The following is a 57,029-nucleotide window of genomic DNA, read 5'->3' on the forward strand; positions in this document are numbered from 1 at the left end:
GACCGTGGTGACCGTAAGCCGTTCGGTGATCGTCCTGAGCGCGGCCCGCGGAACTTCGATGGTCCCCGCCGCGACGGTGGCGACCGCCGTCCGTTCAACAACGACCGTGGTGACCGTAAGCCGTTCGGTGATCGTCCTGAGCGCGGCCCGCGGAACTTCGACGGCCCCCGCCGCGACGGTGGCGACCGCCGCCCCTTCAACAACGACCGCGGCGACCGCCCGGCCCGTGATGGTGACCGCCGCTCGTTCGGCAGTGAACGAAGCGACCGCGGCAACTCCTGGGAAGAGCGTCCTGCCCGGGTTCCGAACGCCAAGGACATCCGCAGCGCAAACCGCCCTGACCGCGAACGCTCTCCGGAGATCGACGACGACGTTACGGGCAAAGAACTTGACCGCGCCACCGGCCACCAGATCAAGACCCTCGAGGAGCAGAGCGCGGGCTGGGTTGCAAAGCACCTGGTCATGGCTGGCCGCCTGATCGACATTGAGCCTGAGCTTGCTTTCCAGCACGCGTTGGCTGCAAGCCGTCGCGGTGGACGTCTCTCTGTGGTCCGTGAAGCTGTCGGGCTGACGGCCTACGCTGCCGGCCACTATGGTGAGGCTCTGCGTGAATTCCGCACCTACCGCCGCATCAGTGGTTCGAACGTCCACCTTCCGGTGATGGCTGACTGTGAGCGTGGCCTGGGCCGTCCGGACCGTGCCCTGGATATGGTTCGCTCTCCTGAGGCGCAGGACCTTGACGCTCCGGGCAAGGTGGAGCTTGCCATTGTGGCATCGGGCGCCCGTGCGGACCTGGACCAGCTGGACGCTGCTGTCAGCGAACTGGAGATCCCGCAGCTGGACATTAACAGGGCGTTCTCGTACAGCCCGCGCCTTTTCCGCGCCTACGCAGAGGCTTTGGCCGCAGTGGGCCGCACTAAGGAGTCCGAGAAGTGGGCCCGCCAGGCCTTGGTTGCTGAGAATGCGCTTGGCGTTGGGGACTTCGCTGAACCTGAAATCGTTGACCTGGGCTGGGACGAGCGGGAAGAAGAAGCCGCGCGTAAGCCGCGCTTCGAGAAGCCGGCCCGGGACGCCGACGTCGTGAAGCCTGAGACTGAGACGGTCACCGTCGAGGCGGCGGCAGCGGACGTTGAGCACGACGAGGTCGAACTCGATGACGCGGAGTCGGACTACTTTGAGTCCAACGATGCCGAGTCGGATATCGATTCCGCGGAGGCGGACGAGGCGGACGAGGCGGACCAGACTGACGAGACTGGCAACGAAGAGTCTGACGACGAGAACGCCGACTCCCGGAATGGCTGATTCGCTGATCTCATCCTTTGATGCTGTCCTCTCTGATTTGGATGGCGTGGTCTATGCAGGACCGCACGCCATCCCGGGAGCCGTGGAGTCGTTGAAGCGTCTCGAGACCGTGGGTGTTGGACTGGGCTACGTCACGAACAACGCTTCACGGACCCCCGCCCAGGTCGCCGCGCATTTGCGTGAGCTGGGCGCTCCGGCTGAGGACCATCAAGTGGTCAGTTCCTCCCAGGCAGCAGGGGAGCTTCTTGCTTCCATGCTGCCTGCGGGGGCGCATGTCCTGATAACAGGCAGCGCAGCACTGGCCCATGAGATCGAGCTGGTTGGCCTCAAGCCCGTGCACAGCGCAGACGAGGACCCTGTAGCTGTGGTGCAGGGCTTCAATCCGGAGATCGGTTGGAAGGATCTGGCCGAGGCCTCGTATGTGGTGGCCGGCGGAGCCATGTGGTTCGCGACCAACACTGACATGTCGATTCCGCAGGCCCGGGGCATGGCGCCGGGCAACGGAACCCTCGTCGCCGCGGTAGCTGCCGCTACGGGCAAGACGCCTTTGGTGGCCGGCAAACCCGAGGCGCCGCTCTTCCATGCTGCCGCGAAGCGGCTTAACGCGGATCGTCCCCTGGTGGTGGGCGACCGCTTGGATACGGACATTTTGGGCGGCAACCGCGCAGGATTTGCGACGGCGGCTGTCCTCACCGGCGTGGATACCACGCACACCATCCTGGCTGCGCGCACGGATGAGCGCCCCGACTACCTGTTGGCGGACCTGGAAGGGCTCTATGTCCCTTACCCGGAGGTCCTGAGCGAGGACGGTGCGTTCCGTTGCGGTGCAGCGTCCGCAGTTGCAGTGGACGGCACGGTCACTGTTACCGGGGACGAAGCGGACATCGATGCTTGGCGGGCGGCGTGTGCCGCTTGGTGGGCTGCCGTTCCGGAGTCCGACGTGGCGAAGGCTCCAAAGCTGGAATGGCAAAGTCACTAGACTGGTGCGATGACCGAACCCAGCAATGCCCCCGTGCCTGAGGCGGATGCGGTAGTCCCGTGGCCCGCCGACACGACGCCGACAGGTGACGCATTGGTGGACAGAGCCCTCGGCCTGTTGGCGGACGTTGCGGAGTCGCCGGTTTCTGAGCATGGCGAGCTGTACGCCGGCATCCACGACTCCCTCTTGGAAGCCCTGGATGCTGAACCAGGTCTGCCTTCAGCACCTTCGAACAACCGCCCGGAAGGCGACAGCTAGCACATGGCACGACTTGATCAGGAACTCGTCTCCCGTGGGCTGGCGAGGTCCCGGACCCACGCTGCCAAGCTCATCAGCGACGGGAAGGTCAGTTCCGGCGGCACTGTCCTGGCTAAAGCTGCCCTCCACGTCGACGCGGCAACGGAACTCATTGTCGAAGCCCACCTCGAGGACATCTACGCCAGCCGCGCCGGCCATAAGCTGGACGGCGCGCTTAAGGCGTTTCCCGCCGTCGTGGTTGCCGGCAAGCGGTGTCTCGACGCCGGTGCCTCCACCGGCGGGTTCACTGACGTGCTGCTGAGGCAAGGGGCCGCGCGGGTGGTGGCTGTGGACGTCGGGCACGGCCAGTTGGTCCCGTACCTGCGCGAGGACCCCCGCGTTGACGTCCATGAGGGCCTTAACGTCCGGTACATGACGCCCGAACAGATCGGCGGACCGTCACAACTGACGGTCGCGGACCTGTCCTTCATTTCGTTGACGTTGGTGGTCTACCCCCTTGCCCAATGCACTGAACCCGGTGGCGACATGGTCCTGATGGTGAAGCCGCAGTTCGAGGTTGGCAAGGAGCGGCTGAGCCGGTCGGGAGTGGTCACCTCGGAGAATGAACGACGCCGGGCGGTTGCCCAGGTGGCCCGTGCTGCGGTGGACGCCGGGCTGGATTTGCAGGACCTGGCGGCCAGTCCATTGCCTGGCCAGGACGGAAATGTTGAATACTTCCTGTGGATGAAACGCAGGATGTCTGCGGTGTTGCCTAAGATCGAAGAGCGGGACGCAGCCGTTGCCGCGTTGATCGAGAAACTCTGGCCGAACCACTAGAAAGCAGAACCCGATGAGCAGGCGTGTACTGGTCCTTGCCCACACAGGGCGGGAGGAATCGCTCCGCGCAGCGTGGGATGCGTGTACGCAGCTGCACTCGTCAGGCTTGGTTCCCGTGCTCCAAAAGTCTGAGCTTGCCGATATCGAGCGGTTCTTCGGCGCCCTGGATACACCGATCGAGATCCTTAATGACCACGTCAGCCTGGAGGACGTGGAGTTGGTCATGGTCTTGGGCGGTGACGGCACCATCCTTCGCGCGGCCGAGCTGGTCCGGGAGGTCGATGTGCCGTTGCTTGGGGTCAACCTGGGGCACGTGGGCTTCCTGGCCGAAAGTGAACGGGCCGACCTCGCCCAAACGGTCGAGTGGATCGCCAGCCGGCAGTACACGGTGGAAGAACGCATGACCATCGACGTCCAGGTCTGGATCAAGGGCCAGAAGATTTGGCACACGTGGGCTTTGAATGAGGCCGCCATCGAAAAAGCCAACCGCGAACGCATGTTGGAGGTTGTCACGGAGGTGGATGAGCGGCCCTTGACGTCGTTCGGCTGTGATGGCGTGGTCATGGCGACTCCTACGGGTTCCACAGCCTATGCGTTCTCTTCGGGTGGTCCCGTGGTGTGGCCGGAGGTTGAAGCCCTGGTCATCGTTCCGATCAGCGCGCACGCCCTCTTCGCCAAGCCCTTGGTGGTTTCGCCGCGTTCCAAGCTGGCCGTCGAAATCATGAACCGGACGGATGCGTTGGGGGTGCTCTGGTGCGATGGGCGACGCTCTGTGGATCTGCCTCCGGGTGCGCGCGTGGAAGTGACGCGCTCAGCTACTCCGGTGCGGCTCGCCCGCACACACAAGACTCCGTTCTCGGCCCGGCTCGTGCGCAAGTTCGAGCTTCCCATCCATGGCTGGCGTGGCCCGGCTCCCCGCAGGGGCGAAGTCCACACCGGCCCCATCCCGGTGATCAGGACGCTGTCACCGGCACCTTTGCCCAGCCCGCGGGATCCAGGGCACGGTGAACCCTCCGAACCCACGAATGCGAAGTGAACCATGCTTGAAGAACTCCGAATCCGTGACCTCGGCGTCATCACCGACGCCGCCCTGCCGTTGGGCCCCGGCCTGAGCGTCGTGACGGGCGAAACCGGCGCCGGTAAAACCATGGTGGTGACCGCCGTCGGGCTTCTTCTCGGTGCCCGGTCTGACGCCGGGGCTGTTCGCAGCGGCGCCAAGTCCGCGTCCGCCGAGGCCGTACTGAAGCTTGATCCGGCGCACAGCGCCGTGGAGCGCGCCAAAGAGGCCGGCGGTGAGGCTGAGGAGTTCGACGGCGTGGCGGAACTGTTGCTGGCCCGTACCGTTGGTGCCGACGGCCGCAGCCGGGCCTACGTTGGCGGGCGCGCGGCACCTGTGGGGGTGCTGGCCGAGCTGGGGGAGAGCCTGGTGGTGGTCCACGGGCAGTCGGACCAGATCCGGCTCAAGAGTGCTTCAGCCCAACGCCATGCATTGGACCGCTTTGCCGGTGCGCCCCTGGCAAAGAGCCTGGGGGAGTACCAGGAGCTGTACAACCACTGGAAAGCGATCCAGGCCGAACTTGATACCTTGCGCAGCGAGGCCCGTGAACGGCACCGTGAGGCGGAGTCCCTGGACGCTGCCCTCACGGAAATAGATGACGTTGATCCGCAGCCTGGCGAGGACGAAACCCTTAAGGCCGAGGCTGTGAAGCTGGCGAATGTCGAAGAACTCCGGTTGGCGGCCGCGGCCGCCCATGAATCCCTCATCGCCGAGGAATTCGGTGACGCTGGGGACGCCACGTCCATGGTTGACGCAGCCAAGCGAACGTTGGAGAACGTCGCTGATCATGATGAGGAGCTGAGATCTGCCGCTGCAAGGCTGGCGGAGGTCGGGTTCCTGCTCAATGACATTGCCGCGGACCTGTCCAGCTACCAGGCCGCATTGGATACGGAAGGGCCCGAACGGCTGTCCGAAATCGAGGACCGCAGGGCGGCGCTGGCCAAGCTGATCCGTAAATATGCCCCGAGCATTGACGAGGTGCTGGAGTGGGCTGCCACGGCGCGGACGCGGCTGGATGAGCTTCAGGACGACTCAAGCCGGATCGAGTCCCTGGACGCAGAGGTGGCATCCGCGGAGGCCACCCTCCGGAAGCAGGCAGCAGCAATCAGCAAAGCCCGCCTCAAGGCTGCCAAGGACCTCTCAGGGCGCGTCAGCGCCGAACTGAAGGCCTTGGCCATGGCAGACGCTACCTTGGTCATCGAGGTGGACGGCAGCGGCGTGTTGGGCCCGTGGGGTACCGATGAGATCGCTTTCCTCCTCCAGCCGCATTCGGGCGCCCCTGCCCGGCCGCTGGGTAAGGGAGCGTCCGGTGGTGAACTCTCGCGGGTCATGCTGGCCATCGAAGTAGTGCTGGCGGCAGTGGACCCTGTTCCGACCTTTGTTTTCGATGAGGTGGACGCAGGCGTGGGTGGCCGTGCCGCCGTCGAGATTGGACGCAGGCTGGCCATGCTGGCCCGCCACGTCCAGGTGCTGGTGGTGACCCACCTGCCGCAGGTGGCGGCATTCGCCGATCAGCACATCCGTGTCACCAAAACCTCCGTGCGGGGATCTGACGGGAAGACCACCACCGGGTTCACCTCCAGTGACGTTCAGTTGCTCAGCGAGGAGGAACGGGTTAAGGAACTTGCCCGGATGCTGGCCGGGCAAGAAGACTCCGAGTCCGCGCAGGCACATGCCCAGGAATTGTTGGACGACGCGAAACTCCTGCCGCAGCGGGCTTGAACACCGCGACGGGCAGTGCGAGCACCATCACATCGCCGCTCTCCAAACCCCGGTGGCTCTTGATTGCCCGGCAGTCCTGGGCAACTATTGACCATTTGGGGAATCCGAACAGACGCTTGGAAGGCGTAATTGATGATAAGCTCGAATTCCGTGGTGCAGCGATCAAATTCCCGTGTAAATTCCCGGTTCCCGGGCTCGTCCAAGACGACCAAACACATCTTCGTCACCGGTGGTGTGGCGTCCTCGCTCGGTAAGGGTCTGACGGCTTCCAGCCTCGGCCACCTCCTGCGGGCACGCGGTTTGTCTGTAACAATGCAGAAGCTCGATCCCTACTTGAACGTGGATCCGGGCACGATGAACCCCTTCCAGCACGGCGAAGTATTCGTGACGGATGATGGCGCCGAAACCGACCTCGACATCGGACACTACGAGCGCTTCCTCGATGAAAACCTCGAAGGTTCGGCCAACGTCACAACCGGCCAGATCTACTCCACGGTCATCGCCAAGGAACGTCGCGGCGAATACCTCGGAGACACGGTGCAGGTCATTCCGCACATCACCGATGAAATCAAGCGCCGCATGCGCCTGCCCGCCGAAGGCAAGAACGCTCCGGACGTCATCATCACCGAAATCGGTGGCACCGTGGGCGACATCGAGTCGCAGCCGTTCCTTGAGTCGGCCCGCCAGGTCCGCCAGGACGTGGGCCGCAACAACGTGTTCTTCCTTCACGTTTCGCTGGTGCCGTACATTGGCCCTTCGCAGGAACTGAAGACCAAGCCGACGCAGCACTCCGTGGCAGCCCTCCGCTCCATTGGTATCCAGCCGGAAGCCATCGTGATCCGTTCGGACCGCGAGGTGCCTGAGGCCATGCGCGAGAAGATCGGCCGCATGTGCGACGTCGACATCGACGCCGTGGTCAACGCCGCTGACGCTCCCAGCATCTACGACATTCCCAAGACACTGCACTCGCAGGGCCTGGACTCCTACATCGTCCGTGCACTGGACCTGCCGTTCAAGGACGTCGACTGGAGCAAGTGGGACAAGCTGCTTGAAGCTGTCCACAACCCCAAGCACGAGGTCGAGATTGCCCTGGTGGGCAAGTACATCGACCTTCCGGATGCATACCTTTCGGTGACTGAAGCCCTTCGTGCCGGCGGCTTCGCCAACGAAGCGAAGGTCAAGATCCGTTGGGTGCCTTCGGACGAGTGCGAAACCCTTGAGGGTGCCACCAAGTCCCTGGCCGGCGTGGACGCCATCTGCGTTCCCGGCGGCTTCGGGATCCGTGGCCTCGAAGGCAAGCTTGGTGCTTTGAAGTTCGCCCGCGAATCCAAGCTTCCCGTCCTTGGCCTGTGCCTGGGCCTGCAGTGCATGGTGATCGAGTATGCCCGCAACGTGGTTGGCCTGGAAGGGGCTTCCTCCAGCGAGTTCGAGCCCGATTCCAAGTACCCGGTCATTGCCACCATGGAAGAGCAGCTGGACATTGTGGACGGCAAGGGAGACCTTGGCGGCACCATGCGTCTGGGCCTCTACGAAGCCAAACTGGACGAAGGCTCGGTCATTGCCGAGACGTACGGCACCACCACGGTCAGCGAACGCCACCGGCACCGCTACGAGGTCAACAACAAGTACCGCGAGCAGATTGCGGCCGAGGGCCTGGTGTTCTCCGGAACCTCTCCCGATGGCAAGCTCGTGGAGTACGTGGAGCTTCCCCGCGAAGTGCACCCGTACTATGTTGCGACGCAGGCGCATCCGGAGCTCAGCTCCCGGCCCACGCGCCCGCATCCGCTGTTCGCAGGCCTGGTCAAGGCTGCCCTGGAGCGTCGCGAAGGCGCACCGGTGGCAACGAAGACCGGTGCCCGCGCGGTAGCGGCCAAGTAAATAAACGTACTAGCGAAGGACGGCGCGATGCCCGGTATCTCTGAGACCCCCCGCACATCAAGGCAGGTTTCGGACATGCCTAGCCCGCGCCGTCTTTTGTCTACCAACAAGGTTTACGAAGGCCGCATTTGGGACGTGGTCAGTGACTCGTTCCAGCTCAGCGAAGACACGGACACCCTGGTCCGTGACTACGTTGACCATCCGGGCGCCGTCGCTGTCCTTCCCATGAACGTGGACGGCGAGATCCTGCTGCTCAAGCAGTACCGGCATCCGGTGGGCATGGACCTGTGGGAAATCCCGGCCGGGTTGCTGGATGTCGAAGGCGAAGATTTCGTGGTCGGTGCAGCGCGGGAGTTGGCCGAGGAAGCGGACCTGGTTGCGGCTACCTGGAATGTCCTGGTGGACTTCTTCAATTCACCGGGCTCTTCCAGCGAAGCGGTACGGATTTACCTGGCCCGCGGGATCACGGACGTTCCGGAAGCGGACAGGCACGTCAGGACTGACGAAGAGGCCGAGATCGAGCTTCAGTGGGTCCCGCTGGAAGATGCCGTCCAAGCCGTCCTCGAGGGCCGGCTGCACAACCCTTCGGCGGTGCTGGGCATCCTTGCGGCCGCAGCAGCGAAGGCCGATGGATTCACCAAGCTCCGTCCTGCGAACGCGCCCTGGCCCGCACATCCGAGCCAGCGCTGAGCATGGCGGAGGCGCCTGCCCGCACCCTCACTGCCATTGACCGGGCAGTCACCGATTACCTGCAGCACGTCGGCGTGGAAAAGGGGCTGGCAGCGAACACGTTGGCCGCGTACCGTCGCGACCTCGCAAGGTACTCGAACTTCCTGGCGGCGCAAGGGATCGAGCGTCCCGGCAATATCACGCGCCATCACGTCACGGCATTCGTCCAGGCATTGTCCGATGGCTCGGACGGCGCAGCGGCGCTGGGCGTCCGCTCCGCAGCGCGGACAGTGGTGGCCGTCCGCGGCCTGCATAAGTTTTGGGCGCTGGAAGAAACCACGACGACGGACCCCGCCAGCGATGTCCACCCACCGATGCCGGGAAAGAGGCTCCCGAAAGCGATCAGCGTAGGCGAAGTCACGCGGATACTGGAGGCCGCCGGCACGGACACGCCCACCGGACTCAGGGACCGCGCGCTCCTTGAGTTCCTCTATTCCACGGGTGCCCGCATCAGCGAAGCCGTCGGCCTGGACGTGGACGACGTATCCCTCGAAGACTCCGGGGGTGGACCCGCGATCGTCAGGTTGTTCGGCAAGGGTTCCAAGGAGCGCTTGGTGCCCATGGGTTCCTACGGCGCCCGGGCTGTTGGTGCGTACGTCGTCAGGGGCAGGCCCGTACTGGCAGCCAAAGGCAAAGGGACTCCGGCGCTGTTCCTCAATGCCCGTGGAGGGCGGATCAGCAGGCAGAGCGCCTGGACCATCCTCAAAGCAGCGGCCGAGAAAGCCAACATCACCAAGGATGTTTCACCACACACCCTGCGGCACTCCTTCGCCACCCACCTGCTTGAAGGGGGAGCGGACGTCAGGGTGGTGCAGGAACTCCTGGGGCACGCGTCAGTGACCACCACGCAGGTCTACACGTTGGTCACAGCGGACACTTTGCGTGAAATCTACGCAGCGGCCCACCCAAGGGCACTGGGCTAGTACACCATTCCGCCGCCTACATCATTCCGGCGCCGCGCCTAACCGATGACGTTGAGCGTGAACTCCGCGGCCCCGATAAACAGGGCCAGCACCGAGGTCCCCAGACCCGCGACCAGCAACAGCCCGGGGTGGGCCAGGCCAACCACTACCCGCTTGAGCCTGGGGCGTCCCTTGAGGAACTTCTTGGGCACCCGGGTCTTGACCGGTGTTTGCCGCCAGCCGCGGAGCCGCCGAAGGAACCATGCACACCTGACAATGAACGCCATCCAGAGCACGGAGAGAACCAGCGGAACGGCAGCAAGCATCAGGTTGAACCCGAGCGCCGTGACTTCCTTCTCCGAGTCACCGATCACGGACTGCACGGTGGTGGAGATCGATGCGCTCATGACCACCGAAGCCGCCCAGACCATGAAGGCTGCGACGAGCGCCAGGAAACGGACAAAGAAATGCCCCAGGACCGTCGCGTCCACTGCCCTGAGGTGTCGGCGTGGCGTGGCATGAAGTACCACCAAAGTTGAGATCAGGGTGGGCAGTGCGGCCGCGAGGACCAGCAGGTACCAGGTCCAGCCAGCCAGATCCACCACTTCGTCCAGGACAATGAGGCCGGCCCAGAAGACCGTCCAGGCCCAGCCCGCGTAGAGTGGTCGCGCCACAAGCCATTGCGGAAGCCAGCTGTCGCGTTCTGTCGTAGCGGTGCCTCGTGTCCCGGCAGGGGCCCCGCCTTTGCTGGACGCCTCAGGTACCTCATCGACGTCGCCCACGACAGCGCTCACCTCACCCCCACCTTCGCTCATGGGCTCACTGTAGCAATGGCGGCCATGGCTAGGGGAGTACAGGTTAAGGTAGTCACCATGACTGCAGCCCAGGTGACTTTGTGCTTCCTCCTTCGTGACGCCGCGGACGGTGAGTACGTGCTGCTCGGCACCAAGAAGACAGGCTTCGGCCGCGGCAAGGTGGTGGGCGTCGGAGGACACCTGGAAAAGGGCGAAACTGCAGAGCAGGCTGCCTGTCGTGAGGTCATGGAGGAAATTAGCGTAGTCGTGGCACCGGAGGACCTTGTTCCTGCAGGGACAGTTGATTTTGTTTTTCCTGCCAGGCCCGAGTGGAACATGGCCACTACCGTGTTCCTCACCCGCGCTTGGGACGGGGAGCCCATCGAAAGCGTTGAGATCGCGCCCGCCTGGTTCCCTGTTGACCGCCTCCCTGTGGAACGTATGTGGGCAGACGCTGAGCACTGGTTGCCGGCCATGATTTCCGGGCAGCGCATCGCGGTGCGCGTCGCCTTGGCCGCCGACAACGAAAACGTGGCGGACGTCCGCACCGAGACTTGGGTGGGTCCGGTTTAGTACCTCGGACGACGGCGGTCCGGTCACCTCAAGGTGACCGGACCGCCGTCGTACTTTTCCGCTTTAAGGTCGTAAACCTAGGGCACGTGCCGCTCTTCCGGGCCGTTGTATTCGCTCAACGGGCGGATGAGGGAGTTCGAAGCTACTTGCTCCATGATGTGCGCGGTCCATCCCGTGATGCGGCTGGCCACGAACAGGGGAGTGAACGCCTGCGTGTCGAAGCCCATGAGGTGGTACGTGGGGCCGGCCGGGTAGTCAAGGTTGGGCTTGATCGCCTTCGCCTCATCCATGGCCTGTTCAAGGCCGTTGTAGAGGCCCAGGAGTTCGGGCCGGCCGTAGTGCGCAATCATCTTGTCCAGCGCGGCCTTCATAGTGGGTACCCGGGAGTCGCCGTGCTTGTACACGCGGTGCCCGAAGCCCATCACCTTCTTTTTCTGTGCCAAGGCGTTTTCCATCCAGGTCTTCGCCCGGGATGCTGCTTCCTCCAGCGATTCTTCGCTGCGGATGCCGATCTCATCGAAGGTATGCATGACGGCTTCGTTGGCGCCTCCGTGCAGGGGTCCCTTGAGGGCGCCGATCGCGGCGGTCACGGCCGAGTGCAGGTCCGCGAGGGTGGAGGTGACCACGCGGGCTGTGAAGGTGGAGGCGTTGAAGGAGTGTTCTGCGTAGAGGATCATCGAGACGTTGAACGCCTCAACCACTTCGGGAACCTGTTCTTCGCCGAACGTCATCCACAGGAAGTTCGCCGAGTAGTCGAGGTCTTCGCGTGGTTCCACGACGTCCTGGCCGCGCCGGCGACGCTGGTCGTACGCCACGACAGCAGGCATGGCAGCCCAGAGGTCGATGGCCTTCTTCATGTTGGCTTCGGGTGAGGAATCCTCGGCCAGTTCGTGCCTGGCGCCAAGCACGGACGCTGCCGTACGGCAGACGTCCATGGGATGTGCCGTGGTGGGCAGGGTATCAATGACCGTCCGGACGACGGGATCGAGGGCACGTCCTGCGCGTTCGCGGGCCGTGAATTCGGCGAGCTGCGATTCGTTGGGCAGTTCGCCGTTCCACAGCAGGTAGGCAACTTCTTCGAAGCTGCATTTGGCGGCGAGTTCCTGGACGGGATACCCGCGGTACAGCAGCGAGTTCGTGTCCGGGTTGACCTTCGAGACGGCGGTGTAGTCCACCACGACGCCGGCAAGGCCCTTTTTGATGTCTTCAGCTGCCATGCTGAACTCCTTCGTTCATGATGCAGGGCCCGGTGATGGGACCCTGCGTTCCCCTTGATGAAACTGGAACCTAGCGGATGCCAGGAACCTTGAAGTTGAATACGCCGGTATCGAACTGGTTGTATGCCTCATAGTCCACGAGTTCGTAGAGGCGGGCACGCGTGAGCATGTTCTCCACTTCAGCCTCTTGGGTCCCCGCAGCCTTGATCGATTCCAGAGTACGCTCTGCAGCGCCCATCGCAATGCGGAGGAGCGTCACGGGGTAGATGACCATGTTCACGCCAACGCTTTGGAGTTGGTCGACGGTGAAAAGGTCGCTTTTTCCGAACTCCGTCATGTTGGCCAGGATGGGCACATCCACGGCGTCACGGATGGCCTGGAACTCGCCCAGGTCACGCATGGCTTCGGGGAAGATGGCGTCGGCGCCTGCGTCCACAAGAGCGCGGGCGCGGTCCTGTGCAGCCTCGATTCCTTCGACTGCGCGGATGTCGGTGCGCGCCATGATGAGGAAGTTCGGGTCCCGGCGGGCGTCTGCGGCGGCGCGGATGCGCTTGGCAGCGGTGTCGATGTCAACGACGTTCTTGCCGTCCAGGTGTCCGCAGCGCTTCGGGTTGAACTGATCCTCGATGTGGCAGCCGGCCAGGCCTGCGTTTTCGAGTTCCTGGATGGACCGTGCCACGTTCATGGGTTCACCGAAACCGGTATCGGCATCCACCAGTGAGGGCAGGTCCGTCATACGGGCGATCTGTCCTGCGCGGGTGGCCACCTCGGTGAGGGTGGTCAGGCCGATGTCGGGAAGGCCGAGGTCGTTGGCCAGGACGGCGCCGGAGATATAGACCCCGGCGAAGCCCTTTTCCTCGATCAGCCGTGCCGAGAGTGGGTTGAAAGCGCCCGGAAACTGCTGCACGGTCCCCGAGCTGAGCAGCTCGCGGAGCCTGACCCTCTTCTGCTCCGGAGTCGTTGTGGAGTACAGCATTTAGAACAGTCCCTTCGGGGCTGCGTCGAGGTTGATCACGCCGGGGGCGGCGGTGATGTTGAGTTGGTCCAGTTCACCGGCTCCGAGTTCAGTGACGCGTTCGACGGCGGTGAGGAACCTTTCGATTTCGGCGTCCTCCACGAGCCCGGCAGCGAGTGTGCGGAACTTGTTGATGTATTGCTCACGGGCAAAAGGCCGGGCGCCAAGGGGGTGCGCGTCCGCCACGGCGATCTCATCCGTGATGACTGTTCCATCGGTCAGCGTGATTTCCACGGACCCGCCGAAGGCCTTCTCAGCGATGTCCAGGGAGTGGTAACGCCGGGTCCACTCCGGGTCCTCCACCGTGGTGACTTTGTGCCAGAGTTCCACGGTGTCCGGGCGGGCGGCCCGTTCGGGGGCGTAGGAGTCCACGTGGTGCCATGCGCCGTCCTGGAGTGCGACGGTGAAGATGTACGGGATGGAGTGGTCCAGGGTTTCGCGGGATGCGGTGGGGGAGTACTTCTGGGGATCGTTTGCCCCGGAACCGATCACGTAGTGGGTGTGGTGGCTGGTCTTGATCAGCACGGACTTTACATTGGCCGGGTCCGTGGTTTCGGGGTGCTCGCGGTTCAGCTTGCGGGCGAGGTCGATCCACGCCTGGGCCTGGTACTCAGCGGAGTGTTCCTTGGTGTAGGTGTCCAGGATGGCGCGCTTGGCTTCGCCGGGCAGCGGCAGGGGGACCTCGTAGGAAGCGTCCGGGCCGTCCAGCATCCAGGCGATCACGCCGTCTTCGCCTTCGTAGATCGGCACGGGGGAAGTCTGCCCGCGCATGGAGCGGTCCACGGCCTCTACTGCCATCTTCCCTGCGAACGCGGGAGCGTGGGCCTTCCAGGTGGAGATTTCGCCCTTGCGGGACTGCCGGGTGGCGGTGGTGGTGTGCAGGGCCTGTCCCACGGACTGGAAAATCGTCTCAACATCCAAACCCAACAACGTGCCGATACCGGCGGCGGCGGACGGGCCGAGGTGGGCAACGTGGTCGATCTTATGCTTGTGCAGGCAGATCGCCTTGACCAGGTTCACTTGGATCTCGTAACCGGTGGCGATGGCACGGATCAGGTCGGCGCCGTTGGAGCCCACGTGCTGGGCGACTGCCAGGATCGGCGGGATGTTGTCGCCCGGGTGGGAGTAATCCGCAGCCAGGAAGGTGTCGTGGTAGTCCAGTTCGCGCACAGCCACGCCGTTGGCCCACGCCGCCCACTCGGGGGAGACCTGCTCGCTGATACCGAAAATGTGGGCGCCTTTGCCGTTGGCGGACGGGCCGTGGGTCAGGGCCTGGGCGCGGGCAGCGACGATCGGTGCCCTGTTCAGCGAGGCGATGGCCACTGAGGCGTTGTCGATGATCCGGTTGATCACCATGTCGGTGACCTCGGGCGTAACGTCAACGGGGTCGGCGGCGACCACGGCGATCTTGTGGGCCAGTTGTTCCTCGCGAGGGAGGTTCTCTTCGCTCTTGTAGACACGGACGTGATTGTTCTTAACCATGGTGCTCCTTCTAGGCAGTGGTGTTTCTAGGCAGGCGTGTGGGTGGCTTTGACGTGGGTAAGGCTTCGGTGCAAATGAAGTGTGGTTGCGGCTTCGGCCAGCCGGGGGTTGCCGGCGGCGATGGCTTCTGCGATGGCGGCGTGTTCTGCTGCGGCCGCGTGAAGCCGGGCGGAGTCGTCGGCTGCCAGGCGGCGGACCCTGACCAGGTGGACGCGGAGGCTGCGCATGGCGTGGGCCATATACGTGTTCGAAATGGCGGCGTCTATGGCATCGTCCAGCCGGCCAACCAGCCCGTAGTAGTCATGCCGTGTGGGGTCGTTTTCGTTGAGGAGTCCGGGAGCCAGCAGCAATTGGGCGTGGAGTTCGGCGAAGATCCCGGGTTCGCCGCGTTCGGCGGCCAGGCCCGCGGCCCGCACTTCGAGGGTCTCGCGCAACTCAAACAGTTCGTCGATGTTCTCCAGTGAGATATCGGTAACGACGACGCCGCGGCCTCCTGCCGCCGTCGTCAATCCTTCAGCGGTGAGCCGGCCCAGCGCCTCGCGGACCGGCGTGCGGGACACGCCGAGGCGCTCGGACTGCTCCACCTCCGCCAGGACCGTGCCCGGCCGAAGGCGCCATTCGATGATGTCTTCCCTGAGGGCAGTGTAGGCCCGGTCACTGGCGCGCATAGCATCAGTGTATACATAGCTTGGTGTCAAAGCGACAGTTGGATGGTTTTCAGCTCTTTGTGTATACAGAAACTAGCTTCGGTTCCAGCCGTATTCGTTTTCGGGGCGCCCCGGGGTGCCGTACCGCGCTGCCCTGGTAACCGTCCCGGCGACAGCCAAGTACTCCAGGTACCGGCGGGCGGTGACGCGGGACATTCCTAGCGCCTCCATGACTTCGCTGGCCGAGACCGGCTGTTGCCGCGACCTCACCAGGTCCTTCACGGACTCCAGTGTCGAGCCGGAGAGCCCCTTGGGCAAGGGCAATTCCGTGGGGGCGCGAAGGCTCGCGAACGCCTGGTCCACGTCGCTCTGGGACGCCCCGGCCTTGGAAATCCCGGACAGGGAACCTGCCAGCTGGTCACGGAACGTCCGGTAGCTGCCCAGCTTGTCGGCGAATGTCGCGTAAGTGAAAGGCTTGATGAGGTACTGCACGACGCCGATCGACACGGCGCTGCGCACGATGTTCAATTCCCGGACAGCCGTAATGGCGATGATGTCGGCAAATACGCCCGCCGACCGCATGCGGCGGGCCACGTCCAGGCCGTGCAGGTCAGGCAGGTTCATGTCCAGCAGCACCAGGTCCACCGGTTCGCCGGATGCCGCGAATTCGCCCAGGATCCGCAGGGCCGACTGTCCATCCGGTGCGGTGCCCACCAAGGTGAAACCGTCGAGGCGGCCGATATAGACGGAATGGGCATCGGACGCTATCGGCTCGTCCTCAACCACCAGGACGCGGATGTCTGTCATGCCTGCTCTTCCTCGGGATCCGGCACAGGAAGCACAACATGGAACTGTGCACCGCCGGGATTGCTGATGGTCATCGTACCGTTCAGTCGCTGCACAGCCTGCCTGACCAAGGCCAGCCCGACCCCGCGGCCATGGGCTCCTCCCGTACTTGCTGCCGGCGATTTGGTGCTGAAGCCGTACTGGAGCACGTCGTCAATGGAATCGGGATTGATGCCACTGCCGGTATCCCGCACCGTAAATTCGACGGCGGCAGCGCCCGCTTCCACGACCAGCTCCACCGAACGCGGGGACTCACCGGCGGCAGCGGCGTCGATCGCGTTGTCCAGCAGGTTGCCGAGGATGGTTACCAGGTCCTGGATCTCAAGCCCGCGGACACCGGAGCTTCCGGAGGTGCGGACCACCAGTTCCACCCCGCGCTCATGGGCTTCTGCAGCCTTACCCATGACCAGGGCACTCATGACCGGTTCGTCAACGGACGCCACCATGTCATCGGTGAGTTGCTGGCTCAACTCGAGGTCCTTCGTGGCGAAATCCAAGGCCTGCGGAGTGCGGCCCAACTCCAGCAGCGAGACGATCATGTGCAGCCGGTTTGCGTGTTCGTGGGTCTGGGCCCGCAAGGCATCGGACAACGTCTTCATGGTCTGCAGCTCAGTGCCCAAGGACTCAATCTCGGTGCGGTCGCGGATGGTCGCCACCGTGCCGTAAACGGCCGGTTTCTGCCTGCTGCGCCCAGGCACAGGCGCCACCGCCGGGGCCTGGTTGACCACCAAAATCCGAGAGCCCGTGAGGTGGATTTCATCATGGGCCGGCCGCCCGGACTCGAACAGCGCCCGCAGGCTTCCATCGAACGGCAGGTCGGCCAGCCGTGGGGCAGCAGCAGGGGACCGATCGGCGTCGGACGGTTCAAGGCCCAGCAGTTCCGCCGCCTGGTCGTTGTACATCACCGCCTTGCCACGGGTATCCACGAGGATGAGTCCCTCGCGCACGGAGTGCAGGACGGATTCGTAGTAGGCGAAGAGTTGGGCCAGCTGTTCCGGACCCCAGCCGCGTGTCACCGAACGCAGGTACCGTCCCAGCAGCCAGGACGCGATGGAGCCGAAGGTAAGCACCACAAGTGCAATGCCGCCGATCACCCCCAAACGATCGGCAACGTCAGTGTCCACGGTCCGCACGGTCACCCCGGCGGCCACGAGCGCCTTGACCGTGCCGTCCTGGTCTTTGACAGGTGAGATGGTCCGGACCGAGGGCCCCAGGGTCCCTGCAGTGACCTCAGTGAACGTGTTGCCGTTCAGGGCCGGTTCAATGGTTCCGATGTACGGCTTGCCCAGCTCCTCGGCCCGGGGATGGGTCCAGCGCGTCCGGTCCGGAGCCATGATCGTGATGAAGTCCGCATCGGCCTCACTCATGACCTTTAGGGCATACGGCTGAAGAACGGCCGAGGGATCCCCCGAGGACGCGGCCTGAAGGACAAGCGGATTGTTGGCGATGGATGTCGAAATGGCACGCATTCGGCTGCCGGCGTCTCCGTATGCACGGTCCCTGGCCTCCAGCAAGGAAAATGCACCGAAAGCCGCCGTCAGCGCCAGAACGAACAGCAGGTTCGCCACAAACAGACGGCGGGCGATGCTCCAGCTGTGAAACACGTGGACCTCCCATGACCAATATGACCGCAACGGTGATGTGTGTCACCAACGGCTCAATGATGGATATCACACAAGGGCAGCGGATTGGACATCAGTGCAGGACCGCAGCGCCTTACACAGTATCCAGAAGGAGAATCCCATGACCTCTCAACGAGGAGAGTCGGCAGTCGCTGCCAAAGGTGGACGTAAGGGGCTCGACAAGTCCCACTACCTGTATATCGCCGTCATCCTGGCCGTGGTGCTGGGCGCCGTAGTCGGCCTGCTGTTCCCCGAGGTCGGAAAATCCCTCAAGCCCCTGGGTGACGGTTTCATCAAGCTCATCAAGATGATGATCGCCCCCGTCATTTTCTGCACGATCGTCCTGGGCATCGGTTCGATCGCCAAGGCCGCAACCGTCGGTAAGGTCGGAGGACTGGCCCTGGGCTACTTCGTGGCCATGTCCACCTTCGCCCTGGCCATCGGCCTGGTCGTCGGAAACCTCATCCACCCGGGCGAGGGACTCAAGCTGACCCCCTATGACCCGAACAAGAAGGCCGCAACGGACAGCACCGCGGACTTCCTCCTCGGAATTATCCCCGGTGACATCCCCGTCCTGCCCACCCTGCTGGCTGCCATCCTGGTTGGTTTCGCCCTGCAGAAGATGGGCAAGGAAGGCACACCCATCCTGAAGGCCATTGGCCACGGACAACGGCTGGTCTTCCGTATCCTCATCATGATCATGTGGCTGGCTCCGGTCGGCGCCTTCGGTGCCATCGCCGCCGTCGTCGGTGCAACTGGTGCACAAGCCATCTTCAGCATGTTCACCCTGATGCTGGCCTTCTACATCACTTGCGCACTGTTCATCGTGGTTATCCTGGGAACGCTGCTCCGGGTTGTCGCTGGCGTCAACATCTTCCGGCTCATGAAGTACCTGGCCCGCGAATACCTGCTCATCTTCTCCACGTCCTCCTCCGAAGCTGCCCTGCCCCGCCTCATCGCCAAGATGGAGCACTTGGGTGTCTCCAAGCCGGTTGTTGGCGTCACGGTCCCCACGGGTTACTCCTTCAACCTGGACGGTACGGCCATCTACCTGACCATGGCATCCCTGTTCGTCGCCAACGCCATGGGCACGCCGCTGGACCTCGGCGCCCAGATCTCCCTGCTCATCTTCATGATCATCGCCTCCAAGGGCGCTGCCGGTGTCACCGGTGCAGGCCTGGCAACACTGGCCGCCGGCCTTCAGGCACACAAGCCGGAGCTCCTGGGCGGCGTGGGAATGATCGTCGGAATCGACCGCTTCATGTCCGAAGCCCGCGCCTTGACCAACTTCACGGGCAACGCCGTGGCCACGGTCCTGATCGGCACCTGGGTCAAGGAAATCGACAACAGTCAGGTGGAGCGCGTCCTCTCCGGCAACGAACCCTTCGACGAGCAGACCATGATCGCCCATGGCAGCGACGAGGAAACTGCCCCCGAAGGTGAGTCCCGGGAAAAAGCAGCGGTCTAGCACCGCACCGCGAAGCACGCAATGAAACGAAGGCCGGCACCTGTTGGGGTGCCGGCCTTCGGTGCTCCCAAGGCCCGGCCCGGCGTCGTGAACCGGAACCTTCGACTTCAACTAGAGGGTCAAGGCTCAATACGCGGCCAATGTCAAGTTCCCCGGAATACCGTGTCGGGGCCTGTAGCCTAGGTGGGTAGTAGCGCTGTAGCCGGGGGCGCAGCAGCAGGGAAGATCGTCGTCGAAAGAGTGGTTGGATACGTGAGCATCGAACGGGGTTCCGCAACGCTGGAAGGTACCGGGCTCGATCTGGAAGACGCCGTCATGGGGCCCACCGGGCGCCCTTATCGGGAATTTCCGGAACCCGCTCCGTTGGCCTCCCACGGCCCGGCGAGAGTCATCGCCATGGTCAACCAAAAGGGTGGCGTCGGCAAAACCACGTCCACCATCAATCTCGCGGCTGCGCTCGCAGAGTACGGCCGGCGTGTCCTTTTGGTGGACTTCGACCCCCAGGGAGCCCTGTCCGCTGGGCTGGGTGCGAATCCGCACGAGCTCGACCTCACCGTCTATAACGTCCTCATGGACCGCAAGGTCAGTATCCGTGACGCCATCCAGCAGACCGGAGTGGAAGGCGTGGACCTCCTGCCTGCCAACATCGACCTCTCCGCGGCCGAAGTCCAGTTGGTGAACGAAGTAGCGCGCGAGCAGGTCCTGGACCGCGCACTGAAGAGCGTCGAAGACGAGTACGACGTCGTCCTGATCGACTGCCAGCCTTCGCTGGGCCTCCTGACCGTCAATGCGCTGACGGCAGCACACGGCGTCATCATCCCGTTGATCTGCGAGTTCTTCGCCCTGCGCGCGGTAGCACTCCTGGTGGAGACCATCGAAAAGGTGCAGGACCGCCTCAACCCGCGCCTGCAGGTGGACGGTGTCCTGGCAACCATGTACGACGCCCGCACGCTGCACAGCCGCGAAGTGATCTCCCGCCTGGTTGAAGCCTTCGGCGACAAAGTCTTCGAAACCGTCATCAAACGCTCCATCAAGTTCGCCGATGCCACCGTAGCGGCCGAGCCGATCACCAGCTACGCCGGTAACCACATTGGCGCAGACGCATACCGCCGCCTCGCCAAGGAACTGATTTCGCGCGGCGGCGCGCCGTAGCCGACGGTGGTACCGTCGCTCGCCCCGATGACTGACACTCCCACGGCCGCGCCACCGGCCGTAGGGGAGACCGCGTCCGACGCCGGCACCTCCGAGGCCCGTAAGCCGGGCTTCGAGGTTCGGCTGGCCAACTTCACTGGGCCCTTCGACCTCCTTCTGGGCCTGATATCCAAGCACAAGCTCGATATCACCGAAGTCGCGTTGGCCACCGTCACCGATGAGTTCATCAAGTACATCCGCCGCCTGCAGGAACTGGGCGAGGACTGGGCGTTGGACGAAGCCAGCGAGTTCCTGGTCATCGCCGCAACGTTGCTGGACCTGAAAGCGGCGCGCCTCCTTCCCGCCGGCGAGGTGGAAGACGCGGAAGACATTGCACTCCTCGAGGCCCGGGACCTTTTGTTCGCCCGGCTCCTGCAATACAAGGCCTTCAAGGAAATCGCCGGGATACTGGGCGGGACCCTGGAAGAGGAGGCACTCCGCTACCCGCGGCAGGTGGCCCTGGAAAGCCATTTCGCGGCATTGCTCCCGGAACTCGTGTGGCGGCACACGCCCGGACAGTTCGCGGAACTGGCGGCCAAGGCACTCAAGCCCAAGGACACGGTGGCCCCGGAAGTTGGCTTGGACCACCTTCATGCTCCGCCGGTCAGCGTGAAGGAGCAGGCGGAGATCATGGGATATCGCTTGAAGCTGGGCGCACCCCTGACCTTCAACGCGCTGATAGCCGATGCCGAGAGCACCCTTACAGTGGTGGCGCGCTTCCTGGCATTGCTGGAGATGTTCCGGGACCGGGTGGTTGCCTTCGAGCAGCCCGAGCCCCTTGCCGTGCTGACGGTGCGTTGGACCGGTGATGATGCCGCGTGGGACAGTTCCAGCCTGAGTGAGGAATACGGGCCAATGCCAGGCGCCGACGAATCCGGGAACGATGGAGACAGTAACAATGAGTGAGCAGGAAATGGAGCCGGACGGGCTGGCTGCGCTCGAAAGACTGCCAGGTGGAGCCCGTGCTGCGTTGGAAGCTGTCCTTATGGTCATCGACGAACCCGCCACCACCGAAGAACTGGCAGCAGGACTGAACGTGACGGTCGCCGTCGTCGAGGATTTGCTGCATGACCTGCAGCGGGAGTATAGCGGCTATACTGTTAAAGCCCCGGACGTGGATGCTGTCGGCTTTGCCGATGCCAGCACTGCACCCCGGGGTTTTGAATTGCGGAACGTCGCCGGAGGGTGGCGGATCTATTCGCGGTCGGATTTTGCCGACATCGTGGGCAGGTTCGTCCTTGAAGGGCAGACCACCAGGCTGACTCAGGCTGCGCTTGAGACCCTGGCGGTTATTGCTTACCGGCAACCGGTCTCCAGGGCCCGGGTGTCCGCGATTCGAGGCGTCAACGTTGATTCCGTTGTCCGGACTCTTACCCAGCGTGGTTTGATCGAGGACTCCGGAAACGATCCCGAATCCGGGGCGGTCCTGTACAGGACAACCTCGTACTTCCTCGAACGCATGGGTATCGGCTCGGTGGCGGAACTGCCCCAGCTCTCGCCCCACCTTCCTGGTTTGGAAGGGATCGACGAGTATTACGACGCCACCCGGATGTAGCCAACGGCCACAGACGGCGGCACCAGAACTTAATACGGATACAAGCACCGCAAGAAGGTGCACAGCAACAAGGGGCAGACGATGTCTGTCCGGCTGGCTAGTGTTGATTGCAGCACGGAAAGCCGGCCATTACTACACAAGGACGGGTCATGACACAGGCGGGACGCCAGAGTTCACCACGTAACGGTTCGGGACGCAACAGCTCCGGACGCAATGAGGCCAAGGGCGGCGCAGGCCGCTCCAACGCCGGCGGCTTTTCGGGCCGCGGCGGCAGCGCCGGCGCTGGGAAGCGCAACTTCACCCAGGGCGAGGGTCGCCCTTTCAAGGCTTCGAAGCCGCGCGAAGCGGCTCCCTTCGATCCCGACAACCCCACATCGGCCGGCGACTACGACCGTGGCCAGGCTGCCCGGCCTGCCAAGCCTTTCCGTAAGCCCGGCTCCAACAAGCCCGGCTTTGGCAAGGCACCCGGTACTCCGGGTGCGTTGAAGCCCAAACCGAAGCAGGCCAAGCAGTTCGGCTCCAAAGCGTTCGGCAGCGAACGATTCGGCCAGAACCTGGGTCCCATCCGTAAGCCGGGACGCAACCGCGGCCCGCGCCAGGAAGTCCCGCAGTCTGACCTCCACGACGCAGACGGCGTACGCCTGCAGAAGGTCATGGCGCAGGCCGGCGTGGCCTCCCGCCGCGTGTGCGAGGAAATGATCCTCGAAGGTCGCGTCGAGGTTGACGGTGTAGTGACCACCGAGCTTGGCATGCGCGTGGATCCCACGGCTGCCGTGATCCACGTTGACGGCATCCGGATCCAGCTCGACGAAACACTCGTCTACATGGTGTTCAACAAGCCCAAGGGCGTCGTTTCCACCATGGAAGACCCGGAGGGTCGTCCCTGCATCAGCGACTTCCTCAAGAACAACAAGAACAAGGGCGAACGCCTGTTCCATGTGGGCCGCTTGGACGTCGCCACCGAGGGACTGCTGCTGTTGACGAACGACGGCGAACTCGCCAACCGCCTCACGCACCCTTCCTACGAGGTACCCAAGACGTACCTCGTCCAGGTCCGCGGGCCGTTCCCGCAGGGTGTCGGCGCGAAGCTGAAGAGCGGCGTCGAGCTTGAAGACGGTGTCGCCGCAGTGGATTCCTTCCGGCTGGTCGATTCCACTCCCGGCCACGTCCTGATCGAGGTTGTCCTCCACTCCGGCAAGAACCGTATTGTGCGCCGCATGTTCGACGCCGTCGGCTTCCCGGTGGAGCGGCTGGTCCGCGTCAAGGTTGGCCCCATCGGTTTGGGCGACCAGCGACAGGGCAGCATCCGCAACCTTGGCAGGCAGGAAGTCGGACACCTCCTGGCATCCGTAGGGCTCTAGGGCATGTCGGCATTCGGTACGCACGGCCGGGGCCATCTCGATGGCCCGGTCGTCGTTCTCGGTACAGGCCTGCTTGGGGCCAGCATAGGCCTGGGCCTGCGCGGGCGCGGGGTTCCCGTGTTCCTTTTTGATCCGTCACCGACCAACCAGGCGGTCGCCGTGGATATCGGCGCGGGCCGCCCGTTGGCGGAGCTGGACCAGCAGCCTCAGCTTGTCGTGGTTGCCGCACCGCCTGACGTCACGGCCGATGTGGTGGAGAAGGCGCTGGTGGACTACCCGTCCGCCGTCGTCGTCGATATCGCCAGCGTTAAAGCCGGCATCCAGGGTGAACTCCGGGAGCGGAGCGTCGATCTCACCCGGTACGTGGGTACCCATCCCATGGCCGGCCGTGAAAAGTCCGGTCCAGTCGCAGCGCGCGGTGAGCTTTTTACGTCCATGCCGTGGGTTGTTTGCCCCACGGAGGAGACCGGAAGCGCGGCCCTGCAGGTAGCCCGTTCGCTGGCGGGGGACCTCGGTGCGACTGTTTCGCAGTTCACCGCGGACGAGCACGATGAAGCCGTTGCCCTGGTGTCGCATTTGCCGCAGATCATGTCATCCCTGCTCGCCAGCCGTCTGCAGGGGACGCCGCTCCATGCGCTGTCCCTGGCCGGCAACGGGCTCAGGGACACCACCCGCATCGCAGCCAGCGATCCCACCCTGTGGGTGCAGATCCTGGGTGGCAACGCGGAGAAAGTGGTGTCGATCCTGCATGGTGTCCGCGAGGACCTGAACCGCCTGATCGGAACCCTGGAAGAGCCGCTGGCGCCCGGTGCCCGCCTCGACCTGGCGCAACTCATCAGCGAGGGCAACGCGGGGCAGGCTCGGATTCCGGGCAAGCACGGCGGGCCCCCGCAGGCATACTCCTGGCTCACCATCCTGGTGGACGACAAGCCGGGCCAGATCGCGCACCTCCTCACGGAGATTGGGGAAATCGGTGTCAACGTCGAAGACCTCCGGCTGGACCATTCGTCGGGCCAAAACGTGGGCATGGTGGAGCTCTCCGTGCTTCCCAGCAAACACGATCTCCTTGTTGAAGCTCTGACTGACCGTGGATGGCGGGTACTCCAGTAATGACACGAGAATTCTTTGGCCCGGAAACGGTCGCCCGCCCCGGTAAGCCTTTGGTGATAGCCATCGATGGCCCGTCAGGTTCGGGGAAGTCCAGCGTCAGCAAAGAGGTGGCCCGGCGTTTGAAGCTGGCGTACCTCGACACCGGCGCCATGTACCGCGCCTTGACGTGGTACTGCCTCAAGACCGGTGTGGACCTTCACGACGGCGCAGCGGTGGAGGACGCCTCCAAGAAGATTCCGTTGGAAATCAGCACGTCCACAGCCACGGAGTATGTAGCCGTGGACGGAACGGACATCACGGAAGAGATCCGGGACCCCCTGATTTCTTCTTCCGTGAGTGCGGTCGCCACCACCCTTGGTGCGCGCACGGAACTCATTCGCCGGCAGCGGGAGCTCATCGGACAGCACCACCACCGCATGGTGGTGGAGGGGCGCGACATCACCACCGTCGTGGTACCCAATGCCGAGGTCCGCATGCTGCTGACAGCCAGCGAGGAAGCCAGGCTCCGGCGTCGTGGGATCCAGTTGGGCGGTACGCAAAGCAAGGAACAACTTGCCGCCCAGGTCATCCAGCGGGATGCCAAGGACTCCACGGTAGTGAACTTCACGCAGGCAGCCGACGGCGTAGTGACACTTGATTCTTCGGACCTGGACTTCGAGGAGACGGTGGATACCGCCTTGGCTATCGTCAGCAAGGTCATCTATGGCGACTAAGAACCAGCTCCCCGCGCAATGGAGCCGGCTGTGGAGCCGACCCATCGGATGGATCATTGACCATGTTGTCTACCGGACAGTAGTCACAGGCAAAAGCAACGTGCCCGCGGCAGGCCCGGTGGTTTTCGCCGCCAACCACATCAGCTTCCTCGATGGCCCGGTCATGTTCGGTGCTTCGCCCCGTCCCATGCACATTCTGGTCAAGAAGGAGATGTTCACGGGTATCCTCGGCAAGGTCCTCAGGGGCTCCGGGCAGATCCCCGTGGACCGTTCCGGCGACCGCGCGGCCCTGCATTCGGGCAAGAAACTGCTCGACGCCGGTCACTGCGTCGGTATTCTCCCGGAAGGAAGCCGGGGGAGCGGATCCGCGGAAAGCATCAGCAGCGGAGTTGCCTGGCTGGCACTGAACTCCGCCGCGACAGTCATTCCGGTCGCCATTCTTGGAACCCGCCAGGGCGATGAGCATCGGGACCATATCCCCAAACCACGCCGGAAGCTCTATGTCAGCTTCGGCGAACCAGTCACGGTGAAGCGCCGGAAGGGCGAACCCGGGCGTGTTTCAATGGACAGGGCGGCTGCGGACATCCGCGAGGCCCTGGCTGAACACGTCCAGGACGCCATCCGGGCCACGGGCCAGGACCTCCCCAGCGAGCCTGCGCCCGAAGCGCCCACTTCGCAGCACCGCCAAACAGCAGTAGCCGGGACGCCGGCAGACCACCCCTAAGGAAAGTGCAATGAGCGATACGACTCAAAAATCCGGACTCCACGGAGCCGGCGACGACGAATACACGCCCACCGGCACCGACCAGGTGGCGGAGAACCTGGCTGCCCTGGATGACGAGGAGGCCGAACTCCGCGCCGCGTCGCTCCGGGCGGGCCTGGACGATTACGAGCTCGATGAAGAAGATGCGGCACTGCTCAGTGGCGAGTACGGCGACGAGGGCGACGAAGGCCCCCTGAAGCTGGACCCCGTCCTTGCTATCATCGGTCGACCGAACGTGGGGAAGTCCACCCTGGTCAACCGCATCCTGGGCCGCCGTGAAGCCGTCGTGGAAGACACCCCCGGTGTGACCCGCGACCGCGTGATGTACTCGGCCCACTGGAACGGCCGCAACTTCACCCTCGTGGACACCGGTGGATGGGAGCACGACGCCAAGGGCATCCACGCCCGGGTCGCCGAGCAGGCCGAGATGGCTGTGGAACTCGCCGACGCCGTGCTCTTCGTGGTGGACTCCGCCGTGGGCGCGACCGCCACGGACGAGGGCGTCATGAAGATGCTCCGCAAGAGCAAGAAGCCGGTCATCATGGTGGCCAACAAGGTTGACGACTTCGCCCAGGAAGCCGATACGGCTACCCTGTGGGGCCTTGGCTTTGGCGAGCCGTACCCCGTTTCCGCGCTCCACGGCCGTGGTGTCGCCGACCTCCTTGACCACGTCATGGACACGCTGCCCGAATATTCCCTGGTTGAAGGCGTGGACCGCACGGGCGGACCTCGTCGTATCGCACTGATCGGCCGCCCGAACGTGGGCAAGTCCTCGCTCCTGAACAAGCTTGCGGGCTCCGAGCGCGTAGTGGTTGACACCTTGGCCGGTACTACGCGTGACCCGGTTGACGAGTTCATCGAACTCGGCGACCGCACCTGGCGCTTCGTGGATACTGCCGGTATCCGCCGTCGCCAGCACATGGCGCAGGGTGCTGACTTCTACGCCTCCTTGCGTACGCAGGCTGCGCTCGAAAAGGCGGAGGTCGCCGTCGTGCTTCTTGCCGTCGACGAAGTCCTCAGTGAACAGGATGTCCGCATACTCCAGTTGGCTATCGAGTCCGGCCGTGCGCTGGTTCTCGCGTTCAACAAGTGGGACCTGCTGGATGACGAACGCCGCCGGTACCTTGAGCGCGAAATCGAGCAGGACCTGGCACACGTCGAGTGGGCGCCGCGCGTCAACATCTCAGCCAAGACCGGCTGGCACAAGGACCGCCTGGTCCCTGCCCTGGACACGGCCTTGGAGAGCTGGGACCGCCGCATTCCCACGGGACGCCTGAACGCGTTCCTGGGCGAGCTGGTCGCTGCGCATCCGCACCCCGTCCGTGGTGGCAAGCAGCCGCGCATCCTCTTCGGCACCCAGGCATCCAGCCGCCCGCCGAAGTTCGTACTGTTCACCACCGGCTTCCTGGACCCGGGATACCGCCGTTTCATTACCCGCCGCCTCCGCGAAACGTTCGGTTTCGAGGGCACGCCCATCGAAGTCAACATGCGCGTCCGCGAGAAGCGTGGCAAGAAGCGCTGAGTGAGACGGGCATCACAGCCGAGTTTGGCTGAGATGGCGTTGGCACCCTCCAACTTCGTGTAAGCTTTTGGAGGTGGTTCGGCCGGACTGCTTAGGTGGGACTCTTCGGAGGAAAACTTAGGCGGAGAACGGTGGAACCAGCGGGCTGTAGCGCAGCTTGGTAGCGCACTTGACTGGGGGTCAAGGGGTCGCAGGTTCAAATCCTGTCAGCCCGACCATAAAGGCCGGAATCACGCGGAAACGCGTTGATTCCGGCCTTTGGTCGTTAACAAGCCAAGTTCACCCGGGCTTGTCCGCTAATCCCTGTGTTCAACGCCCGGGGGAAACATACAAGACCGGGACCTGGCTAGGCCTTCTGCAGCGCGCCGAGCGCCCGGACGAGGGGTTCAAGCTCCGGCATGGCCTCGGCGGCATCCAATGCAGCTGCCAAGGTGTCGTCATGGACCGGCTTGGCTGCCTCGAGAAGCTTCTGCCCGGCCCCTGTCAGTTCGGTGTAGATGCCCCGGCGGTCGTCTGCGCACAGAATGCGGGTGAGGAGTCCGCGATCTTCAAGCCGATTGACCAGGCGGGTAGTGGCGCTGCTGGACAGGGCCGTGGCGCGGGCCAGTTGCTGCATCCGCATGTGCCAGCCGTCCTGGCGGCTCAAGGCGTCCAGGACCGTGTATTCGACGACGGACAACTCGCTAGCAGCCTGGAGTGCCTTCTCCAGTTCCGCTTCGATGCTTCCATGCAGGGCCGCAAGGGTCCGCCAGCCCTGTGCCCGAACCTCGACGGCGTCATCCTTGATGCCCATGTTTGCTGTGCTCCTCCGTTGTTTAGCCGGCCTCCGACAGACTCACCCAAATGTAGTTGCTTGCGCAAGTATCTAGCGTGTGCAACTATATATAGAGCGTCTGCAACTATTATTCTACGGTTCCCGGCGGCGCACTTCCACTTCCCGGGAGCCACCCAGATAAGGAGCTTTACATGCCTGCAGGGTTGATTGCCCTCGCCCTAGGCGGATTCGGCATCGGATTAACCGAATTCGTGATCATGGGCCTCCTGCCGGAGGTTGCTGCCGACTTCCACGTCAGCGAGGCATCTGCCGGATGGTTCATTTCCGGCTACGCCCTGAGCGTCACCGTCGGTGCCCTGCTGGTGACGGCTGCGGTAACCCGCCTGCCACGCAAACCCGTCCTTATGGGGTTGCTGGTCCTCTTCATCGCGGGCAATTTCCTGTCGGCCATCGCTGACAGCTACACGGCCATGGTGATTGGACGCATCATCGCCGCGCTATGCCACGGAGCCTTCTTCGGTATCGGGTCAGTAGTGGCCGCAAGTCTGGTCGCGCCCCACAAGAAGGCCGGAGCCATCGCCATCATGTTCACCGGCCTCACCGCCGCCAATGTGCTGGGCGTGCCCTTTGGAACCCTCCTGGGCCAGAACTTCGGCTGGCGCTCCACGTTTTGGGCGATCACTGCGATTGGCGTCATCGCCCTCCTCGGCATCGCGCTCATGGTCCCCAAGGCCAGCACGGAACCCACCAAGGGCCTTCGCAGCGAACTGGGTGCCTTCAAGTCCGGTCAAGTCTGGCTCTCCATCCTGGTCACCATCCTGGGCTTCGGCGGAATGTTCGGCGCTTTCACCTACATTGCTTTCACCCTGACCGAAGTCTCCGGTTTCGAGTCCAGTGCGGTGCCGTGGCTCCTGGTGCTGTTCGGAGCCGGACTCTTTGTGGGGAACTTCCTGGGCGGCAAGGCAGCTGACAAAGCCTTGGATAAGACGCTCATCGTAATTCTTGCGGGGCTGGTCCTCGTACTGGTGTTCTTCGCCCTCACTGCGTCCAACAGCATAGCCACCCTGGTATCCCTGGCGTTGATGGGCGGGTTTGGGTTCGCGACAGTTCCGGGCCTGCAGATGCGGGTCATGCACTTCGCCTCCACAGCGCCCACGTTGGCGTCCGGTGCGAACATCGGTGCCTTCAACCTGGGCAATGCGCTGGGGGCCTGGCTTGGTGGGGTCACCATCACAGCCGGTCTCGGCTACACCTCTCCCATCTGGGCCGGCGCGGGCATCACTGTCGCAGCACTTGTGGTCATGGTCATTGCTGCAGCCACAGCCAGGCGCGGGGGAGTCCCGGCACCTGCTGCAGCGTCCGACGTCGAGCGCGAACCACGCCGGGCGACTGTCGCCTGAGGCTCAGCCACCCGGCAAAAAGTAAACCCGCCACGGACTATTCCGTGGCGGGTTTTGACAGAAGGTGAAGACGAAGCTCTAAAACATCCCGGCCGGGACGCTCGCTCCAAGACTCTGCCGCACTGCGCCGAGGATAAAGCAGGCGCCCGTGGCGACAAGCAGTGCCACCAGTACCAGAATGGCTTTGACCCCCGCATTGCCCTTTTTCCGAGCTGGTACTTGTGCTTGTTCAGTCATGGGTCAATCATGGCAGAGACCCCCTTGGGTGCAGGGGAAATGTGCCTATACTTTCAGCGGTGGCCAGCATTGCGGGCCGCCGTCGAGATTCGTCAATATCCCGATGAAAGGCCACCCGTGAGCAATATTCCAGCAGACCTGTCCTACACCGCGGAACACGAATGGGTATCCGCCCCGGACTCCGAAGGGGTGGTGCGGATTGGCATCACGGACTTCGCCCAGGACGCGCTGGGCGATGTCGTATACGCCCAGATGCCCGAACCGGGCACCAAAGTCACCGGAAACCAAGTGGTGGGGGAGGTCGAGTCGACCAAGAGTGTCAGTGACATCTACGCTCCGGTGACGGGAGAAGTCATCAACCGCAATGACGCCCTTGATACTGATCCTGCCCTCATCAACTCCGACCCTTACGGCGAAGGTTGGCTGATCGAAGTAAAACTGGCCGAGGCAGATGCCGTGGATTCCCTGCTCAGTGCATCGGAGTACGAACAACAGGTAGGCTAAAGTTATCTGGCCCGTCAGGCCGTTTCCCCTTGTGGGAGGGGGTACGGCGGGCCGGGAACCGATTTGCCCGGCGGTACCGGGATGCGGAAGTGCTGGCAGGTTTGGAAATGCCAGCGGATGAGGAGGAAATTCCATGGTTGGCGGCGAACAGAATCAAGCCAATGTCGGGAACGGCGCGGAGGAGCAGCCTACGTCGGAGACCACCTCGATCAGCATCACGCCAACGTGGGATGAGCCCAGCATCGCACCCCAGCTGGGTGCCGAGGAGCGGGCGTCGGTTGACGCCCTGCCGCCGAACTCGGCGTTGCTGATCGCGCACAGCGGCCCTAACGCCGGTGCCAGGTTCCTGCTCGATGCAGACACCACCACGGCTGGACGCCATCCCGATGCGGACATCTTCCTTGACGATGTCACCGTGTCCCGGAAGCATGTCCAGTTCCTCCGGACGGCTACCGGTTTTGAGCTGGTGGACATGGGCAGCCTCAACGGAACGTACGTCAACCACGACCGCGTGGACCGCGTGCAGCTCAAGAGCGGCAACGAGGTCCAGATCGGCAAGTTCCGGTTGACCTACTACCTGAGCCCTGTCCGCGCTGCAGGCCAAGTCTGACGGGGTATCTGCCTGTGGCTATTGCCCAGCCGGACCGCCGCGGACCGCAGGTCCTTAACATCGGGGAAGTCCTTGCTCAGCTGAGCGACGACTTTCCGGGGATGTCTGCGTCCAAGATCCGTTTCCTCGAGGAAAAGGGCCTTATTAACCCGAAGAGGACTCCTGCCGGCTACAGGCAGTACGCCGATCACGACGTGGAGCGGCTCCGTTTTGTGCTGGCCCTGCAGCGGGACCAGTACTTGCCGCTCAAAGTCATCAAGGACTACCTCGACTCCATCGACCGTGGAGAGCGCCCCGAAAACCTCCCGCCGGGCGTCACGGTTTCTCCCCGGGTGGTCTCCGCCGAGATGGCGGCAGACGTGCAGGGGCGTGCCCGCGCCCTGACGGAGGAACAATTGCGTGCCGAGTCCGGCGCCAGCGTGCCGTTGTTGGAGTCGCTCCTGAGTTTCGGACTGATCAGCCATAGCGGCGGGAGGTTCGATGAACACGCCCTTCAGGTCGCCAGGGCATGTGTCCAACTGGAGAGCCATGGACTGGAACCGCGTCACCTCCGTCCTTTCCAGGCTGCTGCGGAACGCGAATTTGGGTTGGTCGAACGGGCCGTCGCTCCGTTGACATCCCGCCGCGACGCGGCGTCCCAAGCGCGGGCAGCCGAGGCCGCCCGCGAGATCAGTGACCTCTGCCTGACTCTTCACAGGGCCTTGGTCCACGGACATATTTCCCGGATGGACGGCTGATGATCGAGGTCGAAATCGTCGGCGTCCGGATCGAACTGCCGTCCAACCAGCCGCTGGTCCTCCTGCGGGAACTCAATGGCGAGCGTCATGTTCCCATTTGGATAGGTACCCCTGAGGCCAGCGCCATTGCCCTTGCCCAGCAGGGCGTCGTCCCTCCACGGCCCATGACCCATGATCTCCTGGTGGACGTGGTGGAGTCGTTGGGACATTCGATTATCAGCGTCAACATTGTCGCTGTAGAGGACAACATCTTTTACGGACAACTGCAGTTCGACGACGGCACGGTAGTCAGTTCGCGCGCGTCGGATGCGTTGGCACTTGCCTTGCGGGCCAAATGCCGTATCTGGTGTGCCGATGCCGTGATGGAAGAAGCCGGCGTCCGCATTACCGAACACGACGAAGGCGAAGACTCGGAACCGGATCCAACGGTGGACGAAGAGCGTGAGATGCGCCGCTTCCGTGAGTTCCTCGATGACGTTGAGCCCGAGGATTTCGAGGGCTGACGGCACCCTAAGCCTAAAGTTGAGGGTGAAACTTTCGACACGATGTGAATTCGGGCCCAAGGTCTTTGATTTCGGACCTCCGCGGGCCTAACGTCGAAGGTATCAAGTTCCCGTTGCATCCGCTGCCCACGCAAGTCACACTGGAAGGTGCCGTCTTGTGGGAATTACAATGCTGCATTTCGGTGTTGTATGGGTGTGTGCACCGTCCCCAAGGGAACTGAGAACAAGGAGGTCACGTGAGTCCGAAAGGCGAAGCAGGCGAGCTGAAGCAGTCCTCTGCCAGCATTGCTGCGCCCGCATCCGGCGCCCAAGGTTTGCTCTTCACAGAGGACCTTCCTGTGCTGGACGAGGACGCGGGCTACCGCGGCCCCACCGCTTGTAAAGCCGCAGGCATCACGTACCGGCAACTCGACTACTGGGCGCGTACGGGCCTGGTTGAACCTGCAGTCCGCGGGGCCGCCGGCTCCGGTTCGCAGCGTTTGTATGGCTTCCGGGACATCCTGGTCCTCAAAGTGGTGAAGCGCCTGCTCGACACTGGAGTCTCACTTCAGCAGATCCGGACCGCGGTGGAGCACCTGCGGGAGCGCGGCGTCGAGGACCTCGCCCAAATCACCCTGATGAGCGATGGCGCCAGCGTGTATGAATGTACGTCCGCTGATGAAGTCATTGATCTGGTGCAGGGCGGACAGGGTGTGTTCGGTATCGCCGTGGGGCGCGTATGGCGGGAAGTTGAGGGAAGCCTGGCCGCTCTTCCGAGCGAGCACGCCGCCGAGCAGTCCTTTCCGGACGACGAATTGAGCAAGCGCCGGGTAGCGCGCCGTATCGGCTAGGAACCAACCACAAAGAATTCGCAGGACACAGAAAGGGCCTCTTCCCCACAGGGGAGAGGCCCTTTTTGTGTTGCGTAGGAGCGGGGAGGCTACCGCTGACGGCGGTCCCGCACGGCGGATTGGCCTTCCACGAGGTTTTGGAGCAGGGCGTCGAAGAGCTTGGCGGAATTCTTGGCCGAGTCGCCGGGCCAGTGGTGGACCGAATGCGCGGCACCCTGGATCTGCTGCCAGTTGGCCTGTTCGGGGATGTGGGGCGTCAAAAGCAGTTCCCCGAACATGGATTCCATCTCGGCCAAGCGGAACGTGTGCTCAGCCGATCCCGTGCGTACCCGGTTGGCAACGATGCCGGCGGGGGCCAGGTTGGGCGCGAACTCCTGGCGGAACAGCTGGATGGCGCGCATGGTGCGCTCGGTGCCGGCCACGGAGAACAGGCCCGGCTCAGCGACCAGGACCACGCGGTCACTGGCGCTCCAGGCCATGCGCGTCAGGCCATTGAGCGACGGAGGGCAATCCACAAGGACAAGTTCGTAGGCGGCAGTACCCGCCAGCACCGTGGACAGCCTGCGAAGATCGCGGCGCCCCAGGTCCGGGCGGTCATAGATTCCAGTGAAGGCCGAGCCGACGGCGACATCCAACGTGCCGTTGCTGGAGCCGTTGGAAACCCAGCTGCTGCTGGCAACGTTCTCCTGGATTTTGGCTTTGCGGGGGCTCTTCAGCATCCTGCCGATGTCCAGTTGCGAGCCCGGCTGCACGCCAAGGGCCGTCGTGGCGTCGGCGTGCGGGTCGAGGTCCACCACCAGGGTGGGGATGCCGGCTGCGAGGGCCGCGGACGCCAGGCCAGTGGTCACGGACGTCTTTCCGACGCCACCTTTGAGGCTGCTGATGCTGACTACTTGCACTTGAAAAACCAAAACCTAACGCCGGTTGCCGTATCGCGCTGATTCGGCTCCGGACGCACCGGAGCCGGGGTTTGCCGAACCCCCTCAACATCATATGGTGCATCGCCACGGATTCCCGCTTTCTACGCGCCAGGGCAGCCAACGGAACCTATCCCGATAGCACGGCGTCGGGTCGCGCGCACGCATATACAGCCCACATGACGATTCCTTTGTGATGGTTGCCACAAAGATTTGTGTTTGATGCTGGCGGCACTACACACTGTGACCACCGACCGATCCACCCGCAATGATGCAGGAGAAGTATGTTTTCGAAAATTCTGGTGGCCAATCGCGGCGAAATCGCGATCAGGGCGTTTCGCGCTGGTTATGAACTGGGCGCCAAGACCGTAGCCGTCTTTCCGCATGAGGATCGCAACTCGATCCACCGGCAAAAGGCCGACGAAGCTTATTTGATCGGCGAGGTGGGCCATCCCGTCCGCGCGTACCTGGACGTGGAGGAGGTTGTCCGCGTCGCCAAGGAAGCCGGCGCTGACGCCATCTACCCCGGCTATGGTTTCCTCTCGGAAAACCCGGATCTGGCGCGTGCTGCCAAAGCCGCCGGAATCACCTTCGTTGGTCCTCCGGCCGAGGTGCTGGAGTTGGCAGGCAACAAGGTTGCAGCCCTGGAAGCGGCACGCAAAGCCGGCGTCCCGGTCCTGAAGTCGAGCAAGCCTTCCAAGGACCTTGATGAGCTCATTGCCGCCGCAGACGAGATCGGCTTCCCCATCTTCGCCAAGGCCGTCGCTGGTGGTGGCGGCCGTGGAATGCGGCGCGTGGAAACACGCGAGGCATTGCCCGAGGCTTTGCAGTCCGCCATGCGCGAGGCCGACGCCGCCTTTGGCGATCCCACGATGTTCCTTGAGCAGGCCGTGCTGCGCCCCCGCCACATCGAGGTGCAGATCCTGGCCGACGCCGAGGGCAACGTCATGCACCTCTTTGAACGTGACTGTTCACTCCAGCGACGCCACCAGAAGGTAGTGGAGATCGCTCCTGCGCCAAACCTGGACGAGAACATCCGCCAGGCGCTGTACCGCGATGCTGTCGCTTTCGCGAAAGCCCTCAACTACGTCAATGCCGGAACGGTCGAGTTCCTGGTGGACACCGAGGGTGAACGGGCCGGCCAGCACGTCTTCATCGAAATGAACCCCCGTATCCAGGTGGAACACACGGTGACCGAAGAGATCACGGACGTCGACCTCGTGCAGGCCCAGATGCGGATTGCTTCGGGGGAAACCCTCGTGGATCTCGGACTGAGCCAGGACTCGGTCTCCATCAAGGGAGCGGCTATTCAGTGCCGCATTACCACGGAGGACCCGGCCAATGGCTTCCGCCCGGATGTCGGAAAGATTACCGGATACCGCTCCGCTGGCGGCGCTGGAGTCAGGCTCGACGGCGGTACCGTCTACTCGGGTGCTGAGATCAGCCCGCACTTCGACTCCATGCTGGTCAAACTCACCTGCCGTGGCCGGGACTATGGCGCTGCTGTAGCCCGCGCACGACGGGCGCTGGCGGAGTTCCGCATCCGCGGCGTTTCCACGAACATTCCCTTCCTCCAGGCAGTTCTCGCCGATCCCGACTTCAACGCGGGCAACGTGGCTACGGACTTCATCGACAAGCGCCCCGAACTCCTCAAGTCCCACATCTCAGCAGACCGTGGAACCAAGCTCCTCACCTGGCTCGCTGACGTCACGGTGAACAAGCCCAACGGCGAGCTGAAGGTCCACACCGACCCGGCCAGCAAACTTCCGGCCATTGAAGGTCCGGTTCCCACCTCCGGCTCGCGCCAGAAACTGCAGGAACTGGGGCCGGAAGGCTTCGCGAAGGCGCTGCGTGAACAGCAGGCACTGGCGGTTACGGACACCACGTTCCGGGACGCCCACCAGTCCTTGCTGGCCACCCGCGTCCGTACGCGGGACCTGGTGGCTGCGGGCCCCGCTGTGACGGCCCTGATGCCGGAACTTCTTTCCGTCGAAGCATGGGGTGGAGCGACGTACGACGTCGCGCTCCGCTTCCTTGGCGAAGACCCCTGGGACCGTTTGGCCGCTCTGCGGCAGGCTTTGCCGAATACCTGTATCCAGATGCTGCTCCGCGGACGCAACACCGTCGGTTACACCCCCTACCCGGAAGAAGTGACGGAGGCATTCGTCAACGAAGCCGCCGCCACGGGCATCGACATCTTCCGTATCTTCGACGCCCTCAATGACGTGAACCAGATGGCGCCGGCCATCCGCGCTGTGCGTGCGACCGGTACGGCTGTGGCCGAAGTGGCCTTGTGTTACACGGGTAACCTCCTTGATCCCAACGAGGACCTGTACACGCTTGACTACTACCTGGACCTCGCGCAAAAGATCGTCGACGCCGGCGCGCACATCCTTGCGATCAAGGACATGGCCGGCTTGTTGCGTCCCGCAGCCGCCGCGAAGCTGGTGTCGGCGCTGCGTGAGCGGTTCGACCTTCCGGTCCATCTGCACACGCACGACACCGCGGGCGGCCAGCTGGCAACCCTCCTGGCGGCCGTGGACGCAGGCGTGGACGCCGTTGACGTAGCTGCAGCTTCCCTGGCGGGAACCACCAGCCAGCCCGCAGCGTCCGCACTGGTTGCGGCCTTGGCCAACACTCCCCGTGACACCGGATTGAGCCTGGACAATGTGGGTGCCCTGGAGCCCTACTGGGAAGCGGTCCGCAGGGTCTACGCTCCCTTTGAGTCAGGATTGCCGGGTCCCACAGGCCGTGTCTACCAGCACGAGATCCCTGGTGGCCAGTTGTCCAACCTCCGCCAGCAGGCGATTGCCCTTGGCCTGGGGGAGCAGTTCGAAGCCATCGAGGATATGTACACCGCAGCTGACCGGATCCTCGGCCGGTTGGTCAAGGTGACGCCGTCCTCCAAGGTGGTGGGCGACCTCGCACTGCACCTGGTAGGACTGAACGCAGATCCCGCGGACTTCAACGAGAATCCGCAGAACTACGACATCCCGGACTCCGTGATCGGCTTCCTGTCGGGCGAACTCGGTAGTCCTCCGGGAGGTTGGCCCGAGCCGTTCCGCACCAAGGCCCTCCAGGGACGCAGCGTCAAGGTCCGCGACGTGGAGATCAGCGCCGAGGACAGTGCAGCCCTCAAGGGTGACTCCAAGACCCGACAGCACACACTGAACCGGCTCCTGTTCGCAGGGCCCACCAAGGACTACCTGAAGAGTGTTGAAAGCTTCGGAAACATCTCGGTGCTCGATACCCGTGACTACCTGTATGGGTTCCAGCACGGCGAAGAGCACGTCATCGAGCTGGAGAAGGGCGTGCGCCTCATCGCACAGCTGGAAGCCGTGTCCGAGGCCGATGAGAAGGGCATGCGCACCGTCATGTGTACCCTCAACGGCCAGTCCCGCCCCGTGGTTGTCCGGGACCGATCCGTGGTCAGCAACGTCAAGGCTGCGGAGAAGGCCGACCCCGCCCAGCCGGGCCAGGTAGCCGCTCCGTTCGCCGGTGCCGTCACTGTCACGGTCAAGGCAGGGGACGTCGTCAACGCAGGCGACACCGTTGCCACCATTGAGGCCATGAAGATGGAAGCGTCAATTACGACGCCGGTGGCAGGCACGGTTTCGCGGCTCGCCATTTCTTCGGTGGAGCAGGTCCAAGGTGGCGATCTGCTGCTGGTGATCGGCTAGCAATCGGCCAAAAAAGTACCCCGTCCGCATTGACTTGGTCACTGTGGGACGGGGTACTTTTTTGTTCGCCGTGGGCTGCGTTCGCTAGGAGGCGCGGGGCGCTGAGTACATCTCCTCGATGATCGCGTCAAAGTCCTTCATGACCTGGGCGCGCTTGACCTTCAGGGAGGGGGTGAGGTGCCCTGAGGCTTCCGTAAAGTCGGCGGTGACGATCCGGAAGGACTTGATCGCCTCGGCCTGGGAAACAGACTGGTTGGCCTTGCTGACCAGTTCCTGCACGGCGGCCTTGACCACTGCGTGCCCGGCAGCCTCGTCGAGTGAGGTTTTAGCGGGGAGTCCGTGACGTTCCAGCCACCCCGGCAGGGCCTCTTCGTCCAAGGTGACCAGAGCGCCGATGAAGGGACGGTTGTCGCCAACCACCAGGACCTGTGAGACCAGCGCATCGGCGCGGATCTGGTCCTCAAGGAGGGCCGGAACCACGTTCTTGCCGCCGGCGGTGACGATGATTTCCTTCTTCCGGCCAGTGATCTTCAGGAACCCGTTGCTGTCCAGTTCGCCGATGTCGCCCGTGCGGAACCATCCATCAGTGAAGGTCTCTTCAGTCAGGTCCGGCCGGTTGAAGTAGCCGCGCATCACACATACACCCTTGGCAAGGATTTCGCCGTCGTCAGCGATCTTCACGGAGTTACCGGGCAGGGGAGCGCCCACTGTGCCGATCTTGATCATGGAGGGTGTATTGACCGAAATCGGGGCAGTGGTCTCCGTGAGCCCGTACCCTTCCAGGATCTGGAGCCCAATGCCCTGGAAGAAGTGGCCCAGGCGTTCCCCCAAGGGACCGCCACCGGACACGGCATGGGCCACGTGGCCGCCCATGGCATCCCGGAGCTTTCCGTAGACGAGTTTGTCGAACACGGCATGCTTGATCTTCAGCCCGAGCCCCAGTGACCCGGACTGGCGGGCTTTGGAGTAGGCGATCGCCGTGTCCACGGCCCGGTGGAAGATCGCACCCTTACCGCCGTCCTCCGCCTTGGTCAGCGCTGAGTTGTAAACCTTCTCAAAGACGCGGGGGACAGCAAGGATGAAGGTGGGCTGGAAGCTTTGCAGATCGGCCAGCAGGTTCTTGATATCGGGGGTGTGGGCCACCTTGACTCCACCGGCCACGGCCAGGACCGAGATGAAGCGGGCAAAGACGTGGGCCAGGGGCAGGAACATGATGGTCTTGCCATCTTCGTTGATGATTCCCGGGAGGGACGCACGGGCGTTCTCTGAAAGCTCCACGAAGTTGCCATGGGTCAGTTCGCACCCTTTCGGACGGCCCGTGGTGCCTGACGTGTAGATAATGGTGGCAAGGTCAGCCAGCCCCGCGGCGGAACGTCGTGATTCAAGTTCGTCATCGGATACTCCCGCGCCGGCAGCGCGGAGTGCATCCAGTCCCGTACCCTCAAGCTGCCACACGTTGGCTACCGAGCTGATATCTTCCGCGGCAACCGCCTGGCGGATGATGTCCTCGTGGTGGGCTGCTTCGCCAAAGGCCGCCACTGCGCCGGAATCGCCCAGGTTCCACGCCACCTGCGAGGGAGAGGACGTTTCATAGATGGGCACCGAGACTGCGCCGGCAAACCAGATGGCGAAGTCTACGAGGGACCATTCGTACCGGGTCCTGGACATGATTCCGATTCGGTCGCCCTGCCCTACTCCACTGGCAATCAGGCCTTTGGCAAGGGCCTGCACGTCCGCGAGGAAATCCTTGGCGCGAATGTCCTGCCACTGGGCGTTGCTGTCCAGCTTGGAAAACAGTGCAGGGTTGGATGCCTTCTCCGCTGCCCGAATCACGAAGTCCGTGATGTTGGTTTCCGGAGCGATGCTCACGAGGGGAGGAACACTGATTTCACGCACGCTAGCTCCTTTGATATGCACGGGCCACGAGGGGCTGCTTTCACTCTAGTATGCCCGCTCATGGAGGTGTGTTCTATTTCACCTACTGGCGAGTAACTTTACGGATTACCCGTCATTTCAAGCAACTCGGGCCCTTTGGGGGCGCCCGGTTCCCGTAGTGCGGGGGCTGGCGAATAGGATGAGGGGATGCCCGCATTTAGGTCCAGCTCCCGTGCCCGACTCAGGCCTCCAGCGCCGGTCTTCAAGGATGTTCCCTGGGGTGCGCGCCGCAGCCACATGGGCCGGCGGGGGCTGGCGATCGGGATCGACATAGGCGGCACCAAGGTGGCGGCCGGCGTGGTGGACGCGGAGGGGCGCGTCCTCGCTGAAGCCCGGCGCTCGACCCCAGGGTCCGACCCGCGGGCTGTGGAACAGACCATTGTGGAGCTCGTTGACGAGCTCAGCGCCGGGCACCGTGTCGCTTCGGTGGGAATCGGTGCCGCAGGGTGGATGGACCTCGACGGCGGCACGGTCCTCTTCAGCCCCCATCTGGCCTGGCGCAATGAGCCCCTGCGGGACAGCCTGCAAAAACTGCTCCGGCGGCCGGTACTGCTGACCAACGACGCCGACGCGGCGGCCTGGGCAGAGTGGCGCTTCGGTGCAGGACGCGGCGAGAGCCGCTTGGTGTGCATCACCTTGGGTACAGGTATTGGTGGTGCCATGGTGATGGATGGCAAGGTGGAGCGCGGCCGATATGGCGTGGCCGGCGAATTCGGCCACCAGATCATTTTCCCCGGAGGGCACCGATGCGAATGCGGTAACCGAGGGTGCTGGGAGCAGTATGCCTCAGGCAACGCCCTGGGAAGGGAAGCCCGGCAACTGGTCCGGACGAACTCTCCCGAGGGGCGGGCGCTCCTGGAAAGGGCAGGTGGCACGGCCGAGAACATGACCGGGGCCACCGTCACATCCCTGGCCCTGGCCGGCGACGCCACCTCCCGGGAGCTTCTGGCAGACCAGGGAGAATGGTTGGGACTTGGCCTGGCCAATCTCGCAGCTGCCCTCGACCCCGGAACGTTCGTAATCGGCGGAGGACTGTGCGATGCAGGGGAGTTGCTCGCTGGCCCGGCGCGGGAATCGTTCGCCAAGAACCTTACCGGGCGCGGATTCCGCCCCATGGCCAGGATTGACCTGGCTGCCCTCGGTCCGCGGGCCGGAATGATCGGTGCTGCAGACCTATCGCGGGTCAGCGGACGCGCGCACAGCTAAGTCCGCAGGACCAAAGGGGACGTAGGACAAAAGGGGGGGCGTAGGCACCTAGAGGCGGGCGCCGTCGTCGTCCTCATTCTTTTCCTGGGGAAGCCGCATGATGAGGTAGACGACCGAGACCACGAAGGCCGCGACGATCCCCATCACCGCGGTCAGTGGCGCGGACCGCCAGAACATGGCCGTGAACAGCAGTGCCAAAGGACCTCCCACTGCGCCGACCCATGCCAGCATGATCAAGGGCTCGGTGCCCGCCAAACTGGGTGGCTCTTCGGGGACAAAGGCATCGTCCAGGTCCTCGACCTCAAAATCGCGGGGGCCCAAAGGCCGGCCTGCACCCTCACCCGTGTCCGGGACCGCGGACGCGTCGGGCGAAGGTTCAGTAGCGGGCGTCGTTAGTCCCAGCGGATCAAAGTCCTTGAACGCCTTGCCGGTACCCCGCTGTGGCCGTCCGCCGTCGCCGGGCTCGGGCTCCTCACGTGGTGGGTCCGAGTGTTCCGTGGACGACGAGGGCGTGGCCTCCAGCCTGGCCACGAGGTCCAGCCATACGGCGTCGTCATCCTTGTTCGCGCTTTGATCGGCGGAGTTGGGATCAGGCCTGTTCATGGGCGGTGTCCTTTTCGGGGGAAGCTCCGTGTCCGGCCAGGTTCGCAACGGTTTTTTGGATGAAGTCCACCGTGCCCTGGAAGATCTCGGGGGCATCGTTATCGAGCGTGGCCACGTGGTAGCTGTTGGCCAGGTAGTGGATGTCGACAGGGGCGCTGGAGCGGGAACGAAGGAGTTCCAGGCTTGCCTTCGAGATGACGTTGTCCACTGTTGATTTGTAGACACGAACAGGAGCATTGATGCGGGGGAGAAGGGCAGCAGTGTCCTTGTACATCTTCTTGAGTTGATGGGCTGCAGCCACCGGCGTTCGGGTGTAGGCACCTTCATCCTGGTCCGGCTTGAGGATGTCGTTGGCGATGGCCGGAGTCGACTTCACCACATACTTCAACGCCGCTACGACCACTGCACGCGGGTCATCGAGGACCAGTCCCGGGTTGACCACGATAGTTCCGGCTACGGGTCGGGTGGCCGCGATCCGCAGGGCCAGGGTACCGCCCATGGACAAGCCTGCAGCGAAGACGTAGTCGCACTCGGCCGCCAGTTCGAGGTATGCATCGTCAACTGCCCGGTGCCATTCCCGCCAGGAACGGGTGGCCATGTCCTGCCAGGTGGTGCCGTGGCCCGGAAGCAGGGGCAGGCGGACAGCGTAGCCTGCAGCGGCCAGGTGTTCAGCCCACGGCCTGACGCTGTGCGGGCTGCCGGTGAAGCCATGGGACATCACAACGCCAACGCGTGGCCCGATCCCGTTCCACTGGCTGGAGAACGGCGAGAAATCCGGAAGCATGTTCATGATGACTCTGAGGCTACTCTGTCGTAGGCGTGCTGACGGAAAAACCTGGCGGATTCTTCGAAAATGGTGGGCGCGTCCACATCCAGGGTGGCTACGTGCCCGCTATGGGGAAGCGTCACGACCTTCAGGCGCGAGGAAGCGATGTGCCGTTCGATGGTGGCCACGGAACTTGGAGGGATGACGCCATCCACCGCCGATTTGAATACCAATGCAGGTGCCTGCACTTCCGGCAGGCCACGGGTCGCGGCGCGGAAAAGCTTCTTCAACTCGTGCACTGATTTCAAGGGAGTCTTGGAGTAGTCGCCCGTCTCATCGGTCTCCGGCGCCGGTGAGTCCTCCACAATGGGGGTGGTGGTCCGCATGACATACTTCAGGGCGCCCACGTACTTCACCCGCCTGTCATAGAAGCTGAGGCCGGGATTGACCAGCACCAGGCCAGGCACGTCGTGGACTGCGGCAACCCGAAGTGCCACGGCACCTCCCATTGACAGCCCGGCAACAAAACAGGTCCTGGTCTGTCCAGCAAGTTCAAGGTAGCTCTGCTCGAAGGTCCGGTACCACTCCTGCCAACGGGTGGAGGCGAGGTCCTGCCAGCTGGTCCCGTGGCCGGGGAGGAGCGGCACGGAGACGGCAAATCCCTGGGAGGCCAGATACTCAGCCCACGGGAGCATGCTCAGGGGGCTGCCCGTGAAACCGTGGCAGATGGCCACGCCCGTGGAGGCGTTTGGTCCATGCCCGGCATAGTGAAAGGCGAGCGTCGCAGCAGGTGAAGGGCGTTCCGTCATGCGTCCCATCGTGTCACTGTTCCGGAGATTTCTCACTGGAGTAGGGTTGCTGTTGAGTGCCGGCCGGGTTGCCGGAAGCATGCCAACCGTCGGCCGTGAGGGGACTAACGTGTTCTATTGGGTCATGAAGAGGATTTTCCTTGGTCCGATCCTCAAGCTTCTGTTCCGTCCCTGGGTCAAGGGCGTGGATAACGTTCCCGACAACGGCGCAGCCATCCTTGCTTCCAACCACTTGTCCTTTTCCGACTCCATCTTCCTTCCCTTGATGGTTCGTCGCCCCGTGATCTTCCTGGCCAAGTCCGAGTACTTCACCGGGAAAGGCATCAAGGGACGGCTGACTGCGATGTTCTTCCGGTTGAGCAACCAGCTCCCCATGGACCGTTCGGGCGGCGCTGCGTCGGAAATGTCCCTTCAGGCAGGAAAGGATGTGCTGGCGTCCGGAGGATTGTTGGGGATTTACCCTGAAGGCACCCGCAGCCCCGATGCCAGGCTCTACCGCGGCAAGGTGGGCGTCGCCAAGCTGGCCCTTCAAACGCGGGTGCCGGTAGTGCCGGTAGCCATGATCGGGACCGAAAAGGTCCAGCCCATCGGCAAGAGACTGCCAAATATCCGCCGGATCGGCATCATCTTTGGGCAACCGATGGACTTCAGCCGCTACTACGGCCGGGAGGACGACCGCCAGGTCCAGCGGGCCGTTACCGATGAAATCATGTCCAGCCTGATGCGCCTCTCAGGCCAGGAATACGTGGATGAGTACGCAGCAGTGGTCAAGGCCCAGCTCGCCGGAAAAGGCCCTGAGCCGGTCCGGAAAGTCGAGGTTGCCGAGGACGCGACCCCCGACATCTCCGATGACAGGGATGAACCCCGGAGCGGGGCGAATGGATCAGCGGAGAAACTGTGACGCCCCGGCCATCGTCAGTTACGGCTGCGGTCCCGCAACCCTGCCGGAGGCTACTACTCTTTAAGGGTGACTGAGCTAACCGCGAACACCGCACCCGCCATTGCAGACCCCCTCGCAAGCACCGCCCAGAGCGGAGCTGCGAACTATCCCGGGCTTGACGCCTGGCGGGACCTGCCGATCTCCCAGCAGCCAACATGGTCGGACGCCGAGGTCTTCAAGGCTTCCGTCAAAGAGCTGTCAGCGGTGCCGCCGCTGGTTTTCGCCGGTGAAGTGGATGTCCTCCGGGAACGGCTCGCCGCCGCGGCCCAGGGCAAGGCCTTCCTCCTCCAGGGCGGAGACTGTGCCGAGACTTTCGAGGCAGCAACGGCGGACAAGATCAGTGCACGGGTGAAGACCATCCTCCAGATGGCTGTCGTTCTCACATACGGCGCCGCCATGCCCGTCATCAAGATGGGCCGCATGGCCGGCCAGTTCGCCAAGCCACGCTCCTCCAACGATGAAACGCGCGACGGCGTGACCCTCCCCGCGTACCGCGGCGACATCGTCAACGGTTACGACTTCACCCCAGAGTCACGCGCACACGACGCAAGCCGCATGCTCAAGGCGTACCACACCTCCGCATCCACCTTGAACCTCATCCGGGCGTTCACACAGGGCGGCTTTGCTGACCTTCGCCTGGTGCACCAGTGGAACAAGGGGTTCACAGAGAACCCTGCGCACGCACGCTACGAGTCCCTCGCGCGGGACATCGACAGGGCCATCAGCTTCATGGATTCTTGTGGCGCCGACTTTGAGGCACTCAAGCGCGTCGAATTCTTCGCCAGCCACGAAGCACTGCTGCTGGACTACGAGCGCGCGCTGACACGCATCGACTCACGCACGGGCCTGCCGTACGACACGTCGTCGCACTTCCTGTGGATCGGTGAGCGGACCCGCGAACTCGACCACGCCCACGTGGACTTCCTGTCCCGTGTCCGGAACCCGATCGGCGTCAAGCTTGGTCCGACCACCAGCGGTGACGACGCCCTGCGCCTGATCGATAAGTTGGACCCCAACCGCGAACCGGGCCGTCTCACTTTCATTACCCGCATGGGTGCCAAGAACATCCGCGAGAAGCTGCCCGCCGTCGTCGAGCGTGTGACTGCCTCCGGTGCCCAGGTCCTGTGGGTCACGGACCCGATGCACGGCAACACGGTCACTTCGCCCAACGGCTACAAGACCCGCAACTTTGACGACGTCATTGACGAGGTCCGTGGCTTCTTCGAGGTCCACCACTCGCTGGGTACGGTCCCGGGCGGCCTTCACGTCGAGATGACGGGCGACGACGTCGCGGAGTGCCTGGGCGGTGCCGATCCGATCGACCAGGACGCGTTCCTGGACCGCTACGAGTCGGTCTGCGACCCGCGCCTGAACCACATGCAGTCGTTGGAGATGGCGTTCCTGGTGGCCGGGGCGCTCTCCAAGCGCTGACACCATGAACTGACAAAGCAGAAGGCGCGGTCCCTTGATACGGGACCGCGCCTTCTGTTGTCTCGCCGGGTATCAGACGACTGTCAGTGTGATGGGGGAACCCTCGGGAACTTCGATGTTGACGGGGTTCTGATCACGGACAGTCCCGAAGAAGCCGCCCAGGATTTCGTTGATCTTCACCTCGAACCCCAGGTCTTCGAGCTGCTTGCGGGCATCCTTTGCCTGCTTGCCAACGAAGCTGGGAACCTTCACCATCCGCGGTCCATCAGACAAGGTAAGAGTTACAGTGTCTCCCTTGACGAGGTTTCCGCTTGCCGGCGCCTGGGAAAGTACGGCGTCCTTGGGGACCTTCTTGTCATGTACCGCGTCCGGCGCGACCACAGCCTTCAACCCCACGTCCTGGAGCGCCTTGATGGCGGCGTCCTTCGTCAGGCCCCTGACGTCAGGGACGGGAATCGGCTGCGGCCCCTTGGACACCACCAAAGCCACAGGTGTGCCATGCCGCACTTCCTTGCCGGTTGCGGGGTCCTGTGAGATCACGACGCCGGCCGGCACCTTGTCGTCGAAGGCTTCGGTCACGTTGCCAAGCGCCATTTGCGCCGCGTTCAGGGCGGTCTTGGCCTCCGCAAGTGTGCCTCCCGTGAGCGCCGGCAGCGGAAAGAGCTGTGCACCCTTGGAAACGAAGACTGTGACGGATTGGAATTTCCGGACTTCCGCGCCGGATTTGGGCTCCGTTCCCACAGCGTAACCGGGCAGTATGTCGTCGTCGAACACGTCCCGCGGCTCAGACTGGAAGCCGGCTGTGCGGAGCAATTGCTGGGCCTCCGCCACGGTCTTGTTCTTGACGTCAGGGATGGTTCCGGGAGACCCGGGACCCATGCCGAAGAACCACCCGGCAGAGGCGGCCAACAATGCCAGGATGACGATGACGATGGTCCAGATTATGCCGCGGCGGCGTGGGTTGCCTTCCCGTAGTTGGCGGACCGGAGTCGCCGCGGCCCTGGCGCGGTCTTTTGCCTGCTGCCGTTCAATTCTTTTCAGCTCACGCTTGCCGGGCTGGTTCAGTTCGTGGTCGGTGGGATCCTGTGTGGAACGTTGGAGCCCCGTGCCCGCCGCCATGATGGTGGTGGGATTGCGCTGCTGTGAGATGAACTCAGTGGGGGACGCCGTGGTCGCCAGGGCCTCGGTGGGATTTCCGGCCGGACTGCCTAACGGTGCCGTCTCAGGTGCGTAGGCAGGGGAGTGCGGAGCAGGGGCAGGGGACTGCCTGTGGTCCAGCTGCTCATCGGTGAGGGTGGTTCGGATGTGGCGCAGCTCCGTCAACAGGGCAGTGCCGTCGACGGGGCGGTTTTCGGCATCTGTGGCGGTGCACCACTGAACCAGTTCGTCCAGGTCGTCTGCCAGTCCAGGAGCCACGTCCGACGGCCGCCCGACAACGGAGTTGACGTGCTGGTACGCCACCTGGATGGGGGAGTCGCCTGCGTAGGGTTGTTTCCCGGTCAGCATTTCGTACAGCATGATGCCGGCGGAGTAGATGTCGCTGCGGGCGTCAGCGGCCTGGCCCAGAACGAGTTCAGGGGCCAGGTAAGCGACGGTGCCGATCAGGGCGCCCGTGCTGGTGTTGGCTGAGATTGCCCTGGCCAATCCGAAGTCGGCTACCTTGATGCGCCCGTCGTCGGCAATGAGGACGTTCTCGGGCTTGATGTCGCGATGGATCAGTCCGGAGCCGTGGGCGGCGGCGAGTCCTTCAATGACAGGATCGATCAGCGCCAACGCGAGTCGCGGCGGGAGGGCCCCTTGCTCAGTCATGACGTCGCGAAGGGTGTGTCCCTTGACGTATTCCATGACGAGGTAGGCGATATGGCCGTCCTCGCCCTGATCCAGGACCCCCACGATGTGTGGGTGGGAGAGACTGGCGGCGGCCTTGGCTTCGCGGCTTAGGCGTTGCAGGAAAGTGGGATCGTTGGCCAGGTTCGGGTGCAGGACTTTGACGGCTACGTCCCGCTCCAGGCGCTGGTCCGTAGCCAGGTACACGGTGGACATGCCGCCCCTGGCGAGGCGTGAGCGGACCGTATATCGGCCGTCCACGGTTGTCCCGATGAGGTGGTCCTGCGTTGGTTCTTGCACCTTACGATCCTAAACGAGACGGGGAAGGGGCCCGAATCCAGGCAGGATGCGGGCCCCTTCCGAGGTGCTGGGAAAGACCTAGCCGAACGTGCGCTGGCGGGCCTTGATCGACTCGACGTAGCGCTTGGTGTCGTCGTACATTCCGTACTTGCTGACCGAGTACTGGCCTTGGTAATAGCCGGCGATTGCGGTGTCCAGGTCCTTGCTCGTGGCAATGAGCGCCCGAATGATGGCAACGCCTGCGGTGGCGTTGTCGTACGGGTCCAGGAGGTTGAGTTTCCGGCCTACCAAATCGGATGCCCACTGGCCCGAGGATGGGATGACCTGCATGGTGCCGATCGCGTTGGCCGGTGATACGGCCCGCTGGTCAAAGCCTGACTCCTGCTCGGCGAAGGCCAAGGCCAAGGATGGGCTCACACCCATACGCCGCGCGGTGTCGGCCACAATGCCCTTCATTTCGGCGCGGGTGGGCACCGGGGAGGCATTCAGGAGCGCCTTGTTCTCGTTGGCGGAACTGACGACCGCCGGAGGATAGGTGAAACCAAGGAAGGTGCTGGGAACCAGCGGTTTGGTCTCACCCGCGGGCTGGAGGCTGGTGCCCGCGCCGGGAATGGTGAGCTTCTGGCCGGGATAGATCACGGTGGTGGCCGTGACGTTGTTGGCACTCATCAACGCAGCCAGGGAAACGCCGTTCCGTGAGGCGATGGAGCTGAGCGTGTCGCCGGCCTTGATGATGTACGAACCTGCGCCGGTGGTGGGTGCGGGAGCCGGTGTTGCGGGGGCCGAAGGCGCCGTGGGCGCAGCGGGAGCGGACCCGCCACTGACCTTGATCTTCTGTCCCGGGTAAATGATGGAGCTGCCACTGAGGTTGTTCCAGCTGAAAATGCTGGACAACGGCACACCGTGCTTGGCGGCGATGGCACTCAGGGTGTCGCCGGAGACCACCGTGTAAACAGCGCCGTTCCCCGGGGTGCTGGGCGTGCTGGGTGCTGCCGGAGCGGAAGGCTTTGCCGGGGCGGCCGAAGCGGTCCCGGTGAGCTTGATCGTCTGTCCGGGGAAGATCAGCGTGGTTGCTGTGAGCTTGTTGAGTTCCAGCACCGCGTTGGTGTCCAGGTTGAAGCGGCGGGCAATTGCGCTGATGGTGTCGCCGCGGACGATGGTGTAGGTGTCCGGTACCGACGGCGCCATCGGGCGGAGGGCCGCGGGAATCGTAGCCGCGACGGCCTGGGCCGGTATCACGGTGCCGGTATTGGCTGCCTGGGCCTTCATGGCTGCCGCAAGGGTGGCCGGAATCTTGCGGGGCTGCTGCGGGGCCGGTGCCGCAATTGAAGGTTGCGCCAAGGCCAAAGAGGACAAGACCACGGCGGGAAGCGCAGCCGTGGTTGCCGCAATGACCGGCATGCTCATGGTTCGTTTCGGCGAGCGGGGCGTCGTCATGAAAGTGTCCTCATCTCAACAGCGGGGCGATTGTTAGCGCTGTTGTCAGTGTTACCAATGTTACTGATGTTATCAATGGTGCAAGAGTGATCAGTGTGAATCTCTCACACTTATTCCATCGGCACAACAATTCGGGACGTAATGGATTATGCTTCCCGATTTATCCGACAGAATTGGCGGCCTGCACCGCATCGGCCGGTATCGCCGTCGTCCTCCGGCTAGGCGAGGGGCGGGGCGGCGTGGCAACCTTGTTCCGTGAGTAATGTAGAAAGCCTTGTTTCCGACTGGCTGCCCTTGCCGGATGTCGCCGAACTGCTGGAAGTTTCCATCACCAAGGTCCACGGACTTCTGGACGAGCGGGCCATTGTTGCCATCAGGCGGGGAGAACGGAATGTCCGTTCGATCCCGGCCCTGTTTATTCAGGACGGTCACGTCGTTGACAGCCTGAAGGGGACGGTCGCGGTTCTCAGCGACGCCGGATATACCGACGAAGAGCTGATTGTTTGGCTGTTCACCCCCGACGAGTCGCTGCGGGGGCGGCCCATCGACGCCTTGCGGGAAGGGCGCAAGACCGAGATCAGGCGCCGCGCCCAGTCACTGGCCTGGTAAAGCCGCGCCCCCTGGGGTAAAACACACTTAAACGCGTACGACGACGGTCTCCACCGTCGTCGTACGCGTCATGTTTTGTTGGGGCCGGCTGACTCTGTGGCGGAACGTGCGCCGGCGGTCAGGCCGCGCGGCTCACAGCTGCTTCGGCAAGCTGGCTGAGCGCCGTCAGCGGGACTTCCTGAAGGGGCAATCGCTCCAGGGCTGCAAAGGCCTGCGAGCTGAGTTCGGCAATGAGCGCCTCCGTAGCCTCGAGCGCGCCACTTTCGACAATGATTCGCCTGATCGCTTCCACTTCTTCCGCTCCGAGCCCGGGATTGCCCAAGGTGCGGTCAAGGTAATCGGCTTCGGCTGGGCCGGCCTGGTTGATGGCGAAACCTACAAGGACCGTCCTTTTTCCTTCGCGGAGGTCGTCCCCGGCTGGTTTGCCGGTGGTTTCAGGATCGCCGAAAACTCCCAGGACGTCGTCCCGCATCTGGAAGGCCTCGCCAAGCGGCAAGGAGAACTCCGAGTAGGCCCGTAGGAGCTCCGCCGGGGCTCCCGCCAATGCCCCGCCGAGGGCAAGGGGATGTTCGGTGGAATACTTCGCAGACTTGTACCGGATGATCGACTTCGCCCGGTCCACGGATCCCGCGCGGTCGCGGACGGGTCCTGCCACTTCTTCAAGGATGTCCAGGTACTGGCCGGCCATCACCTCTGCGCGCATGACGTTGAAGATCCCGCGGGCCGGGGTGCCGGACGCCGCACGTGGCCCGATACCGGTGAAGGACTCCTCACTGAAGGACAGGCAGAGATCCCCGGTCAAGATGGCCGCGGCGTCGCCGAATCGCCCGCTGTCCAGGGCCCACCCCTGGGCCTCATGGAGTTGGCTGAATCTCTTATGGACGCTGGGCCCGCCCCGCCGCGTATCAGAACGGTCGATGATGTCGTCGTGGATAAGCGCTGCGGCCTGGAACAGTTCAAGGGCGCACCCGGCCGTGACGATGTCAGGATCGCCGGCACCGCCGCCCGCGCCCCGCCAACCCCAGTAACACATCAGCGCCCTGAGGCGCTTTCCTCCGGTGACCAGCTGGGAAATGGAACCGATGAGTGGTGCGACGTCGGCCGAGACGCCCGCCATGAGGTCCTGCTGGCCCGAAAGGAAGCCGTTGAGTTTCCCTGCTACGGCACTGACGAACTCGGTTTGTTCAGAGGACACCTGGGCAGAAACCGTCACTTGACGGATCCTGCTGCCACATTGGCTCCGATGGTGAAGGTGGAAACACCCTCCTTCTGCCGGATGGAGACGTTGACGGTCTCCCCGTCGCCCCGGATGAAGTCAAGGGAGGTGACATTGCCCACGGCTTCGGGGCCGGGAACCAGCTTGAATCCCTGGGCTTCCAGTGATGCCTTGTAGTAGTCCACCACCCCTTCCGGAGGCGCTTTGACAGTGCCGACCAGCGCAACGTTGGTCAGGGTGTCCTTTTTGTCCACGCTGCTTGAGCGGACCGACGTGTTGGGCATGACTGGAATCAGTTGCTGCGGGAAGCCGGGGACCAGGGCATTCACTGTGGCGGTCGCATCGGGAGCCGGAGCGGTGGTGCCCGGGGATGCTGTGGCTGAGGAGGTGGCGGAGCCGGACGGAGTCGGCGCGGCGCTCGATGAGGACGAGGACGACGCCGAAGCCGCGTCGCTTGGGGATGGAGCTGCTGAACCCCCGGTCGACGGTGTGCAGGCTGAGGCCGCCACTGCGACACTTACTGCGAGCAGGGCAAACCCTCGCGTTTGAGGAGTTCCAAAGAGCTTCACAGGGTATCCTTCCTGGGGCTGAGCCGGATTGTGCCTCCAGTTTAGTCAGTGGGCGGGCATAGTATTGCCGTTGTGAGGCAGGAAGCATTCGGTAGCGCCCAAGGTGCCGGCAACGGAACCGCCCGCAGCGCTGGAGATGCCCTGCGGGAACTGAGGCGAACCAGCATACTTCATGTGGACATGGATGCCTTTTTTGTCTCGGTGGAACTTCGCAGCCGCCCGGAGCTTCGCGGGAAGCCGGTGATCGTTGGTTTCCCGGCTGAACGCTCGGTGGTCCTGTCCGCCTCGTATGAGGCCCGGGCGACTGGCGTGAAATCCGCGATGCCCATGTCCATCGCCATGAGGCGGTGCCCTTCGGCAGTCATTATCAATCCCCGGCACAAGGTCTACTACGAGGTCTCGGCACAATTGATGGAGATCTTCGCCTCCATCACTGACTTGGTGGAGCCACTGAGCGTCGACGAGGCATTCCTTGACGTGGGTGGTGCTATCAGGCGGCTGGGAACGCCGCTTGAGATCGGGCACCTCATCCGCCGCAGGGTCGAATCTGAGTTGGGCATCACCGCTTCAGTGGGCATTGCTGCCTCCAAGTTCGTGGCCAAGATTGCATCAACGCGCTGCAAGCCGGACGGGATCCTGCAAATCAATGCCGATGACACGGTTCCCTACCTGCACAGCCTGCCCGTCAATGCGTTGTGGGGTGTTGGTGGAAAGACCGGAGAAGTCCTGGCCCGGCTGGGTATCCGGACCGTTGCTGATGTCGCCGCGACGCCGCTCGCATCTTTGAGGAAGGTGCTTGGGGCCAGCGGCGAGCACGTCCACCGGCTGTCCATGGGAATAGACCCCCGTCCGGTAACCCCGACAAGGCTCGAAAAGAGCATCGGCGCGGAGGAAACGTTTGCAGTGGACACGGGAGATAACGCGTTGCTGCACCGGGAGTTGCTGCGGCTGTCGCATAGGACGGCTTCGCGGCTTCGGAGCTCCGGCATGCTCGCGAGGACTGTTGCCCTCAAGCTTCGCTACTCCGACTTCTCCACTGTTTCGCGGAGCAGGACTGTGCAGACTCCCGTGGACAGCGCCCAGTTGATCTACCAGGTCGCGGTGCAGCTGCTGGAGTCACTGGGGCCGCGATCCATGAGCGTCCGCCTGGTAGGGGTACGGGCTGAGCAACTGGAGCCGGCCGGGCAGACGTCCATGCAGTTGAGCCTTGACCGCAGGGACGATAATTGGCGTGCCGCGGAGCAGGCTCTGGACCGCGTGTCCGAACGCTTTGGTTCCAGGACTTTGCTGCCTGCCCGGCTTTTGGAACCCGGGAAGCCTCCGGCGGGGACCTGATCTCCGGGAGGGCGCCTTGCTCACCTGATGCGTGTCTTTCAGATCGGCGTCCGACAAACTATCCTATTTATTACAGAGATTTAGATCGTCTGGACAAACTGTTTCCTCAACAGTCGGTCCCCGAATGCCCGCTGAACCCAGAGAGTATTTTGGGAACGATTCCCTTGGTCCGATCGTTTTGGTAACAGACGCACAGGACGCGTTATGTCCAGACGCTGGCTGACTAAAGGAGGTCGCGATGCCCCTCTCGGAGCACGAACAGAAGCTGCTTGAGCAACTGGAGAAGCAACTTCATGAGGACGATCCGAAGTTTGCCAACACGATGGGCTCGGATCCCATACGCAGCTGGTCAACCCGGCATGTGATCATCGGTGTGCTCGGCGCAATCGCAGGTATCCTCCTCCTGCTGGTTGGGGTGTCCATCCAAGCCATTCCCATAGGTGTCCTGGGGTTCGTGGTCATGGGCGCCGGGGTGTACTTCGCCACGTTGCGCGGTTCGGCCTTCGGCAAAGGCGGCAAGGCAAGGCCAGGAAAGGCCAAGCCCAAGAGCACATTCATGAGCAGCCTCGAAGAACGCTGGGACGAACGCCGCCGCGACGACAACTGAACTCCTGCGTCGTTCGGCCGCCGAAGGCTCACAGCAAGTGATCCAAGCATCCCCTGATTACTGCCAGGGGATAACGAAAGACCCGCCCTGCGGGTCTTTCCGCGTTTAACCGGCCCTTGCGCCCTTGGACACTTGCCCACGGCTATGCCGGTCAGGGCATTCCCTGGCTCCAGATGCGGTACTCCACTTCCCACCACCCAGCCCATCATTTAGTGCCATTACGGCTGTTGGGGCGCCCGTGCGTGCCCCCGGGCTGCCGCGGCCCGGGACGGACCTCCCGCAGCCCTCCACTGTGCTCCCTTCCCCGAAATCCGCGGGTTTAGTGGCCGCTCGAATTTCAAAGTGGTGGAGAAACGTCCAAACGTGCGTTGACTGTGGGGCGTTGTGGAGTAAAGTGGAGAACATAAGAGGGTAGTGGCAGTGTTGGGCATGTGCGGGCACCTTGACTGAGGGGCGGTGGGGCCAGTGTTCTTGGGCACTCACTCACCACGTCTCGACGAAAAGGGCCGAATCATTCTTCCCGCCAAGTTCCGTGAGGAGCTTGCCGAGGGACTGGTCCTCACCAGGGGCCAGGAGCGCTGCATCTACGTCTTCAGCCAGAAGGAATTCGAGCGCATTCACGAGTCGATGCGGGAGGCACCACTGTCCTCCAAGCAGGCTCGCGACTACATCAGGGTTTTTCTGTCTGGGGCCTCGGACGAAGTACCAGACAAGCAGGGGCGTGTGACGATTCCGCCGGCGCTCCGGACGTATGCCGGCCTCGGTCGGGAACTGGCAGTGATTGGTGCCGGTACCCGAGCGGAGATCTGGGATGCAGAAGCTTGGAATGAGTACCTCAACGAGAAGGAAGCAGCCTTCTCGGAAACGGATGACGACAATCTGCCCGGGTTCTTCTAACCGGGCTGAGTGAGCAGGGATCCCGCTTCTTGGATGGGATCTCCAGCCGCCCATTGGACAGTCTTCCTGGCTCAACTTCCCCTGAGCCAGGCCGGCAGGACAATAGGCGCGGATGGGGATCCGATTCAAGAACCAGCGTGCAAGCACTAAGGAAAGAGGAGGCAGCGTGGAAGAGCAGGACGCGGCAAAGCCCACATCGGAGCGCCACGTGCCCGTCCTGAAAGACCGCTGCATCAACCTGCTGGCCCCTGGCTTCGAAGCCGCGAGGAAGCTGGGCAGGACGCCGGTTGCCATCGACGCCACGCTGGGCATGGGTGGCCACTCCGAGGCGATGCTCCAGCGCTTTCCCGATCTTCACCTTGTTGGCATCGATCGCGACGAAGAGGCCCTCTCCCTCGCCGGGGCCCGCTTGGAACCGTTCTCGAACAGGACAGACCTTGTCCACGCCGTCTACGACGAGATCGAGGACGTTCTCGCCGATCTCGGCATTCCGGAGGTGCACGGCATCCTCATGGACCTGGGGGTTTCCTCCCTGCAGCTGGACGAGCGTGAACGCGGTTTCGCCTACTCCTACGACGCTCCGCTGGACATGCGGATGGACACCAGCCGTGGCCAGACAGCAGCAGATGTGGTGAACAACTACAGCGAAGACGAGCTGGTGCGCATTATCCGCAAATGGGGTGAGGAAAAGTTTGCCGGCCGGATCGCCAACAGGATCGTCAACGCCCGGGCCGAAAAACCCTTTGCCACAACTGGGGAACTGGTGGAGCAAATACGCAGCGTAGTACCCGCCGCCGCTGCCAAAAGTGGGGGACACCCCGCGAAGCGAACGTTCCAGGCCCTGAGGATCGAAGTCAACGAAGAACTCGACGTCCTGGAGAGAGCGGTGCCGGCCGCCGTTGCTTCCACGGCCATGGGCGGACGGATCGTGGTGATGTCCTACCACTCCCTGGAGGACAAGATCGTCAAATCTGTCTTCCAGTCCGGATCGAAGTCCTCCGCACCACTCGGCTTCCCGGTTGAGCTCGAAGAGCATAAACCCGAACTCAAGACCATCACCAAAGGCACGGAAGTGCCCACAGCAGCAGAAATCGCTGAAAACCCCCGTGCGGCATCTGCCCGCCTCAGGGCAGTGGAGCGTATCAAACCAAGGAGAGACGCATGAGCAGCGCCGCAGCGAAGACATCGCCCTCCGTAGTGGGCAACACGGCACGCGCCTTGCCGGTTCCTGCGGGAAAGCCGGACGCGCCGAGGAAGGCCCGTACGCCGCTCTCGTTGGTCCGCAGTGCGCCTGGAAAGCGGAGGACGCCCTTCGTCGTGCTGTGCTTCGTGGCCATGGCAGCTGCACTGCTGACCGTCCTGGTGCTCAACATTTCAGTGTCCACAGCGCAGTATCAACTGGTGCAGCTCAAAGCGGAAGCCGCGTCCCTTAACAAGGAGAACCAGGATCTGACACAGAAGAAGCAGAACTACGAGGCTCCGCAGAATCTGGCCGCGAAGGCTGCAGAATTGGGAATGGTACCGTCCACGGCGAAAGGCCAGATCGATGTGGACACCATGACAGTTACGGGAAAGGCGACTCCTGCGGTTAAGGGGGACAAACCCGGTGCGCAGCTCGCTCCTCCCGCGGTGGCAGGAATGCTTGATGTTGTTCCGTCGGTGACTACCAAGGACCCGCTGGAGAACCTCAAGCCAGTAACACCGGCCGCTCCGGCTCCCACGACTGCCGCTCCGGCGGCTGGGACGGCAGCAACCCCGCCGGTGGAACTGCACGGGGGATCGGTACCTGCTCCGCAGCAGAAGGCACCAGGGCAGTAGTCCATCAGTCCATTGAATTAAGGCCAGCAGCAAGGAATCCACGTGGCGCAGAACCCCGGCACATCGAAAAAACCGAAGACGCCGGCGGCAAGGAAGCGGCTGCGTGTTGGCCTTGGCATCATGCTGACGCTGTTGCTTGTAGTGGGCGGCAAGCTGTTCATGGTGCAGGGACTTGACGTGGGCGGAATGGCCGAAGCCGCCCTTGCGAGCCGGCTGACACCCCAGGTATTGCCCGCCGAACGGGGCAAGATTGTGGATTCCAAAGGCACGGTCCTGGCCAGCAGCGTGATTCGCTACAACATCGTGGTGGACCAGGTCCAGAACACCAACACGGCCTCGTTCAAGCGCTATAACGAGAAGACCGAAGAACTCGACGTCGTCACCCGGGACCAGGGAATCTCCGAACTGGCTGCCCTGCTGGGAGCCGACGAGGGCAAAGTCCGTGACGCCCTGACCGGCGACAAGAAGTATGCGGTGGTGGCCAAGGACGTCAAACCGGAGCTCGAAGACCGGATTTCCAAACTCCTGATTCCTGGAATCGTGGCCGAAGGTGTCAGCAAGCGGGTTTATCCCAATGGCAGCGTGGCCGGCGGAGTCATAGGGTTCCTGCAGGACGGCACCAGCGGTCAGGCCGGCATCGAGCAGACACAGGATGATGTGCTGCGTGGCACCGAGGGAAAGCGCGTCTTTGAAATTGGTGCAGATGGCCTCCGGATTCCGGTGGCAACGGACGAGCTGACCCCTGCCGTGGACGGCAGCGACGTCAAACTGACCCTCAACACCGACATCCAGTATTTTGCCCAGCAAGCGATTCAGAACCAGGTCGACAAGCTCAGCGCCGAGTGGGGCGTGATCATCGTCATGGACACCAAGACCGGAAACCTCATCGCATTGGCCGACACCAACGCACCCGATCCGAATGATCCGGGCAAGGTCGATGCCAAGGACCGCGGCGTCCGCTCGGTGACAGCCGCCTACGAGCCGGGTTCTGTGGAGAAGATGATCACCG

Annotated in this window: 54 protein-coding genes, 1 tRNA gene and 1 pseudogene (1 of these 56 running past the window's edge); 38 read left to right on the forward strand and 18 right to left on the reverse strand. The window is 63.4% G+C overall.

All coding sequences use genetic code 11. The features are described 5' to 3' along the window. From ABHM97_RS18190 to xerD, 9 genes and pseudogenes are all read left to right on the forward strand, one after another. Positions 1-1,302 (forward strand): annotated as a pseudogene (locus ABHM97_RS18190) (hypothetical protein); the annotation flags it as partial. Continuing rightward, entirely contained in the window at positions 1,295-2,281 is a 987-nt protein-coding gene (locus ABHM97_RS18195) for an HAD-IIA family hydrolase (protein WP_349471755.1), read from the forward strand. The pseudogene ABHM97_RS18190 and the gene ABHM97_RS18195, both read left to right, overlap by 8 nt. Before the next feature lie 9 nt (positions 2,282-2,290). Further along, complete coding sequence (locus ABHM97_RS18200; protein ID WP_349471756.1) at positions 2,291-2,539, forward strand: hypothetical protein; 249 nt, start codon at positions 2,291-2,293, stop codon at positions 2,537-2,539. Positions 2,540-2,542: 3 nt separating this feature from the next. Next, the gene (locus tag ABHM97_RS18205; protein WP_235520385.1) at positions 2,543-3,355 is read left to right on the forward strand and encodes a TlyA family RNA methyltransferase; all 813 of its coding nucleotides are present in this window, start codon (positions 2,543-2,545) and stop codon (positions 3,353-3,355) included. 13 nt (positions 3,356-3,368) lie between these two features. Further along, positions 3,369-4,391 (forward strand): NAD kinase, encoded by a 1,023-nt coding sequence (locus tag ABHM97_RS18210; protein WP_235520386.1) that lies wholly within the window; start codon positions 3,369-3,371, stop codon positions 4,389-4,391. A gap of 3 nt (positions 4,392-4,394) precedes the next feature. Further along, complete coding sequence (gene recN, locus ABHM97_RS18215; protein WP_349471757.1) at positions 4,395-6,134, forward strand: DNA repair protein RecN; 1,740 nt, start codon at positions 4,395-4,397, stop codon at positions 6,132-6,134. 132 nt (positions 6,135-6,266) lie between these two features. Further along, positions 6,267-8,012 carry a CTP synthase gene (gene pyrG, locus ABHM97_RS18220; protein WP_235520388.1) on the forward strand — a complete coding sequence of 582 codons (1,746 nt, stop codon included), beginning with the start codon at positions 6,267-6,269 and terminating at the stop codon, positions 8,010-8,012. Between the two features lie 27 nt (positions 8,013-8,039). Next, positions 8,040-8,702 (forward strand): NUDIX domain-containing protein, encoded by a 663-nt coding sequence (locus ABHM97_RS18225; RefSeq protein WP_349471758.1) that lies wholly within the window; start codon positions 8,040-8,042, stop codon positions 8,700-8,702. A gap of 2 nt (positions 8,703-8,704) precedes the next feature. Beyond that, positions 8,705-9,664: a site-specific tyrosine recombinase XerD gene (gene xerD, locus ABHM97_RS18230; protein ID WP_349471759.1), complete on the forward strand. Its 960-nt coding sequence runs from the start codon at positions 8,705-8,707 to the stop codon at positions 9,662-9,664. A gap of 38 nt (positions 9,665-9,702) precedes the next feature. Here the strand turns inward: xerD and ABHM97_RS18235 are convergent, their stop codons facing one another. Beyond that, a complete protein-coding gene (locus ABHM97_RS18235) occupies positions 9,703-10,458 on the reverse strand; it encodes an MFS transporter (protein ID WP_349471760.1) in 756 nt (251 codons plus the stop codon). 57 nt (positions 10,459-10,515) lie between these two features. Between ABHM97_RS18235 and ABHM97_RS18240 the strand changes: the two genes are divergently transcribed. Then, positions 10,516-11,010, forward strand: a complete 495-nt coding sequence (locus tag ABHM97_RS18240) for an 8-oxo-dGTP diphosphatase (RefSeq protein WP_349471761.1) — start codon at positions 10,516-10,518, stop codon at positions 11,008-11,010. Between the two features lie 77 nt (positions 11,011-11,087). On the opposite strand, the gene ABHM97_RS18245 is transcribed toward ABHM97_RS18240, so the two are convergent. The 6 genes from ABHM97_RS18245 to ABHM97_RS18270 form a co-directional block, all read right to left on the reverse strand. Then, positions 11,088-12,227, reverse strand: a complete 1,140-nt coding sequence (locus ABHM97_RS18245; protein WP_349471762.1) for a bifunctional 2-methylcitrate synthase/citrate synthase — start codon at positions 12,225-12,227, stop codon at positions 11,088-11,090. Between the two features lie 70 nt (positions 12,228-12,297). Continuing rightward, the gene (gene prpB, locus ABHM97_RS18250) at positions 12,298-13,203 is read right to left on the reverse strand and encodes a methylisocitrate lyase (protein ID WP_349471763.1); all 906 of its coding nucleotides are present in this window, start codon (positions 13,201-13,203) and stop codon (positions 12,298-12,300) included. Further along, positions 13,204-14,724 carry an MmgE/PrpD family protein gene (locus tag ABHM97_RS18255; protein ID WP_349471764.1) on the reverse strand — a complete coding sequence of 507 codons (1,521 nt, stop codon included), beginning with the start codon at positions 14,722-14,724 and terminating at the stop codon, positions 13,204-13,206. A 26-nt stretch (positions 14,725-14,750) separates the two neighbouring features. Continuing rightward, positions 14,751-15,392, reverse strand: a complete 642-nt coding sequence (locus ABHM97_RS18260; RefSeq protein ID WP_349471765.1) for a GntR family transcriptional regulator — start codon at positions 15,390-15,392, stop codon at positions 14,751-14,753. Between the two features lie 72 nt (positions 15,393-15,464). Further along, positions 15,465-16,178 carry a response regulator gene (locus tag ABHM97_RS18265; protein ID WP_349471766.1) on the reverse strand — a complete coding sequence of 238 codons (714 nt, stop codon included), beginning with the start codon at positions 16,176-16,178 and terminating at the stop codon, positions 15,465-15,467. Further along, the gene (locus ABHM97_RS18270) at positions 16,175-17,821 is read right to left on the reverse strand and encodes a sensor histidine kinase (protein WP_349471767.1); all 1,647 of its coding nucleotides are present in this window, start codon (positions 17,819-17,821) and stop codon (positions 16,175-16,177) included. The genes ABHM97_RS18265 and ABHM97_RS18270 overlap by 4 nt, the downstream gene beginning before the upstream one ends. A 139-nt stretch (positions 17,822-17,960) precedes the next feature. Here ABHM97_RS18270 and ABHM97_RS18275 point away from each other — a divergent pair, with 139 nt between their 5' ends. From ABHM97_RS18275 to ABHM97_RS18320, 10 genes are all read left to right on the forward strand, one after another. Further along, positions 17,961-19,307, forward strand: a complete 1,347-nt coding sequence (locus ABHM97_RS18275; protein WP_349471768.1) for a cation:dicarboxylate symporter family transporter — start codon at positions 17,961-17,963, stop codon at positions 19,305-19,307. Positions 19,308-19,559: 252 nt separating this feature from the next. After that, positions 19,560-20,459 (forward strand): ParA family protein, encoded by a 900-nt coding sequence (locus ABHM97_RS18280; protein ID WP_235520400.1) that lies wholly within the window; start codon positions 19,560-19,562, stop codon positions 20,457-20,459. Positions 20,460-20,486: 27 nt separating this feature from the next. Further along, entirely contained in the window at positions 20,487-21,404 is a 918-nt protein-coding gene (locus ABHM97_RS18285) for a segregation and condensation protein A (protein WP_349471769.1), read from the forward strand. Beyond that, complete coding sequence (gene scpB / locus ABHM97_RS18290; RefSeq protein WP_235520402.1) at positions 21,397-22,053, forward strand: SMC-Scp complex subunit ScpB; 657 nt, start codon at positions 21,397-21,399, stop codon at positions 22,051-22,053. The genes ABHM97_RS18285 and scpB overlap by 8 nt, the downstream gene beginning before the upstream one ends. A gap of 149 nt (positions 22,054-22,202) precedes the next feature. After that, positions 22,203-23,414 carry a pseudouridine synthase gene (locus ABHM97_RS18295; protein ID WP_235520403.1) on the forward strand — a complete coding sequence of 404 codons (1,212 nt, stop codon included), beginning with the start codon at positions 22,203-22,205 and terminating at the stop codon, positions 23,412-23,414. Positions 23,415-23,417: 3 nt separating this feature from the next. Continuing rightward, positions 23,418-24,524, forward strand: coding sequence for a prephenate dehydrogenase (locus ABHM97_RS18300; RefSeq protein WP_349471770.1), 1,107 nt, complete (start codon positions 23,418-23,420; stop codon positions 24,522-24,524). Further along, entirely contained in the window at positions 24,524-25,237 is a 714-nt protein-coding gene (gene cmk, locus ABHM97_RS18305; RefSeq protein WP_211711350.1) for a (d)CMP kinase, read from the forward strand. The genes ABHM97_RS18300 and cmk overlap by 1 nt, the downstream gene beginning before the upstream one ends. Beyond that, a complete protein-coding gene (locus tag ABHM97_RS18310; protein ID WP_349471771.1) occupies positions 25,227-25,961 on the forward strand; it encodes a lysophospholipid acyltransferase family protein in 735 nt (244 codons plus the stop codon). The genes cmk and ABHM97_RS18310 overlap by 11 nt, the downstream gene beginning before the upstream one ends. Before the next feature lie 10 nt (positions 25,962-25,971). Then, a complete protein-coding gene (der, locus tag ABHM97_RS18315) occupies positions 25,972-27,522 on the forward strand; it encodes a ribosome biogenesis GTPase Der (protein WP_235520406.1) in 1,551 nt (516 codons plus the stop codon). A gap of 141 nt (positions 27,523-27,663) precedes the next feature. After that, positions 27,664-27,740, forward strand: a tRNA-Pro gene (locus ABHM97_RS18320). Between the two features lie 128 nt (positions 27,741-27,868). Here ABHM97_RS18320 and ABHM97_RS18325 read toward each other — a convergent pair. After that, the gene (locus tag ABHM97_RS18325) at positions 27,869-28,315 is read right to left on the reverse strand and encodes a MarR family winged helix-turn-helix transcriptional regulator (protein WP_349471772.1); all 447 of its coding nucleotides are present in this window, start codon (positions 28,313-28,315) and stop codon (positions 27,869-27,871) included. A gap of 173 nt (positions 28,316-28,488) precedes the next feature. Between ABHM97_RS18325 and ABHM97_RS18330 the strand changes: the two genes are divergently transcribed. Next, positions 28,489-29,697, forward strand: coding sequence for an MFS transporter (locus ABHM97_RS18330; protein WP_349471773.1), 1,209 nt, complete (start codon positions 28,489-28,491; stop codon positions 29,695-29,697). A gap of 78 nt (positions 29,698-29,775) precedes the next feature. Here ABHM97_RS18330 and ABHM97_RS18335 read toward each other — a convergent pair whose 3' ends face one another. Next, a complete protein-coding gene (locus tag ABHM97_RS18335; protein WP_235520409.1) occupies positions 29,776-29,934 on the reverse strand; it encodes a hypothetical protein in 159 nt (52 codons plus the stop codon). Positions 29,935-30,051: 117 nt separating this feature from the next. On the opposite strand from ABHM97_RS18335, the gene gcvH reads away from it, so the two are divergent. From gcvH to ABHM97_RS18360, 5 genes are all read left to right on the forward strand, one after another. Continuing rightward, positions 30,052-30,438 carry a glycine cleavage system protein GcvH gene (gene gcvH, locus ABHM97_RS18340; protein WP_211711344.1) on the forward strand — a complete coding sequence of 129 codons (387 nt, stop codon included), beginning with the start codon at positions 30,052-30,054 and terminating at the stop codon, positions 30,436-30,438. Between the two features lie 133 nt (positions 30,439-30,571). After that, complete coding sequence (locus ABHM97_RS18345; RefSeq protein ID WP_235520410.1) at positions 30,572-31,048, forward strand: FHA domain-containing protein; 477 nt, start codon at positions 30,572-30,574, stop codon at positions 31,046-31,048. Positions 31,049-31,068: 20 nt separating this feature from the next. Beyond that, positions 31,069-31,785 carry a transcriptional regulator FtsR gene (gene ftsR, locus ABHM97_RS18350; protein WP_349471819.1) on the forward strand — a complete coding sequence of 239 codons (717 nt, stop codon included), beginning with the start codon at positions 31,069-31,071 and terminating at the stop codon, positions 31,783-31,785. Beyond that, the gene (locus tag ABHM97_RS18355) at positions 31,785-32,288 is read left to right on the forward strand and encodes a bifunctional nuclease family protein (protein WP_231339091.1); all 504 of its coding nucleotides are present in this window, start codon (positions 31,785-31,787) and stop codon (positions 32,286-32,288) included. The genes ftsR and ABHM97_RS18355 overlap by 1 nt, the downstream gene beginning before the upstream one ends. 236 nt (positions 32,289-32,524) lie before the next feature. After that, positions 32,525-33,118: a MerR family transcriptional regulator gene (locus ABHM97_RS18360; protein ID WP_211711341.1), complete on the forward strand. Its 594-nt coding sequence runs from the start codon at positions 32,525-32,527 to the stop codon at positions 33,116-33,118. 89 nt (positions 33,119-33,207) lie between these two features. Here ABHM97_RS18360 and ABHM97_RS18365 read toward each other — a convergent pair whose 3' ends face one another. Then, positions 33,208-34,017, reverse strand: a complete 810-nt coding sequence (locus tag ABHM97_RS18365) for a ParA family protein (RefSeq protein ID WP_235520411.1) — start codon at positions 34,015-34,017, stop codon at positions 33,208-33,210. A gap of 302 nt (positions 34,018-34,319) precedes the next feature. Between ABHM97_RS18365 and ABHM97_RS18370 the strand changes: the two genes are divergently transcribed. After that, positions 34,320-37,715, forward strand: coding sequence for a pyruvate carboxylase (locus tag ABHM97_RS18370; RefSeq protein WP_349471774.1), 3,396 nt, complete (start codon positions 34,320-34,322; stop codon positions 37,713-37,715). Between the two features lie 84 nt (positions 37,716-37,799). Here ABHM97_RS18370 and ABHM97_RS18375 read toward each other — a convergent pair whose 3' ends face one another. After that, positions 37,800-39,611, reverse strand: coding sequence for an AMP-dependent synthetase/ligase (locus tag ABHM97_RS18375; protein ID WP_257371304.1), 1,812 nt, complete (start codon positions 39,609-39,611; stop codon positions 37,800-37,802). Between the two features lie 186 nt (positions 39,612-39,797). On the opposite strand from ABHM97_RS18375, the gene ABHM97_RS18380 reads away from it, so the two are divergent. Next, the gene (locus ABHM97_RS18380; protein WP_235520414.1) at positions 39,798-40,856 is read left to right on the forward strand and encodes an ROK family protein; all 1,059 of its coding nucleotides are present in this window, start codon (positions 39,798-39,800) and stop codon (positions 40,854-40,856) included. Positions 40,857-40,904: 48 nt separating this feature from the next. Here ABHM97_RS18380 and ABHM97_RS18385 read toward each other — a convergent pair whose 3' ends face one another. From ABHM97_RS18385 to ABHM97_RS18395, 3 genes are read right to left on the reverse strand one after another with little or no spacing between them, the layout of a single operon-like run. Next, positions 40,905-41,459: a hypothetical protein gene (locus ABHM97_RS18385; RefSeq protein ID WP_235520415.1), complete on the reverse strand. Its 555-nt coding sequence runs from the start codon at positions 41,457-41,459 to the stop codon at positions 40,905-40,907. Further along, positions 41,446-42,249, reverse strand: coding sequence for an alpha/beta hydrolase (locus ABHM97_RS18390; protein ID WP_235520416.1), 804 nt, complete (start codon positions 42,247-42,249; stop codon positions 41,446-41,448). The genes ABHM97_RS18385 and ABHM97_RS18390 overlap by 14 nt, the downstream gene beginning before the upstream one ends. Continuing rightward, the gene (locus ABHM97_RS18395) at positions 42,246-43,034 is read right to left on the reverse strand and encodes an alpha/beta hydrolase (protein ID WP_235520417.1); all 789 of its coding nucleotides are present in this window, start codon (positions 43,032-43,034) and stop codon (positions 42,246-42,248) included. The genes ABHM97_RS18390 and ABHM97_RS18395 overlap by 4 nt, the downstream gene beginning before the upstream one ends. Before the next feature lie 109 nt (positions 43,035-43,143). Between ABHM97_RS18395 and ABHM97_RS18400 the strand changes: the two genes are divergently transcribed. Further along, the gene (locus ABHM97_RS18400; RefSeq protein ID WP_349471775.1) at positions 43,144-43,935 is read left to right on the forward strand and encodes a lysophospholipid acyltransferase family protein; all 792 of its coding nucleotides are present in this window, start codon (positions 43,144-43,146) and stop codon (positions 43,933-43,935) included. 66 nt (positions 43,936-44,001) lie between these two features. Beyond that, entirely contained in the window at positions 44,002-45,405 is a 1,404-nt protein-coding gene (locus ABHM97_RS18405) for a class II 3-deoxy-7-phosphoheptulonate synthase (protein ID WP_257371308.1), read from the forward strand. A 72-nt stretch (positions 45,406-45,477) separates the two neighbouring features. Here the strand turns inward: ABHM97_RS18405 and pknB are convergent, their stop codons facing one another. Both pknB and ABHM97_RS18415 read right to left on the reverse strand, forming a co-directional pair. After that, positions 45,478-47,532 (reverse strand): Stk1 family PASTA domain-containing Ser/Thr kinase, encoded by a 2,055-nt coding sequence (gene pknB / locus ABHM97_RS18410; RefSeq protein WP_349471776.1) that lies wholly within the window; start codon positions 47,530-47,532, stop codon positions 45,478-45,480. Positions 47,533-47,610: 78 nt separating this feature from the next. Next, entirely contained in the window at positions 47,611-48,969 is a 1,359-nt protein-coding gene (locus ABHM97_RS18415; protein WP_349471777.1) for a LysM peptidoglycan-binding domain-containing protein, read from the reverse strand. Positions 48,970-49,224: 255 nt separating this feature from the next. Between ABHM97_RS18415 and ABHM97_RS18420 the strand changes: the two genes are divergently transcribed. Then, positions 49,225-49,578 carry an Rv2175c family DNA-binding protein gene (locus ABHM97_RS18420; protein ID WP_235520422.1) on the forward strand — a complete coding sequence of 118 codons (354 nt, stop codon included), beginning with the start codon at positions 49,225-49,227 and terminating at the stop codon, positions 49,576-49,578. Positions 49,579-49,696: 118 nt separating this feature from the next. Here ABHM97_RS18420 and ABHM97_RS18425 read toward each other — a convergent pair whose 3' ends face one another. Continuing rightward, positions 49,697-50,791 (reverse strand): polyprenyl synthetase family protein, encoded by a 1,095-nt coding sequence (locus ABHM97_RS18425; protein ID WP_235520423.1) that lies wholly within the window; start codon positions 50,789-50,791, stop codon positions 49,697-49,699. After that, complete coding sequence (locus tag ABHM97_RS18430; protein WP_235520424.1) at positions 50,788-51,078, reverse strand: hypothetical protein; 291 nt, start codon at positions 51,076-51,078, stop codon at positions 50,788-50,790. The genes ABHM97_RS18425 and ABHM97_RS18430 overlap by 4 nt, the downstream gene beginning before the upstream one ends. Here ABHM97_RS18430 and ABHM97_RS18435 point away from each other — a divergent pair. From ABHM97_RS18435 to ABHM97_RS18465, 7 genes are all read left to right on the forward strand, one after another. After that, a complete protein-coding gene (locus ABHM97_RS18435; RefSeq protein WP_349471778.1) occupies positions 51,077-51,343 on the forward strand; it encodes a hypothetical protein in 267 nt (88 codons plus the stop codon). The two genes, ABHM97_RS18430 and ABHM97_RS18435, sit on opposite strands and share 2 nt — an antisense overlap. A gap of 92 nt (positions 51,344-51,435) precedes the next feature. Beyond that, on the forward strand, positions 51,436-52,698 hold the full coding sequence (dinB, locus tag ABHM97_RS18440; RefSeq protein WP_349471779.1) for a DNA polymerase IV: 1,263 nt from the start codon (positions 51,436-51,438) through the stop codon (positions 52,696-52,698). Positions 52,699-52,936: 238 nt separating this feature from the next. Continuing rightward, positions 52,937-53,305 carry an SCO2097 family morphological protein gene (locus ABHM97_RS18445; protein ID WP_235520426.1) on the forward strand — a complete coding sequence of 123 codons (369 nt, stop codon included), beginning with the start codon at positions 52,937-52,939 and terminating at the stop codon, positions 53,303-53,305. A gap of 465 nt (positions 53,306-53,770) precedes the next feature. After that, entirely contained in the window at positions 53,771-54,202 is a 432-nt protein-coding gene (gene mraZ, locus ABHM97_RS18450) for a division/cell wall cluster transcriptional repressor MraZ (RefSeq protein WP_211711325.1), read from the forward strand. A gap of 166 nt (positions 54,203-54,368) precedes the next feature. Beyond that, entirely contained in the window at positions 54,369-55,367 is a 999-nt protein-coding gene (gene rsmH / locus ABHM97_RS18455; protein ID WP_349471780.1) for a 16S rRNA (cytosine(1402)-N(4))-methyltransferase RsmH, read from the forward strand. Next, complete coding sequence (ftsL, locus tag ABHM97_RS18460; RefSeq protein ID WP_349471781.1) at positions 55,364-56,020, forward strand: cell division protein FtsL; 657 nt, start codon at positions 55,364-55,366, stop codon at positions 56,018-56,020. Before rsmH ends, ftsL begins: the two co-directional genes overlap by 4 nt. Before the next feature lie 42 nt (positions 56,021-56,062). Next, a protein-coding gene (locus ABHM97_RS18465; RefSeq protein WP_235520429.1) for a peptidoglycan D,D-transpeptidase FtsI family protein crosses the window boundary here: on the forward strand, positions 56,063-57,029 show its 5' portion. Its footprint extends 830 nt past the window's final position; only the first 967 of its 1,797 coding nucleotides appear in the window; it begins with the start codon at positions 56,063-56,065; its stop codon lies beyond the right edge, outside the window.

The sequence above is a fragment of the Paenarthrobacter sp. CAP02 genome (genome assembly GCF_040137855.1).
Lineage (GTDB): Bacteria > Actinomycetota > Actinomycetes > Actinomycetales > Micrococcaceae > Arthrobacter.

Bases quoted from the DNA above. Each gene is read 5' to 3' on its own strand.
- ABHM97_RS18195 (WP_349471755.1), top strand. From the start codon at position 1,295: ATGGCTGATTCGCTGATCTCATCCTTTGATGCTGTCCTCTCTGATTTG.
- ABHM97_RS18200 (WP_349471756.1), top strand. From the start codon at position 2,291: ATGACCGAACCCAGCAATGCCCCCGTGCCTGAGGCGGATGCGGTAGTC.
- ABHM97_RS18205 (WP_235520385.1), top strand. From the start codon at position 2,543: ATGGCACGACTTGATCAGGAACTCGTCTCCCGTGGGCTGGCGAGGTCC.
- ABHM97_RS18210 (WP_235520386.1), top strand. From the start codon at position 3,369: ATGAGCAGGCGTGTACTGGTCCTTGCCCACACAGGGCGGGAGGAATCG.
- recN (WP_349471757.1), top strand. From the start codon at position 4,395: ATGCTTGAAGAACTCCGAATCCGTGACCTCGGCGTCATCACCGACGCC.
- pyrG (WP_235520388.1), top strand. From the start codon at position 6,267: ATGATAAGCTCGAATTCCGTGGTGCAGCGATCAAATTCCCGTGTAAAT.
- ABHM97_RS18225 (WP_349471758.1), top strand. From the start codon at position 8,040: ATGCCCGGTATCTCTGAGACCCCCCGCACATCAAGGCAGGTTTCGGAC.
- xerD (WP_349471759.1), top strand. From the start codon at position 8,705: ATGGCGGAGGCGCCTGCCCGCACCCTCACTGCCATTGACCGGGCAGTC.
- ABHM97_RS18235 (WP_349471760.1), bottom strand. From the start codon at position 10,458: ATGAGCGAAGGTGGGGGTGAGGTGAGCGCTGTCGTGGGCGACGTCGAT.
- ABHM97_RS18240 (WP_349471761.1), top strand. From the start codon at position 10,516: ATGACTGCAGCCCAGGTGACTTTGTGCTTCCTCCTTCGTGACGCCGCG.
- ABHM97_RS18245 (WP_349471762.1), bottom strand. From the start codon at position 12,227: ATGGCAGCTGAAGACATCAAAAAGGGCCTTGCCGGCGTCGTGGTGGAC.
- prpB (WP_349471763.1), bottom strand. From the start codon at position 13,203: ATGCTGTACTCCACAACGACTCCGGAGCAGAAGAGGGTCAGGCTCCGC.
- ABHM97_RS18255 (WP_349471764.1), bottom strand. From the start codon at position 14,724: ATGGTTAAGAACAATCACGTCCGTGTCTACAAGAGCGAAGAGAACCTC.
- ABHM97_RS18260 (WP_349471765.1), bottom strand. From the start codon at position 15,392: ATGCGCGCCAGTGACCGGGCCTACACTGCCCTCAGGGAAGACATCATC.
- ABHM97_RS18265 (WP_349471766.1), bottom strand. From the start codon at position 16,178: ATGACAGACATCCGCGTCCTGGTGGTTGAGGACGAGCCGATAGCGTCC.
- ABHM97_RS18275 (WP_349471768.1), top strand. From the start codon at position 17,961: ATGACCTCTCAACGAGGAGAGTCGGCAGTCGCTGCCAAAGGTGGACGT.
- ABHM97_RS18285 (WP_349471769.1), top strand. From the start codon at position 20,487: ATGACTGACACTCCCACGGCCGCGCCACCGGCCGTAGGGGAGACCGCG.
- scpB (WP_235520402.1), top strand. From the start codon at position 21,397: ATGAGTGAGCAGGAAATGGAGCCGGACGGGCTGGCTGCGCTCGAAAGA.
- ABHM97_RS18295 (WP_235520403.1), top strand. From the start codon at position 22,203: ATGACACAGGCGGGACGCCAGAGTTCACCACGTAACGGTTCGGGACGC.
- ABHM97_RS18300 (WP_349471770.1), top strand. From the start codon at position 23,418: ATGTCGGCATTCGGTACGCACGGCCGGGGCCATCTCGATGGCCCGGTC.
- cmk (WP_211711350.1), top strand. From the start codon at position 24,524: ATGACACGAGAATTCTTTGGCCCGGAAACGGTCGCCCGCCCCGGTAAG.
- ABHM97_RS18310 (WP_349471771.1), top strand. From the start codon at position 25,227: ATGGCGACTAAGAACCAGCTCCCCGCGCAATGGAGCCGGCTGTGGAGC.
- der (WP_235520406.1), top strand. From the start codon at position 25,972: ATGAGCGATACGACTCAAAAATCCGGACTCCACGGAGCCGGCGACGAC.
- ABHM97_RS18325 (WP_349471772.1), bottom strand. From the start codon at position 28,315: ATGGGCATCAAGGATGACGCCGTCGAGGTTCGGGCACAGGGCTGGCGG.
- ABHM97_RS18330 (WP_349471773.1), top strand. From the start codon at position 28,489: ATGCCTGCAGGGTTGATTGCCCTCGCCCTAGGCGGATTCGGCATCGGA.
- ABHM97_RS18335 (WP_235520409.1), bottom strand. From the start codon at position 29,934: ATGACTGAACAAGCACAAGTACCAGCTCGGAAAAAGGGCAATGCGGGG.
- ABHM97_RS18345 (WP_235520410.1), top strand. From the start codon at position 30,572: ATGGTTGGCGGCGAACAGAATCAAGCCAATGTCGGGAACGGCGCGGAG.
- ABHM97_RS18355 (WP_231339091.1), top strand. From the start codon at position 31,785: ATGATCGAGGTCGAAATCGTCGGCGTCCGGATCGAACTGCCGTCCAAC.
- ABHM97_RS18370 (WP_349471774.1), top strand. From the start codon at position 34,320: ATGTTTTCGAAAATTCTGGTGGCCAATCGCGGCGAAATCGCGATCAGG.
- ABHM97_RS18380 (WP_235520414.1), top strand. From the start codon at position 39,798: ATGCCCGCATTTAGGTCCAGCTCCCGTGCCCGACTCAGGCCTCCAGCG.
- ABHM97_RS18385 (WP_235520415.1), bottom strand. From the start codon at position 41,459: ATGAACAGGCCTGATCCCAACTCCGCCGATCAAAGCGCGAACAAGGAT.
- ABHM97_RS18390 (WP_235520416.1), bottom strand. From the start codon at position 42,249: ATGAACATGCTTCCGGATTTCTCGCCGTTCTCCAGCCAGTGGAACGGG.
- ABHM97_RS18395 (WP_235520417.1), bottom strand. From the start codon at position 43,034: ATGACGGAACGCCCTTCACCTGCTGCGACGCTCGCCTTTCACTATGCC.
- ABHM97_RS18415 (WP_349471777.1), bottom strand. From the start codon at position 48,969: ATGACGACGCCCCGCTCGCCGAAACGAACCATGAGCATGCCGGTCATT.
- ABHM97_RS18435 (WP_349471778.1), top strand. From the start codon at position 51,077: ATGACTGGAATCAGTTGCTGCGGGAAGCCGGGGACCAGGGCATTCACT.
- ABHM97_RS18430 (WP_235520424.1), bottom strand. From the start codon at position 51,078: ATGCCCAACACGTCGGTCCGCTCAAGCAGCGTGGACAAAAAGGACACC.
- ABHM97_RS18445 (WP_235520426.1), top strand. From the start codon at position 52,937: ATGCCCCTCTCGGAGCACGAACAGAAGCTGCTTGAGCAACTGGAGAAG.
- ftsL (WP_349471781.1), top strand. From the start codon at position 55,364: ATGAGCAGCGCCGCAGCGAAGACATCGCCCTCCGTAGTGGGCAACACG.